Source organism: Curtobacterium salicis, from assembly GCF_011759505.1.
In the GTDB taxonomy this organism is placed as follows: domain Bacteria; phylum Actinomycetota; class Actinomycetes; order Actinomycetales; family Microbacteriaceae; genus Curtobacterium; species Curtobacterium salicis.
Genome location: NZ_JAAOYO010000003.1, coordinates 683,920 through 739,563, shown reverse-complemented (window position 1 = coordinate 739,563; position 55,644 = coordinate 683,920). Strand labels below are relative to the sequence as shown.

The following is a 55,644-nucleotide window of genomic DNA, read 5'->3' as shown; positions in this document are numbered from 1 at the left end:
AGCATGTCGAGACCCTGGTCGGTCTCCACCGATCCACCGATCGCGCTGATGATCTTCGTCGTCTTGACCGGGTTGAGCAGGGTGCCGGCGGACAGGATCTTCCGCGCCTCCTGCGAGAGGAAGTACTGCTGCCGGACCTGGCGGTCCAGGTCGCCGTTCGGCAGACCGTGGCGCTGTCGGACGAAGGAGAGCGCCTGCTTCGCGTCGAGCTTCGACGGGCCGGCCGGCAGGTCCACACCGGAGAACGGGTCCTGCGCGGCCTGGTTCAGGCAGACGTTCACCGGCCCGAGCTGCTTGACGATCTCGTAGAAGCCGAGCAGCGAGACCCGCACGTAGTGGTCGATCGTCAGACCGCTCAGGCCCTGGATCGTGGCGATGAGCTTCTGCGCCCCACCGGTGTCACCGCCGCCGTTCATCGAGCCGTACGAGAAGGCGCTGTTGAGCTTGCCCTTGCCGACGCCCGGGATGTCGACGTAGGAGTCGCGCGGGAACGAGATCATCGTGGCGCTGCGCCCGTCCGCCGCGATGTGCAGGACGATCATCGTGTCGGTGTTCGTCGCACCGCCGTCGGACTCGGTGCTCAGTTCGGCGAGCTGTTCCGGGGTGGCGTTGTCCGGCCGGTGGTCGTCACCGACGAGCAGGATGTTCATCGCCCGGCCGTCGACGTCGTCCTTCGCCGGCGGCGCACTGCCGATGGCGTCGACCTTCGTCACGCTGCTGGTGAGCAGGTTGTAGGCGTACGCCGCGTACCCGCCGCCGAGCAGCACGGCCATGGTGAGGACGCCCGCCAGCGCGGGGAACAGGAACCCCCAGTGGCGTTTCCGGCGTCCGTGGCGGGGCGGCACGGCGCGATCGGCCCGGCGCGGCCTGGTCTCCTCGGGTGCGTTCGTCACGGGGAGAACCATAACCGTGGGGCGCGCAGATGACATGGATTCCGCCTGGACGACCTGTACGAGACGACCGGGAGGCACGGCACCGGCCGCGCGGACCGCCTGCGTCGCGCCCATGGTCACCCCGTACTGTCGGTGGGGTGTTCCTGACCGTCGTCGCCGTCTGCTGCGCCGCCGTCGCGGTCCCCCTGCTGTGGAACGGTCTCCGGGCCGTCCGTCGGGGCGCACGGAGCCTGACCCGGCTGCTCGCGCTCGTCGCCGGACTCTCGGTCCTGGCACTCGGCGTGCTCGTCTCGGTGCTGGCGGCGATCGGCACCCCGGTCAGCACGGCGACGCTCGTGCTGGTCCTGGCGGTGGCCGGCTACCTGGCGCTCGTCTTCCTCGTCTTCCTCGGTGCTGCCCTGACCTACGGCCACGTCCGGGTGACGGAGGAGGCCGAGTCGCTCGTCGTCCTCGGCTGCGGGCTCGTGCACGGCGAGGTGTCGCCGATGCTGCGCTCCCGGCTGGACCGCACGCTCGAGGTGTTCCACCGGTCGGTCGCCGCCGGTCGGACCCCGGTCGTGGTGGCCTCCGGGGGCCAGGGTGAGGACGAGGACCGCACCGAGGCCGACGCCATGGCGGAGTACCTCGTCCGGCACGGGGTCCCGTCGGGACTCGTGCTCCGCGAGGGCCGGTCCACGAACACCCGCGAGAACCTCCGCTTCTCGCGGGAGCTCCTGCAGGACGCGGGCATCGGCGGGCGGACCCTCGTCGTCACGAACGACTACCACGTCATGCGGACGGCGATGACGGCGCGGCACACGGACCTCGACGCCCGGGTGCTCGGAGCACCGACCGCGCGGCAGTCGGTGCCGAGTGCGTTCCTGCGCGAGTTCGCCGCCGTGCTCGTGATGCACGGCTGGTGGCACCTCGGCGCGGTGGCCGCGATCGTCGCGCTCTGGGCGGTCGGGTTCACCACTGGGGTGCTGCCCGCCTGAGGCGTGTCAGCTCCGCTGGGGGCCGACTGCTCAGCTCCGCTCGGCGCCGACCGCTCAGCTCCGCTCGGGCAGCAGGTGCACGGCCTCCATGGCGAGCTCGGCCGCGATCGGGTCCGCCGCGCGCACCGCGTCCCGCAGGTCGGCGATGCGCGGCGTGACGACGTCGACCGGCACGACCTCGGCGATCTCCGGCACGCGGAGCTTGAACGAGAGGCCGTCCGTCGTGGCCCGGCACAGCTGCGCGAGCGAGGCGTTGCCGCAGGCGTCCGCCCACATCGCGTAGACGTCGGCGCCGTCGTGTGCCAGGGCCGCCTGTTCGCCCTTGCCGAGGCGGGTGAGCACCTGCTCGAGCGTCGCCACGACCTTGCGGCGCTCGGCGTCGGTGAAGCGCGGGACGGCCAACCGGACGACCCCGCCGTAGATCACCCCGAGGGTCTGGTACGCGTCGAGCAGCTCGCCCTTCGTGGGTGCGGCGACCCGGGTGTACCGGTTCGCCGCCATCTCGACGAGTCCTGCTCGGGCGAGTTCGGCGAGCGCTTCGCGGATCGGCGTGCGGGAGACCCCGAGCCAGGCGATGAGGTCGTCGTCGTTCAGCCGCTCGCCGGGCTCCAGCGTGCCGTCCATGATGGCGTCCCGGATCTTGTCCTGGACGGTGTCGCGGAGGAGTTTGCGCTCTGCTGCGGGCTGCGTGGAGGGAACGGGCATGCTGTCAGCGTGTCACATGTCACCCGGTCGCCGCGAGAGGCGCGACGGCCACCAGGCCCGGCGTCCCAGTTCGAGCACGAGGGCCGGGACGAGCAGGGACCGGACCACCACGGTGTCGAGCAGGACCCCGAAGGCGACGACGAACGCGATCTGCACGAGGAACAGGATCGGGATCACGCCGAGGGCCGCGAAGGTCGCCGCGAGCACCACCCCGGCCGAGGTGATGACCCCGCCGGTGGCGCCGAGTCCGCGCAGGACCCCCTCGCGCGGGCCGTGCCGGAGCGTCTCCTCGCGCACCCGGGTCATGAGGAAGATGTTGTAGTCGACGCCGAGCGCCACCAGGAACACGAACGAGAAGAGCGGGACCGACGGGTCGGCGCCGGGGAAGTGGAACAGGTGGTCGAACACCAGCGCGCCGACGCCCAGCGCGGCCGCGAAGGACACGATGACGCTGCCGATGAGCACGAGGGGCGTGACGATGCTCCGGAGCAGCAGCATCAGGATGAGCAGGATCACCACGAGCACGACGGGGATGATCACGGTCCGGTCGCGGATGCCGGTGTCGTTCGTGTCGATCGCGGTCGCGGTCACCCCACCGACCCGCGATCCGGGGTCGACGCGTTCGACGGCGGTCCGGAGCTCGCGCACGGTGTGCTCTGCCGCCGCGGAGTCAGCGGGGTCGGCGAGTGTGGCCTCGAGCAGCACCTGACCGCGGGACACGGTCGGGTCGGCTGCCGTCACGCTGGAGGGGGCGCCGCCGGTCCCGACCCTCGTCGCGTCCGGTCCGGCGGGCACGCTCCCGGAGGGTGCGCCCTTCGCGGCCGCGGCGACGGCGTCGACCCCGTCCACGCCGGCGACCGCGGCAGCCAGGTCGTCGATGCGGTCCGCGTCGCCGAGCACGAGGGCCGGGCTGCCCGAGCCGCCCGGGAAGTGGTCGGCGAGCACGGTCTGCCCATCGCGGGCCTGCGACTGCCCGATCACCAGGTCGCTCTGCGGGACCCCGTCGGCGCGGAGCCCGAGCAGGCCGGTGCCCATCGCCAGGAGCCCCACCGTGCAGACGATCCAGACGACCCGCGAGCGCCGCCCGACGAGCCGACCGACCCGGGCCCAGAGTCCGCGGGCGTCCGGTCCGGTGAGCACCGGGTGGGCACTGCCGAACGCGGGGCGGAGGGGCCAGAACGCGGCACGGCGGAAGCAGAGCAGCAGTGCGGGCAGGAGGGTCAGGGCGGCGAGCACGCTGAACGCGATGCCGATCGCCGCGACCGGGCCGAGCGCCTTGTTCGAGTTGAGGTCGGAGAGCAGCAGGCACAGGACCCCGACGATGACGGTGCCGCCCGAGGCGACGATCGGCTCGAGGCTGCCCCGGAGCGCGGCCTTCGTGGCGTCCCATCCGGTGCGGTGGTCACGGAGGGCCTCGCGGTACCGCGAGGTGTACAGCAGCGCGTAGTCGGTCGCGGCACCGATGACCAGGATCGAGAGGATGCCCTGCACCTGCCCGTTGACGGTGACGACGCCGGCCTTCGCGAGTGCCCAGACGACGAGGATCGAGGCGGTCAGGGCGAACACCGCGGTGGCGAGCACCAGGAACGGCAGCAGCGGCGAGCGGTAGACCACGATCAGGATCACGAGCACCGCGACCAGCGCGACCCCGAGCAGCAGACCGTCGATGCCCGCGAACGCGGCGGTCAGGTCGGCGGTGAAGCCCGCCGGGCCGGTGACGTACCCGAGCACGCCGTCCGGCAGCGCGGCGTCGACGTCCGTGCGGATGGCCGTGACCGCGTCCCCGGTCTCGGCGGACGCGGTCAGGGTCGCGACGATCTCCACGGCGTCGCCGTCCTCGCTCGGGATGACCGGGCTGACCTGGTCGACGTCGTCGCGGTCCCCGAGCGCGTCGGCGATGCGCCCGGCGGCCGCGGTGTCGGCGCCGGTCAGGCCGCCGTCGCGCTCGAGCACGATGATCGCGGGGGCGCCGCTGGCGTCACGGAAGTCGCTGCTGCGGTCCTGGACGGCGGTGGCGTCGGCGGACGCCGGCAGGAACGAGGTCTGGTCGTTCGTGGAGACCTCGGAGATCCGACCGAAGAAGGGGCCGCCGACCGAGGCGACGACCAGCCAGACCAGGACGACGAGGGCGGGGATCGCGATGCGGAGGGAGCGGGGCACGACGGCGAGCGTACACCGATCGTCAGCATGCTGAACACTTTGTCGCGCGGCGGGATCTAGTGGACTGCTCCACCGTAGACTCGGGGCATGGAGGACCAGTCCGCGCAGTGGCCGATCGGACGCCTGCTCGCCGCGGCCTCCCGTGCTGTGGAGCGCGAGTGGGACGAGCGACTCCGGGCCATCGGACTCCAGCACGCCGCCCTCATCGCGCTCGACATCGCCCTCCGCAACGGCCCGACGGGCGCGGACGTGATCGCCCGGACCGCACGCGTGCAGCCACAGACGATGTCCCGCACCCTCGAGCGACTCGAGCGCGACGGGATGATCGTCCGCAGTCCTCACCCCGAGGACGGGCGCCGACGACTCGTCACGGTCACCGACCACGGCCGGCAGATGTGGGACACCGCACGCCACATCGAGCGGGAGCTCCTGCCGGACGACCCCGAACTCCGCGCCCGGCTCGGGGCGATCCTCGCCGGGTCCAGGGGCACCCCTCCCGTCGCGTGACACTTGCGTCTGACATGTCAGATGTGTCACGCTGGACGGGTCGGCATCAGGGCCGACCCGATCCTCGGGAGCCCGTATGCCCGGCCGTCGCGCCACCCGACCCGTCCGTCGCCGCCGCCCCCTCCTCGTCGCGCTGCTCGCGACCCTCGGCTCCCTGACCGCCGTCGCCGCGGTGCTCGCCGTGGTCGCCGCCACGTTCATCGGGGGTCTCGCCGAGCGCTACGACGCCGGTCGGACCGTGATCGAGGACCCCTTCCCGACCGACAGTCGCCCGGTCGACCACGGTGACGCCGTCGACGTCCTGCTCATCGGGTCGGACGCACGCGGGTCGGACGCCCGCGGACCGGACGCCCCGGCGGAGGACGGCACGACCGGCGGACGAGCCGACACCCTGATGCTCGCGCACGTCCCGGCGGACCGACAGGACATCACGCTCCTGTCGATCCTCCGGGACACCTGGGTCGAGGTCCCCGGGCACGGCGAGGCGAAGATCAACGCCGCGTACTCGTGGGGCGGCGTCCCGCTGACGGTGCAGACGGTCGAACAGCTCCTCGACGTCCGGATCGACCACGTCGCCGAGATCGACTTCGCGGGTTTCGCCGGCATGACCGATGCCCTGGGCGGTGTCACCGTGCAGTCGCCGTCGACCTTCGACGCCCAGGGGCACCACTTCACGGTCGGGCCGGACCACCTCGACGGTGGCGGAGCGCTCGCCTTCGTCCGCGCCCGTCACGCCTTCGCCGATGGCGACCACAGCCGGGTGCGGAACCAGCAGGCGTTCATGCGCGCCGTCGTCGAGCAGCTCCTGTCCGAGGAGACCCTGACGAGCCCCGACACCGTCCGGCGGTTCGTGTCCTCGACCAGCGAGTACCTGTCCGTCGACCCCGGCCTGGACTCCGCCACGTTGGTCGCGCTCGGGTGGTCGCTCCGCGACGTCCGGGCCGACGACCTGCACACCGCCACGCTGCCGTCCGCCGGAGCGGGCACCAGTGCGGACGGGCAGTCCTACGTCCGGGTCGACGACTCCGCCGTCGCGAGCCTGACGATCGCGCTGCGCTCGGACGACCTGCAGGGCTGGCTCCGGACCCACGCCGGCTGATCCCGGGAGCACGACGAAGCGCCCCACGACCGAGGTCGTGGGGCGCTTCCGATCGGCTGCGTGACGCGGTGCGTCAGGCCGGGAGCTGCAGGGTCTGCCCCGCGTAGATGAGGTTCGCGTCGTCGACGGTCGACGTGTTCGCCGCCCACAGCTGCTTCCAGCCGCCCTCGACACCGAGCTTCGTCGCGATGGTGTCGAGCGTGTCGCCCGAGACCACCTTGTACGTCTTGCCGCTGGTCGGCACGGCGGCCGGCTTGGTGGCGGTCGCCGAGGGTGCCGGCGTGCTCGCGACGGCCTTCGGAGCCGCGGCCGCGGGCGCTGCCTGCGGTGCCGGAGCAGCCTGCGGTGCCGGGGCAGCCGGAGCAGCGGCCACCGGGGCGGGCGCCGGAGCGGCCTGCTGGGCGACCGGGGCCGGTGCGGCACCGCTGGTGCCGCTCAGGCCGAGCTTCGCCGAGCACGCGGGCCAGGCACCCCAGCCCTGCGTGGCGAGGACGTTCTCGGCCACGGCGATCTGCGTCTCACGGCTCGCGCCGGCCGGGCTGCCGGTGCCGCCGTTGGCGGTCCAGGTGCCCTGCGAGAACTGCAGCCCGCCGTAGTAGCCGTTGCCGGTGTTCGTGGCCCAGTTGCCGCTGGACTCGCAGGCCGCCAGGGCGTCCCAGGTCGAGCCGTCGGCCGCGCTGGCCGGTGCAGCCGCGAGACCGACGCCCGTCGCGGCGATGCCGGCGAAAGCCAGTCCGCCGACGAGGGCGCGAGTTCGGGTGTGGTTCTTCATGTCGTTGCTCCACCGGGGTCGCGATCGTCGTTCCCGACGTCGGCTGCCCACCCCGACCGATCGCGGTCAGTCTGATGGTGTCGCCGGGGGCAGCCTCCGCGCCGGCGTCACGGTGGGCCACCATAGGAAACTCACGCTCGTTATCAAACTGAGACCAACGGTTCTACCCAGCAGTGCTATGTACCCCGCGCGGACCCTGTACGGGTCGATCCCCATGGACGCGGCGATCGGGCGTACCCGGGTACACGACCTTCCGAGTTCCCTGGCAATCGTGGTCCCGGGTGACCCGACGGGGGCCGGGAGGCACGTGTCGAGCCCGCGCCGTGCCTCCTGTCCGTCAGTCCCGCGACAGCAGCGTGACGGCCTCGAGGTGTCCCGTCTGCGGGAACATGTCGAGCACGCGGACCCGCCGCAGGCGGAACGACGGCATCACCGCGAGGTCGCGGGCGAGCGTCACCGGGTTGCAGCTGGAGTAGACGACGTGCCGCACCTCGGACGTCTCCAACCACCCGGCGAGCTCGGCACCGATGCCGCGTCGGGGCGGGTTGACGACCACGAGTTCCGGGGTGCTGCCGGCGCGGGCCCGCAGGGCGTGGGCGGTGGCGTCGTCGGCGGCGAAGCGGACGTCGGTCAGGCCGGCCTCGCGGGCGGACTGCTTCGCGGAGACGATCGCCTCACGACTGGTCTCGATCCCGGTGACCGAGCGACCCGGGCGTGCGGCGTGCAGGGCGAAGCCGCCGACGCCGCAGTACAGGTCCCACATCGACGCCGTGTCGACCTCGTCGATCCACGCCGACGCCTGCGCGTAGAGCTCCGTCGCGACGGCCGTGTTCGTCTGGAAGAAGCTCTGCGGGCGCAGGTGCATCGTCACCGGGCCCAGGCGCATCGGCAGGGTCTGCTGCTCGGTGAGGACGACCTCCCGCTCCCCCTCGGTCACGGCCTTGTGTTCCGGCAGCAGGTTCGCGGTGACGACGACCGCCTGCGGCAGGACTCTCCGGAGGTCGTCGAGCCGGTCGCGGAGGCGCGGGAGCTGTCCTTCGCTGCGGAGCACGAACCGCACCATCAGCTCGCCGTCCGGCGACTCGGTGACGAGCACGTACTTCAGCTCACCGCGCCGCTGCCGGACGTCGTACGGCATGAGCCCGGCGGACGCGATGAAGTCGGCCAGGACCGGCAGCGCCCGCTGGATGCCCGGCGTGCAGATGCCGCAGTGCCGGAGGTCGACCCCGCGCTGCCGCTCGTCGAGGATCCCGACGGTGGGCTGCTGCACCGTGCCGCCGACGACCATCTTCGCCTTGTTGCGGTAGCCGGACTCCGGGCTGGTGACCGCTGGCAGCCACTCGACGGAGCCCGGACCACCGGCCGCGTCGACGGCGTCGTGGAGGAGTTCGCGGGTGCGGAGTTCCTTGTCGAGGACCTGGTCTCCGTATGGCTGACCCATCAGGGTGCACGACCGGCAGACCCCGCGGTCGAAGTAGTCGCACTGCATGGCCGAGCCAGGATACGTCAGCGGCGGGCGGCGTCCCGGGCGGTGGTCCGGATGCGGTGCACCGAGGTCGTCGCGGTGACGAAGAGGTCACGGCCGTCGTCACCGCCGAAACAGAGGTTCGCGACGGTCTCGGACACCGGGACCACACCGATCCGGGTGCCGTCCGGCTCGTACACGAACACCCCGACGGCCGCCGAGGACCAGATCCGCCCGTCCTCGTCCACCCGGATGCCGTCCGGGACGCCCTCGCCCGGGGCGAAGCGCACCAGGTCGCGCCCGTTCTTCACCCGCACGCCCGGCACGCCGGGGGCGGCCGGACCGTCCGTGACGACGTCGTACGCACGGATCACCGGGCGGTCGCCGTCCGAACTCGCCACGTAGAGGACCCGCTCGTCGGGTGAGAAGGCCAACCCGTTCGGCTCGTCGACGTCGAGCGCGACCGGACGCAGGTCCTCGCCGTCGGGCCCGCAGCGGAACACCCAGTGGTCGCCGTACTCGCGGACGCCGGGGTGCCCCTCGCGCGGCTGCGTGATGCCGTAGGCCGGGTCGGTGAACCAGACGCTGCCGTCCCGGGCGACGACGACGTCGTTCGGGGAGTTGTACGCGACCCCACCCCACCGCGCCGTGATCAGGGTGACGACGCCGTCCCGGTCGCGCTCCACCCGCCGGAGTCCGTGCGAGCACTGCACGACCGACCCGTCGTGGTCGAGGGTCCGGCCGTTCGTGAACTCGACCCCGTCGGCGTACACCGACACGGAGCCGTCGGACGCCGCCCACTGCAGGATGCGGTCCCCGGGGATGTCCGACCAGCGGAGCGTCCGGGTCGCGGGGATCCAGCACGGCCCCTCGGCCCAGGTGCTGCCGGTGTGCAGGGTCTCGAGCGCGGTGGGGTCGGGGACGAGGTCGGTGAGGCTCGGCACGGGTTCTCCTTCGAACGGTGCGACCACGCTAGTGCGCGCACGTCGCGGTGCGCCGGGCTCCCGGGCGGTTCAGACCGCGGCAGCGGCCTCGCTGCGGCGGCGCACGGCCTTCTCGACCGCCGAGATGCCGACGCCGAGCAGGATCGAGGCCACGACCGCGAGCACGGTCACCAGGAACGGCTGCTCCCGGCTCCAGTGCCCGGTCGCGGCGGCGATCCCGACGCAGTAGGCGGCCCAGACGACGTCGGCGATGGCGCAGCTGACCAGGAACCGTCGGACGTCGAGCCCGCTGTCGGCGCCGACCAGGTTCGTCGTCAGCCGGCCCATCGGGATGAACCGGCCGAGGACGGCGATGCGCCCCGGGGCGGCACGGTAGCGCTCGTCGATCGACTCGCGGGCCTTCCGGACCTTCGGGCGGGCGAACCAGGACTTCGAGCCGAGGTCGACCGAGCGGGCCAGCTGGTAGAGCGCGAGGTCGCCGAGCACCATGCCGATCGTGGCCGCGACGACGAGGAGCAGCACGGGCAGGAGTCCGCCGTCACCGCCGACCAGCAGCGTGCCGATCGCGACGACCATCGCCTGACTGGGCAGGAAGACCGCGATGCTGCCGACGGCGAGCACGAGGCCGACCACCAGGAACGCCCACGGGGTGCCGACGAGCTGCAGCACCACCTGTTCTGCTGCGTCCACGGGTCACCCTCCACGGCACGAACCAGACGCACCGCCCTCGATCATCCCAGGTCCTGGGCACCGCCGCGCGCGCGGGCTCAGTGCTGCGACACCGGGGAGAGCACGAGCTCGTCGATCCGCACGTGGGCCGGAGCGGACAGCACGAACCCGACGGCTCGGCCGACGTCCTCGGGCGTGAGCATCACGGCACGTGCGGCAGCGTCCGGCACGCTCGGGCGCTGGTCGAGGAAGTCCGTCGCGACGTCGCCCGGGCAGAGGTGCGTGGCCCGGACCCCGTGCTGCGCCTCCTGCTGGTTGAGCGTGCGGACGACGGGGCCGAGGGCCGTCTTGCTCGCCGAGTACGCCACACCCGCGCCCGGCTGTGACGACCACCCCGCGTACGAGGACACGACGACCACGACCCCGCCGGAGCGCCGCAGGGCGGGGAGCGCCGCGTCGACGACCTGCACCACCGCCGTCAGGTTGGTGTCGATCACGGCACGGAGCTCCGACATCGACTGGTCGTCCCACCGTCGCCGCGGAGAGTTCAGCCCGGCCGACAGGACGAGCCCGTCGATCCGACCGTGTCGCCCGAGGAGGGTGTCGCGGGCCGCGGTGACGGCCTCCGGGTCGGTGGCGTCGAGGGGCAGGACGTCGGCTGTGCCGCCCGCGGCGCGGATGCCGGCGGCGACCGCGTCGAGCCGCTCGGTGCGACGGCCGCTGAGGACGAGCCTCCAGCCCGACCGTGCCGCCACCTGTGCGGCCGCGGCGCCCATGCCGCTGCCGCCGCCGGTGACCCACAGGACACGGTCGTCCGTCGCGGGGCGGTCCGTGGTGGGCTGGTCTGCCGTGCCGTCGTCCGTCATGGGTGGGACAGTAGACGCGTCGGCGTCGACGGACGCCCCGAAAGGAGCGACGATGCACCTCGACCTCAGTGACCGGGTGGTGGTCGTCACCGGCGCCGCCCGCGGGATCGGCCGGACCATCGCGGAGCGGTTCCGCCGGGAGGGCGCGCACGTGGTCGCGCTCGACCTGGCGGCGGCGCTCGCGGACCGGGCGACGGACGACCAGCCGGGAGGCCCGGCCAGCGTCCCGGACGCCACCCACGCTCTCGAGGTGCTCGCCTGCGACGTCACCGACCCGGCGTCGGTGCGCGCCGCCGTCGACGAGGTCGTCGCCCGGCACGGCACGGTCGACGTCCTCGTCAACAACGCCGGCATCAACGTCGAGGGCCGGGTGGCGGACCTGGGGTGGGACGCCTGGCGACGGTGCATGGACGTGAACCTCGGCGGCACCTTCCTCATGAGCCAGGCGGTGGCGCCCGTCATGCAGCGGGCAGGGCGCGGCCGGATCATCAACGCGGCGTCCTTCGCGGCGATCGTGCCGAGCGTGGGCAGTGCGGCGTACGCGGCGTCGAAGGCGGCGGTCGTGCAGTTCACCCGGGTCCTCGCGTCGGAACTCGGGCCGTGGGGCATCACCGTCAACGCGTACGCGCCGGGCATGGTGCCGACCGCGATGAACGGCTTCGCGACCATGCCGACCGCGGACCAGGACCGGCTGCTCGACACCCTGTCGATCCGGCGGTGGGAGACGCCCGACGACGTGGCGGACGTCCTGCTCTTCCTGGCGAGCGACCTGTCGGGGTACGTCACGGGGACGCTGCTCGACGTGTCCGGGGGCAAGTTCGCCACCCAGATCCCGTCGCGGGCGTACGAGGGCTGAAACCGGGGCGGACAACCGCGCCCGCGAGCGGGCAGAGTCGGGAGCAGTCTGGACCACCGCGACGGACCCTGTCCGCTCGCACAGGATCTGCCCATGCGGCTCTCCGTAGGCTGTGAGGTGCCAAGAGAGCCGGACTGCAGCCCGACCCCCGAGGAGGTGCCCCTGTGTTCACCGTCCTCATCGCGTTCGGCGTCATCGCACTCGTCGTCCCCGCACTCACTCCCCTGCTGGGGCGTCGCGTCTTCTTCGTCGCCGCCCTCGCCCCCGCCGCCGCCGCGGTCCTCACGCTCACCCAGACCGCTCCGGCGCTCGGTGACGGCGTCACGGAACGCGTGCGCTGGATCCCGCAACTCGCACTCGACCTGGCGTTCCGGGTGGACGCCCTGTCGTGGGTGCTCGCCCTCGTGGTCACCGTGGTCGGCGCGCTCGTGCTGGTCTACTGCGCGTCGTACTTCCCCGACGACGAACCCGGTCTCGGTCGGTTCGCCGGCGTCCTGACCGCGTTCGCCGGGTCGATGTACGGCCTGGTGATCGCCGACGACGTCATCGTGCTGTTCGTCCTGTGGGAGGCCACGACGGTCTTCTCCTACCTGCTGATCGGGCACGACGCCGCGAAACGTGCGAGCCGGGCCGCGGCGATGCAGGCCCTCGTCGTCACCACGGCCGGCGGACTGGCGATGCTCGCCGGTCTCGTGGTGGTCTCGGTCGCCGCGGGCACCACCTCGCTCTCCGGCATCATCGCCGCACCGCCGACCGGTACGGCGGTCACGGTGTCCGTGATCCTCGTCCTGGTCGGCGCGCTGACGAAGTCGGCGATCGTGCCGTTCCACTTCTGGTTGCCCGCCGCGATGGCCGCCCCGACCCCGGTGAGCGCGTACCTGCACGCCGCCGCGATGGTGAAGGCCGGCATCTACCTCGTCGCGCGCCTGGCCCCGGCGTTCGCGCTGCTCGACGGCTGGCGCGAGACGATCACGGTGCTCGGGGTGCTCGGCATGCTCGTCGGCGGGTACCGGGCACTGCGGCAGACCGACCTCAAGCTGCTGCTGGCGTACGGCACGGTCGCCCAGCTCGGGTTCCTCGTGCTCGCCGCGGGATGGGGTGTGCCGGAGATCGCCCTCGGCGGGGTCGTCCTGCTCGTCGCCCACGCCACGTTCAAGTCCACGCTGTTCCTGGTCGTCGGAACGGTCGACCACGTCAGCGGCACCCGCGACCTCTGGAAGCTCAGCGGCCTCGGTCGACGGCTGCCCGGGCTGGCGGTCGTCGCGGTGCTCGCGCTCGCGTCCATGGCCGGCATCCCGCCGCTGATCGGCTTCGTCGCGAAGGAGGCCGTGCTCGGCGGCTTCCTCGAGGAACTGCACGGTGCGGACGCCGGCTGGGCCTGGGTCGCCCTCGTCGGTGTGACGATCGGGTCGGTCCTGACCGTGGCGTACTCGTGCCGGTTCTTCTGGGGCACCTTCGCCCGCAAGTCCGGGGTCGCCCAGACCGAGCCGCACGCGCTGCACGGGCTCTGGGTCGTCCCCACCGCGCTCGGTGTCGCGGGGCTCGTCCTCGGCCTCGCCACGCCGTTCGTCGCGCACGGCTTCGAGTCCGCCGCCACCGCCGCACGGCACGGCAGCGGCGAGGTCGGACACCTGGCGCTCTGGCACGGGTTCGAGCCGGCGCTCGGCATCTCCGCCCTGACCCTGGTCGGCGGCGGCGTCCTCTTCCTGCTCCGCACCCGGGTCGAGGCCGTCCAGCACCGCCTGGCCGGGTCGCCGTCCGCCTCCGCCAACTACCGACGGCTGATGCGCGGCCTCGACCGGTTCGCGACCTGGCTGACCGCCAGCCTGCAGCGCGGTTCGCTGCCCTACTACCTGACCGTCATCCTGTCGGTGTTCGTCGCCGGTGCGCTGGCCAACCTCGTCGTCGGCGGCCCCTGGGCGTTCCACATCCGGTTCGCCGACACCTGGGGCCAGCTGCCCGTCGTCGTCGTGATGGCGATGGCCGCGATCGCCGTCCTCGCCGCGAAGACCCGGTTCGCCGCCGCGGTCCTGGTCGGTGTGACCGGGTACGGCACCGCGATCCTGTTCCTGCTGCACGGCGCCGTCGACCTCGCCCTCACCCAGCTCGTCGTCGAGACCGTGACGCTCATCGCGTTCGTCCTCGTGCTGCGCCGACTGCCCCCGCGGATCGGCACCGCGAACCCGTCGCGCTTCCGGGTGCTCCGGGCACTGTTCGCGGCGCTCGCCGGGCTGACCCTGGCGATCGTGGTCGTCGTCGCCGCGTCCGCCCGGACCGCGGAGCCGCTCTGGCCCGACCTGCCGGCGCTGACCAGCTCGTTCGGGCACGGCCTGAACGTCGTCAACGTCGCCCTGGTCGACCTGCGCGGCTGGGACACCCTCGGCGAGCTGACCGTCGTCGTGGCCGCGGCGACCGGTGTCGCGAGCCTGATCTTCGTGCGGTCCCGCGAGGACACCCTGCCCCGGCTCCGGGACATGCCGTCCGCGGTCGCGAGCGGTGACGACCGGGCCGACGGCGAGCCGCGGGCGTGGCTGCCGACCAGCGCGGCGATCCCGACCGGACGCTCGGCACTGCTCGACGTCGTCGTCCGCCTGCTGTTCCACGGCCTCGTCGTGCTGTCGGTGTACCTGCTCTTCGCCGGGCACAACTCGGCCGGTGGCGGCTTCGCCGGCGGACTCGTCGCGGGCATCGCCCTCGCCGCCCGGTACCTGGCCGGCGGTCCGGCGGAGCTCGGGGCCGCGGCACCGATCCGCGCCGGCCGACTGCTCGGCCTCGGTGTCGCCACGGCCGGCATCACCGCCATCACGCCGATGTTCTTCGGCAAGGACGCGCTGTACTCCGAGTTCTTCGAGGCCACCGTCCCCGTCCTCGGCCACGTCGAGTTCGTCACCGCCACGTTCTTCGACATCGGCGTGTACCTGGTCGTCGTCGGACTCGTGCTCGACGTGCTCCGCTCGCTCGGGGCCGAGGTCGACCGCCAGCGCCTCGAGGACCGCCGCGTCCCCACCGCCGACACCCTGGAGGGACCCGCATGACCGTCACCCTCGTCCTCGTCATCGCGATGGCCGTGCTGTTCTCGTGCGGCGTCTACCTGCTCCTCGAACGCTCCCTGACCCGGATGCTGCTCGGGTTCCTGCTGCTCGGCAACGCCCTGAACCTGCTGCTCCTGACGATGTCCGGCGCCGCGGGCGCCCCGCCGATCGGCAAGACGGCGGACGGGATCACCGACCCACTGCCGCAGGCGTTCGCCCTGACCGCGATCGTCATCACCTTCGCGGTCAGCGCGTTCCTGCTGGCCCTGATCCACCGCTCGTGGCGACTGTCCCGAGCCGACGAGGTCGAGGTCGACGAGGCGGACGTCGCGATCCGCACCGACCGCCACGACCCGGCCGACGACGACCCGGAGCTCGCCGAGGACGACAGCCCGACGCGGCACGACCCGAAGTCCCCCGAGGACGCCGACGACCCGCACGAGACGACGCCGCACGACACCACGCTGCACCACACCGCCCCGCACGAGACCGAGAGCAGGCCCCGCACGTGACCTTCCTCGTCCCGCTCCTGGTCCTCGTCCCGCTGCTCGGCGCCGCCGTCGCCCTGGGCCTGCTCCGCCACCAGCAGCTGCAGCGCGCGATCACGGTCGCGGTGCTCGTCATCGCGGTCGCGGTCGCCGTCACGCTCATGGTCCTGGTCGACCGGCACGGCACGATCGTCGTGCAGGTCGGCGGGTGGCAGGCCCCGTACGGCATCTCGCTCGTGGTCGACCGCCTGAGCGCCCTGCTCCTCACGGTGTCGAGCTCGGTGCTGCTCGTCGTCCTGCTCTTCTCGATCGGGCAGGGCCTGGCCGACGACGACGAGGACGCCCCGGTCACGATCTTCTACCCGACCTACCTGGTCCTGGCGGCGGGCGTGCTCGACTCGTTCATCGCCGGCGACCTGTTCAACCTCTACGTCGCGTTCGAGATGCTCCTGGTGGCGAGCTACGTGCTCATCACCGTCGGCGGCAGCGTGCAGCGGGTCCGCGCCGGCACGACGTACATCGTCACGAGCCTGATCGCGTCGTCGATCTTCCTCGCCGCCATCGGCCTGGTCTACGGCGCGACCGGCACCGTGAACATCGCGCAGATCAGCCAGCGGGTGGCGGAGCTGCCGGACCACGTCCAGCTCCTGCTGCACACCATGCTGCTCATCGGCTTCGGCATCAAGGCCGCCGTGTTCCCGCTGGCGTTCTGGCTGCCCGACTCGTACCCGACCGCCCCGGCACCGGTCACCGCGGTGTTCGCCGGCCTGCTCACGAAGGTGGGCATCTACGCGATCATCCGGCTCGAGACGATCATCTTCCCCGGACCGCAGCTCAACGGGGTCCTGCTCGTCGTCGCCGTCCTGACGATGGTGGTCGGCGTGCTCGGCGCGGTGTCGCAGACCGACGTGAAACGCCTGCTGTCCTTCACGCTCATCAGCCACATCGGCTTCATGGTGATGGGCATCGGACTCGGCTCGGTGGTCGGCACCGCGGCCGCGGTGTTCTACACGGTGCACCACATCGTCGTGCAGACCACCCTCTTCCTGGTCTCCGGCCTGATGGAACGGGTCGGCGGCACCACGTCGACCCGGTCGCTCGGTGGCCTCCTCAAGGCGGCGCCCCTGCTCGCGGCGCTCTACCTGATCCCGGCGTTCAACCTCGGTGGCATCCCGCCGTTCTCCGGCTTCATCGGCAAGCTCGGGCTGTTCCGCGCCGCGGCCGAGGACGGCTCCCCCCTCGCCTTCGTGACGATCGGTGCCGGGGTCGTGACGAGCCTCCTGACCCTGTACGCACTGATGCGCGTCTGGGACGCGGCGTTCTGGCGGCCCAAGCCGGCCGCCGAGGCCGCCGCCCCGCACGCCAGCGTCGCGGAGCCGCACGAGCACCTGCGCGCCCCGGAACCGGCGCCGGTCACGGTCCCCGAGACGGAGGCCGACGGCCGACCAGGAGGCTCCTCCGACGCCGGTGCGCCGGCTGCGGTCGTCCGCGCCCCGGCCGGGGACGGCTCGGTCGCGACACTCGACGACCCGACGCGGTCCGACGCTGCCCCCTCCGACGCTCCTGCCCAGGGCGACGCGCCCTCCACCGAGCACGCGCGGGCGAAGCTGCCGCCGATGCTCGTCGCGGTGACCACCGTCGCCGTCCTCGGCTCGGTGGCGCTGACGGTCCTCGCCGGCCCGCTGTACGGCTACGCGACCCGTGCGGCCGAGTCGCTCGAGTCCCCGGACCGGTACGTGCAGGCCGTCCTCGGCGGTGACGCCCGATGAGCGACGTCAAGCGGTTCACGAACGCCCGTCGGATGGCGCTGGCGTGGCGGTACGACGTGCCGCTCGTCGTCGGGCTCACCGTCCTGTGGGCACTGCTCTGGGGCAGCTGGACGCCGCTGACGCTGCTGTGCGGTGTCGTCGTCGCCCTGCTCGTGACCCAGTCCCTGCCGCTGCCGCCGGTCCCACTGTCCGCCCGGTTCTCGGTCGTGCACGTCGTCTGGTTCCTGCTCGTCTGGGCCGGGTACGTCGTCACGGCGTCCTTCCGGGTCGCCTGGGTCGCGGTCCGGCCGCGCGGGGTCCGGAAGAGCTCGATCGTCCTGGTCCAGCTGCACACCACCTCGGAGATGACCTTCACGCTGTCCACCATCGCGATCTCCCTCGTCCCCGGCTCCTACGTCATCGACGAGGACCTGCGCCGCCGACGCCTGCTGCTCCACGTGCTCGACACCGAGCGCACCGAGCAGGTGGACGACGCCCGCCGCGAGGCCCTGCGCATCGAGGCCCTCGTGATCCGCGCGATCGGGTCCCGGCAGGACGTCTCCGAGCTGTCCGAGCCGCTGCCCGAGGTCGTCCGGTGAGCGCCGCCGTGATCGTCCTGGCGGTCGGGATCGCCCTCGTCCTGGCGTTGCTCGGCGCGACCCTCGTGCTGGCGGTCGGACGCATCGTCCGCGGCCCGACGATCCTCGACCGGATGATCGGGTCGGACATGGTGCTCACCACCGTCCTGCTCGTCATCGCCGCCGCGATCGTCGTCCGGCAGGACCCGAGCGCGGTTCCGGTGCTGGTCGTGATCGCGGCGACGAGCGTCTTCGCGACCGTCGCCGTGGCCCGCGCCGTCACCCCGTCGACCGACCCGGGCGACGAGGGAATGGACGCCACCACACCCGAGCACGCGGTGCAGACCGCCGACGAGGCCACGGTCCCCGGCCCGGCGGACGACGCACGCGCCTCCGACGACGGCGACACCGCAGGAGGCCAGCGATGACCGAGATGACCGACATGCTGCAGGCGTTCCTCGACGACGCCGGCATCCGGGCGTGGATCGCGCTCGGGCTGCTGCTCGTCGGCGCGGCGCTGTCACTCGGTGCCGCGATCGGCATCGTCCGCTTCCCCGACCCGCTGGTCCGACTGCACGCGATGTCGAAGCCGCAGGTGCTCGGGTTGGCCTGCTGCCTGGCGGCGGTCGTCGTCGCGGTGTGGACCTGGTCCGTGCTGTGGATGGTGATCCCGGCGATGGTGTTCCAGCTCGCGCTCGTGCCGGTGTCGACGCACATGATCGCCCGCGCCGGACTGCGCTCGGGCGACTACCGACACGAGGACCTGCTGGTCGACGACACCGAGTGACGGCGCCCGCTGACCGGCGCGGCAGGGGCGTCGCACCAGTCCACGGGTGGCGTGCCGGGTAGCGTGGCCGCGTGGACGGCGAGCGATCGGTGTGGCGGCGACTGGCTCACCGGTGGCGGCAGGCGAACGCCGTGCCGGTTCCCCACGTGACCACACCGGGCCGCGCTGCCGTCCCCTACCCGACGCTCAGCCACCCCGAGCGGCGCACGTTCGCGCAGTGCGAGCAGTCCCTGCTCCGGGAGGTCGTCGACGCCGCCGCGTGGAGCCGCCGACTCGAGGCTCGTGGTGACCTGTCGTTCCCGGTGCCGTGGCTGGTCCAGCCGGAGCGGGTCCGGGCCGCGATGTCGGACGACACGAGGGGGCACGCACCGACCGCGACGCAGATGCACGCCGTCGTGGACTGGCTCGTGCACGTGGGCGCGCTCCGGGCACTCCCGTCGACGCACCGGGACGAGCTCGTCCGGTCCGGCATCGCCCATCGGCAGGCGCTCGTCGCGAGCGGGTGGTCACGCACGGTGCCGTCCGACCCGCCCGGGTTCGCGGAGCGGGTCGAGCAGTCGTACCGCGAGCAGGACCGCGACGCGTGGGTCGTGGTCCCGGAGGGGATGCTGCGGGTCTACCCGCAGCTGGCCGACGCGGACGACGACTGGCGTGCTGCCGCCGGCCGCGCCCAGCCACCCACCCTGCCGCCGGCCTGAGCCGGACGGGAGGCGCGCCTCCCGTCAGCGGACCGCGTCGCGGCGGGTCAGCACCAGGTTGGCGACGCCCGCCAGCACGACGACGGCGGCCGAGATCGCCGGGAACGCCATCGCTGCCGGGGTACCGGCACGTTCGGCGACCTCGCCGACGACGGCACTGGCGATCGACTGCCCGACGATGACCGCCGAGCCGAGGATCGTCATGGTCGTCGCCGAGCGGCCCACCGGCGAACGGTCGGAGCCCAGGCTGTACTGGGTGACGAGGGTCGGACCGATGCCGATGCCCATCACGGCGAGGACGATCCCGACCGCCAGCACGGAGTCCGCGGTGGCGAACACGACCGCCGACCCGAGCAGCACGACGCCGAAGAGCAGCCACCGCCAGCCGAGCCGGAAGGCCCGGGGGAACGCCGCCGACCCGAGCGCGAGCCCCGCCGAACCGATGCCCATCAGGCCGTACAGCAGCCCGGCCCGCGACGAACCGCCGTGGTCGGCCATGAACGCCGTCAGCGCGGTCAGCGTCGAACCGAAGAAGAACCCGATGCCGAGGATGCCCACGACCACGACGACCAGCCGGGGCCGCAGGAGCTGCCGCGCCGGTGCGGGCCGCGGGTCGGACGCCTGCCCGAGTGTCAGTCTGCCCGTGGGGTGCAGGGCGAAGGCCGTGACGAAGACGAACGTCAGGACCGAGGCGCCGGCGACGGCGACCCAGGGCGCGATGGCGCTCGCCAGGACGCCGACCAGGAACGGTCCGACGATGAAGACGGTCTCGTCGGCGGCGGACTCGTACGCCATCGTGCCGCTGAGGACCCGCTCGTGCCGCTTCGGTTCCATCCGGTTCCGGATGATGGCGACGAGCCGGGTGCGGGACATCGGCGCGACCTGCGGGGCAGTCGCTCCGATGAGGAACGACATCGCCAAGACGGCCAGGTCGGGGGCGCTGCTCTGCACGACGAACGGCAGCGCACCGAGCAGCACCGCGTTGGCGAGCCCGACGGGAACGAGTACGGCGCGCTGGCCGTACTTGTCTGCGGCGGCACCGACGAGCGGCCCGAACAGCGCCGAGCCGATGCCGACCGAGGCCGAGTTGACGCCGCCGAGTGCGACCGAGTCACGTGCGGCGACGACGAGCGTCAGCACGCCGACGACCATCATCGCGAACGGCAGTCGCGCCACGAAGGCGATGGGGAAGTAGGACCGCCCGGCGAGGGCGATCAGGGAAGCGCCGGAGGAACGCGCCTGGAGCATGGTGGGGGTGTGCCTTCTCGGCCCACTCGTGTGGAGCGGACCCATCGGGTGCCGCCGCTGTCCGCCGGGGTGCCGGCGTCCGGTAGATACACGGTTGTTGCTGGATTGCCTGTCCAGGGTACCCGCCCGGTCCGCGAGACACCGGTGTTCTTCCGTCGCGCCGCGTCATGACGCGGCGTTCCCGACGAACACCGGTGTTCCGCAGGAGGGACGGGTCAGGAGACCTCGCCGGAGCGGGCGCCTGCCCAGAGGTCGACGTCGGTGATGCCGACGCTGTGCTCGTCGATGGTGCGGAGCTCGTCGTCCGAGAACGTCGTGTTCGCCAGCGCGGCGACGTTGTCCTCGAGCTGCTCCACCCGAGAGGCACCGATCACCAGGGACGTGACACGCTCGTCCCGCAGTGCCCAGGCCAGGGCGAGCTGCGCCATCGTCTGCCCACGCGACTCCGCGACGGCGTTGAGCGCGCGGAGGTGCTCGACGACCTCGGGCGTGATCGACGAGGGGTCGAGCGACTTCCCGGCCGCGGCGCGGGATCCCTCGGGCACGCCGTCCAGGTACTTGCCGGTGAGGAGTCCCTGCGCCAGCGCGGTGAAGCCGATCACGCCGAAGCCGAGCTCGCCGGCGGCGTCGAGCAGCCCCTCGGTCTCGACCCAGCGGTTGAGCATCGAGTACGAGGGCTGGTGGATGAGGAGAGGCGTGCCGAGGTCGCGGAGGATCGCGGCGGCCTGGCGGGTGCGCTCGGCGTCGTAGGACGAGATGCCGACGTAGAGCGCCTTGCCCTGCTGGACGGCGGTGTGCAGGGCGCCCATCGTCTCCTCGAGCGGGGTGGAGGCGTCGAGGCGGTGCGAGTAGAAGACGTCGACGTAGTCTAGCCCGGTGCGGCGCAGCGACTGGTCGAGTGAGGCGAGGACGTACTTGCGGGAGCCGCCGCCCTGCCCGTACGGGCCGGGCCACATGTCCCAGCCGGCCTTCGTCGAGACGACCATCTCGTCGCGGTAGGGCGCGAAGTCCTCGCGCATGAGCTTGCCGAAGTTCCGTTCAGCGGCGCCGTAGGGCGGGCCGTAGTTGTTCGCCAGGTCGTGGTGCGTGATGCCGAGGTCGAACGCCCGGCGGCTCACCGCACGCTGGGTCTCGAACGGGACGTCGTCACCGAAGTTGTGCCAGTAGCCGAGGGAGAGCAGCGGCAGGTCGAGCCCCGAGTGCCCCGTCCGCCGGTAGGTCATCGAGTCGTAGCGGTCGTCGGCCGCGATGTAGGTCATGGACCCGAGCCTGCCATGGCGCTACCGTGGGCTGCACCGACGAGGGAGCCGACCATGGCAGCACGCGACGACGCGTCCGAGAGCACCTTCACCGCCGAGGAGCGTGCCGCGATGCGCGAGCACGTGGCCGAGGTGACGGCCAGCCGGAAGCGCGGGACGACGAAGGCCGAGAAGGCCGCACTCGACGCCCAGGCGGTGGTCGAGAAGATCGCCGCGATGCCCGAGCCCGACCGGGGACTGGCGGAACGCATCCACCGCATCGCACGGGAGGCCGCGCCCGAGCTGACACCGAAGCTCTGGTACGGCATGCCCGCGTACGCGAAGGACGGCGCGGTCGTGTTCTTCTTCCAGGACGCCGCCAAGTTCCGGGCCCGCTACTCGACGCTGGGCTTCCAGGACCCGGCGCGGCTCGACGACGGGTCGTTCTGGCCGACCTCGTTCGCGGTGACACCGGACTTCTCGGATGCCGACGAGCAGCGGGTCGCCGAGCTCATCCGTCGCGCGACGGCCTGAGCCCCTGCTCGATCCGCTCGAGCAGTCCGACGGCGGACACCACGGCGTCGTCCTCGATGCCCTGCTCGTGGAGGGCGGCACGGAGGGTCTCCGCCCACCGGGTCCGCAGCACGCCGATGCTCTCGGCCGCGAGCGCCGTCGGGAACAGCTGGGCGGTCCGGGCGTCGTCCGGATGGGCACGCCGTTCGACCATGCCCTTCACGACGAGCGACCCGAGCGCGACGCTGAGGTTGCTGCGGCGGAGGGCCGTCGCGTCCGCCGTGGCACTCGGCGTCGTCCCCGGGTTCGTGTCGACCCAGCGCATCACCAGGACCTCGGTACCGGTCAGCGGCACGACGTCGACCGCGCGCGGACCGGTCGGGTCGAGCTCCCGCGCGACGCTGAGGACGACGTCCGCCAGCCGGGCCAACGCGTCGTCGGAGGTCGGGGAAGTCATCCCCGCACCGTAACCCGCGTCGATGGGCGACCCACCGGGTGACGGACGGCGTTCAGTGCCGTGCGGTGAGCGCCGGGCGCCGCAGGACGGGGATGCGCGGCATCGCCCAGTCCACCCAGACGAGCCGTGCGGCCGGTGCGACGGCGAGCGCCCACACCACGGACGCGACGGTGTCGGTCGGGTAGTGCACGGCGTCGATGGTGAGCGCGAGCACGACCACCACGACGATCACGGTGCCGAGCGTCACGGCGAGGGTGTGCCACCGGGTGTCGCGGAGCACCCACGTCAGCGCGATGACGATGGCGACGATGAACACGGTGTGCCCACTCGGGTACGAGGGGTCGGGCTGCGTGGCGAACGGGTGCGGCAGCAGCGACGTGTCCGGCCGGGGGCGCTGGACGAGTTCCTTGACGAGGTCCGACGGCACCCAGGTGATCGCGACGGTGCCGGCGAACGCGGCCGCCGGGCGGACGTCCCGTTGCACGAACCAGAGCACGCCGGTGACGATGATCGTGACGCCGATCGCCGGAGCGGGGCTGATCACGTGGTAGACCGCGGTGGTGAACGCCCCGAGCGCCCCGGTGTGCAGGGTGTTCAGCGCGTGGGCGAGCGGGAAGTCGACGTCGCCGAGGACGAACCCGACGATCGTGATGACGATCACGGTGGCGAGGGCGATCGCGAGCGTGGCGAGCGGGTACGGCGTGCGGACGAGGATGCCGGACGGCATGCGCTCCCGGCGGGCTGGCGTCGGGGCGGGCGCGTCGGTCATGCGCTCATCCTCCCAGCCGGTGCACTGTTCCGGTGCCGGGAGTCCCGCTCCGGCAGATCAGAGAGCGCTCAGCACCGCCTCGACACTCGGCTCACGCCGCGACGACGAGCCGCCGCACCTGCGCGGCCGCCCCGAGCGCCACGGCGTCCGGTCCGAGCGCCGAGGGCTCGACGCGGATCGCCGCCCCGCTGACCGGGGGTTCGTCCGCCAACGCCGACGCGACGGCCGGCGCGAGCAGGTCCCACGACCGGGCCACCCCGCCGCCGATGACGACCGTCGTCACGTCGAGGATCCCCGCGGTGAGCAGGACGGCGCGGGCGACGCCCCACCCGGCGGTCGCGAACACGGCCTGGGCGTCCGGGTCCCCGGCGCGTGCGGCCTCGGCGACCTGGTGGGTGCCGAGTCGTCGACCGGTGCTCGCGGCGTAGCGGTCTGCCATCCCCCGGGCACCGGCGACGGTCTCGAGGTGGCCGCGCTGCCCGCAGGTGCAGGGGGTGTCGCCGAAGCCGGGGACGTGGCCGATCTCACCGGCCGCGCCGTGCGGGCCGCCGAACAGGGTGCCGCCGAGGACGAGCGCGCCGCCGACCCCGGTGCCGAGGGTCATCCCGAGCACGTCCCGCTCCCCCGCGACGGCTCCGGCAGCGACCTCGCCCAGGAGGAACGCGTTGACGTCGTTGTCGAGCGTCGCCGGGACCCCGAGCCGTGCGGTGACGGCGTCGGTGACGCCGTACCCGGCCCAGCCGGTGAACGAGTTGGCGGTGACGAGCACCGTGCCCGTGGTCGGGTCGACGACGCCGGCAGCGCCCACCCCGACGCCCGCCAAGGAGGCCCGGTGCCGGTCGAGCAGGGACCGCACCGCCGCCTCGGCCGCGTCCAGGATCGCGTCTCCGCCGTCGTGCGCGGGTGTCGGCAGGTCGATGCGGTCGAGGACCTCGAGGTCGGTGGTGGCGAGGAGGACCTTCGTGTTCGTCCCGCCGACGTCGATGCCGGCGAGCACCTCGGCGCTCACGGGGTCACCGCGGCGAGGGAGGCCAGCCGTTCGGTCCGGCGCTGGCGTTGCACCACCGGGTCGGGCACGGGGACGGCGGCGAGCAGGCGCCGGGTGTAGTCGGTCGTCGGGTGCAGCAGCGTCGCGCCGGTCGGGCCCTGTTCCTCGACCGCACCGGCGCGCATCACGACGACCCGTTCGGCGAACTGCTGCACGACGGCGAGGTCGTGCGAGACGAACAGGCACGCGAAGCCCAGGTCGGCCTGCAGGTCGGTGAGGACCTCGAGGACGGCCTCCTGCACGCTGACGTCGAGGGCGCTGGTCGGTTCGTCCGCGACGAGCAGCCGCGGGTCGAGCACGAGCGCCCGGGCGAGGCTGACGCGCTGACGCTGCCCGCCGGAGAGCTCCCGCGGGGCGCGGGTGGCCAGGGTCCGGGGCAGTCGGACGGCGTCCAGGACCTCGTCCACGCGGCGGCGGCGGTCGGCGGTCGAGGTCCGCCGGCGGTGGATGGCGAGCGGTTCGGCGATGCACTCGCCGACGGACATCCGCGGGTCGAGCGACGCCACGGGGTCCTGCAGCACGACGCCGATGCCGGAACGGAGGGCCAGGCGGTCCCGTCCGCGGGTGCGGCGGAGGTCGGAGCCGAACAGCCGGACGCTGCCGGCGGTGGGGCGCACCAGGCCGAGGGCGACGCGGGCGGCGGTGGACTTGCCGGAGCCGGACTCGCCGACCAGGCCGACGGTCTCCCCGGCGTGCACGACGACGTCGATGCCGCGCAGGGCGTGCACCGCGCGGGCGCCGCGGCCGAAGGTGACCGACACGTCACGCAGGTCGACCACCGGGGCGGGGGCGGGCCTCCCGTCCGGTTCGTCGGCGGACGCCGGCCGATCCGCGACCACGGGCCGCTCGGCCGACGACGCAGCGGTCTGGAGGCGCGGCACCGCGGCCAGCAGCCGTTCGGTGTACTCGTGCTGCGGTCGGAGCAGGACGTCCTCGACGCCGCCGGTCTCGACGATCGAGCCCTGCAGCATCACGGCGACCCGGTCGGCGAAGTCCGCGACGACCCCCATGTTGTGCGTGACGAGCAGCACGCCGGTGCCGGTGTCGGCGGCGAGCGCCCGGAGCAGCTCGAGGATCTCGGCCTGCACCGTGACGTCGAGCGCGGTGGTCGGCTCGTCGGCGATGAGGAGCGCCGGCTCGTTCGCGATCGCCATCGCGATGACGACACGTTGTCGCTGGCCGCCGGAGAGCTGGAACGGGAAGGCCTTCGCGCGCTCCTCCGGGGACGGGATGCCGACGCGGCGGAGGAGTTCGAAGGCCTCGGTCGCGGCGGACGCGGCGGACACCTGCCGGTGGTTCCGGATGACCTCGGCGATCTGCGCCCCGACCCGGGTGAGCGGGTCGAGGGCGGTCGCGGGCTCCTGGAACACCATCGAGACGGTCTGGCCGCGCAGGGAGCGCAGGGACGGCTCGGACGCACCGACGACCTGGTGCCCGTCGATGACGGCGCTGCCGGTGACGGTGGCGTTGCCGGAGAGCAGCCCCATCGCGGCGAGGGCGACGGTGGACTTGCCGGAGCCGGACTCCCCGACGAGGGCGAGGGTCTCGCCCGGTGCGACGGTGAGCGAGACGCCCTGGACGGCGTGCACGTCGCCGGACTCGGTGCTGAAGTGCACGCCGAGGTCGTCGACGGCGAGGATCGGTTCGGTGGCGGTCATCCGCGGCCCTTCACGTCGAATGCGTCCCGGAGCCCGTCGCCGACGGCGTTGAGCGCGCAGACGACGAGGATCACGGCGAGTCCCGGCGGCACGATGAGCCACCAGCGACCGGAGTAGGCGGCGGTGAGTCCCGCCGAGAGCATGCCGCCCCAGTCCGTGGCCGGCGGCTGCACGCCGAGGCCCAGGTAGGAGACGTAGGCGACCAGGAGGATCGCGTCGGCCACCTGGAACGTGGCGGCGACGACGATGGTCGACACCGAGTTCGGCAGCAGGTGCCGGCCGATGGCGCGGGCGTGCGAGCCACCGATGGCGCGGAGGGTGAGCACGAAGTCGCGGTTCTTCAGCGTCAGGGTCTCGGCGCGGATGAGTCGGGACGGCACGAGCCAGGACACGAACCCGAGGATCACGATGAGCCCCCAGACGCCGGGCGTGGTGATCGCCGAGATGACGAGCAGGATGAACAGCGCCGGGATCGCGATGCCGGCGTCGACGATGCGCATCATCACGGCGTCGACCCAGCCGCCGACGTACCCGGCGACGGAGCCCCACAGCGTGCCGACGACGGTCGCCAGCAGTCCGGCGGCGATGCCGACCATGAGGGACACCTTGCCGCCGTACATGAGACGGCCGAGGACGTCGTGGCCGACGGCGTCGGTGCCGAGCAGGTGGGCGCCGCCCGAGCTCCGGTTCGCCTGCTCGAGCATGGTGTGGGTCTGGTCGGTCGGGTACAGGAACGGGCCGACGAAGCAGAACAGCACGATGACGACGAGCAGGACCAGGCCGATGACGGCGAGGGTGTTGTGGCGGAACCGGCGGGCGGCCAGTCGGAAGCCGGTGGCGGCGACCGTGACGGGTGCGCCGGGCGTCTCGGGGGCGAGTTGCACGGTGGTCATGCGCGGCCTGCCTTCACTCGCGGGTCGATGAGGGACTGTGCCACGTCGGCGAGCAGCGTGCCGATGACGGTGGCGACGGAGATGACGAGCACGCAGCCGAGCAGCGTCGGGTAGTCCGAGGTCTGTGCCGCGTTCCAGAACAGCAGCCCCATGCCGGGGTAGTTGAACAGCTGTTCGGTGACCAGCGCGCCGCCGAACAGCACCGGCAGGTAGTAGCCGAGCATCGCGACGACGGGCGTCAGCGAGTTCCGGAACACGTGCCGGCGGAGGATCGTCGCCGTCGACGAGCCACCGGCGCGTGCGGTGCGGACGTAGTCCTCCTGGAGGTTCTCCAGCGTCGCAGCCCGCATGTACCGGCTGAAGACGGCGATCATCGCCAGGGCTCCGGTGAGCACCGGCAGGACGAGGCCGGCCGGCTGCTGGAACACCTCGGCGAGGGTGGTGCCGCTCGGCGCCTGCGACGGCAGCCACGGCAGCTGCTGGCTGAAGACGATGATGAGCACGAGGCCGAGGAAGAACGCGGGCGTCGAGTAGAAGACGAACGCCAGGGCGGTGGCGGCGTAGTCGATCGCGCCGTTGCGTCGGGCTGCCTGCCACATGCCGACCGGGATCGCGATGACGATCCCGAGCACGGCGGAGAGTCCGGTGAGGACGAGGGTCTTCGGGATGCGCTCCTGGATGAGCTGCGACACCGGTTCGTTGAGCGTGTACGAGGTGCCGAGGTCGCCCGTGAGCAGGCGTCCGAGGAACCGGAGGTACTGCACGGGCAGCGCCTGGTCGAGGCCCTGCGCCTGGTTGAACGCGGCGATCTGGGCGGGGGTCGCGGAGACGCCGAGCACGCCGCGAGCGGGTCCGCCGGGCAGTGCGTGCAGCAGGCAGAACACGACGATCGTGACGATGAGGATCACCGCGAGCGCCTGCAGGACGCGGCGGCTGAGGTAGAGGGCAGTGGTCATGCTGCTTCCGATGCTCGGGTCCGGGACGTGGGGAGGACGGGAGGCGCGGTGCGGCGCCTCCCGTCCGGGTCACGCTGCTACTTGCTCCACTTCCACTGGGCGGGGTGGAAGTTCGCGAGCGAGTCCTGGTCGAAGCCGGTCAGACCGCTCTTCTTGACGGAGATCTGGTAGTCCGGGCTGGGCAGCCAGATCACGGGCAGGTCCTTCGCGACGGCGGCGCTGTAGTCCTGCACGGCGCTGGCGTCGGTGGAGGTGGTCGTCGCGTCGATGAGCGCGTCGACCTGCTTGTTCGAGTAGCTGCCGAAGTTCGCCGAACCGCCGGTGGAGAACAGCGACTCACCGGTCGGGTAGGCCGGGAAGTACCAGCTGCCCGCGGTGCCGAAGAACGACAGGTCCCAGTCGCAGCTGGACTCGTCGGCGGTGCAGGTCGGGGTCTGCGACAGGACGCTCGACACCGGGGCCGTCTTGATCGAGAAGCCGATGCCGGTCTTCTCGAGCGACGACTGGATGGCGCTCATCATGTTGTCGGTGACGGTCGAACCGGACTGCGAGAGCACCTTCATGGCGAACTTCGTGCCCTCGGCGACACCCTCGCCGCACTGGCTCGACGAGGTGCCCGGGTCGGTGCAGACCATGGTGCCGCCCTGCTTCGTCCAGCCGTGGCTCGTCAGCAGTGCGGCGGCTTTCTTCGTGCTGAACGGGTACGGGTTGTCCTTCTGCACGTCGGAGACGTAGTCGGACTCCTGCGCCTGCGGGATCGGGCCGTAGGTGGAGGTCGCGGTGCCGTTGAAGACGACCTTCGACAGGCTCTTCTGGTCGATCGACATCTGCACGGCCTGGCGGGCGTACAGCTGCTGGAACACGGCGCCCATGTCCGGGTTGTTGAAGTTGTACGGCATGTACGTGATCGCCCAGCCGGTCCACGGGTCGACCTCGTAGCCCTTCGCCGTGAAGGAGTCCTCCTGGTCGAGGTCGGTGGCGTTGATGTAGCCGTAGTCGACCGCACCGGAGCGCAGCGCGTTCGTCTCGGCGTCCGCGGTGGTGAAGGGCAGCAGGTTGACCGTCTTGATGGACGCCTTCTCGCCGCCGTCGTACTTCGGGTTCGCGGTCAGCTGGACCTTGCCGGCGGTGGTGAAGGACGACAGGCCGTAGGGGCCGGAGATCGTCTTCCACAGGGCGTCCGAGTCGTAGTCGGCGATCTTGCCCGCGGCCGTGTTGAGGTACTTCCAGACCTGCTTGGCACCGGTCGCGGTGCGGTCGGCGTCGGTCACCGTGCCGGAAGCGCTCGTCTTGTCCCAGGCGTGCTGGGGCAGCGGGATGATGTAGCTCAGCTGGTTGGCGAGCATCCAGTCCTTGTTGTACGCCTTGTCGAACGTGATCGTGAAGTGCGTGTCGTCGACGGCCGTGAAGGACGTCCAGTTGTCCGGCGCCTTGCCCTCGGAGTACGAGCCCCAGTCCTTCGCGTTCGCCTTGATCAGGTTGAACCAGAACTCGACGTCGCGGCTCGTGATCGGCTCGCCGTCGGACCAGTGCCGGTCGCCGAGGGTGATCGTGACGCTCTTGCTGTCGGACGCGAAGTCGGCGGCGGTGGCGACCGATCCGGCCTTGTCCCACGCGATCTTGCCGGTGGACCCGTCGTAGGCGATGAGGCGCTCGTACAGCGACTGGGCGATCGAGCCGTTGTTCGTGTTGAGGTGCGCGGCGGTGCCGATCGGCAGGATCCAGTTCGGCGTGAAGTTCGCCGGCAGCGCGTAGTCGATCTCGTCGGACTTCGTGCCGGTGGTGGCGGAACCGCCCCCGGAACACCCGGCGAGCAGTGCGCTCACCGCGAGTGCGGCTCCGGTGAGGAGGGCCCAGCGACGGGGCTTGGTCATGCGTGTCTCCTTGCGCGAGGACGCCATCGTCGGCGTGGTGGAGGGACGGGAGTGCGACCAGGACCAGGCCCCGGTGGCACGTGCACAGTCAATGGCCGAAGTCGTTGGAAAAACAAACGTTCTCGTGTAAATAGTCTGTTTCTGCCGAACGGCGGAAAGCGCGGACCGACACTTCTGCCCCGTAGGCTCGGTCCCATCGGGCGGTCACCGCGCCCGGGTGACGCCGATTGGAGAAAGTCGTGCCGGACCTCAGCTCCCGCGTGCTCGAACTCATCGCCAGTGGCCAGGCCTCGAGTCGGACCGAGATCGCCCAGCTGCTCGGAGCGGCGCCGTCCACGGTCTCCCACGTCGTCGGGCAGCTCCTCGGCCACGGCATCCTGGCCGAGGAGGGCACCGACGTCTCCACGGGCGGCCGGCCCCGCAAGGTCCTGCGGATCGGTGGGTCCGACGAGTACGCGGTCGCCGCGGACGTCGGTGGCGGTCACGTCCGGATCGGCATCGTCCTGCCGGGAGGCGCGCTCGAGTCCGTCTCGACCGTCCCGTTCGCGCTCGCCGACGGACCGACGGCCGGCCTGGCCGCGCTCGCGGAGCTCCTCGACGCCCTGGTGACCGAACGCGGACGGGACGGACTGCGCGGGGTCGGGTTGAGCCTCCCGGGTCCGGTCGACGTCGAGGCGGGCGTCGTCGACCTGCCGAGCCGGATGCCCGGCTGGAACGGGTTCCCGGTCGCCGCCTGGCTCACCGAGCACTTCGGGGTGCCGGCCGCGATCGACAACGACGCGAACTGCATGGCCGCTGGCGAGCAGACCGTGCAGCCGTCCACCCGACGCCAGGCGATCACGGTGAAGGCCGGGTCGGCGATCGGTGCCGGCATCATCATCGACGGCCACCTGTACCGCGGCTCGACCGGCGCCGCCGGGGACATCACCCACGTGCGCATCGACGCGGCCGGTGACACCCCGTGCTCGTGCGGCAACACCGGCTGCCTCGAGACGGTGGCGTCCGGCGCCGCGCTCGTCCGGATCCTCCGCGAGGCCGGCGTCGACGTCAGCTCCACCCAGGACGTGGTCCGGCTGGCGTCCGAAGCGCACCCGGAGACGACCCGCGCGGTCCGGCTGGCCGGGCGCTACCTCGGCGAGGTGCTGGCCGCCAACGTGAACTTCTTCAACCCGGACGCCGTCTCCCTCGGCGGCATCCTGTCCACCCTCGACCCGTTCGTCGCCGCCGTGCGGAGCCAGCTCTACGAGAGCTGCCACCCGCTCGTGACGCAGCACCTCGTCATCGAGCGCGCGTCGCTCGGCGCCGACGCCGGACTCGTCGGGGCCGGCCAGTTCGCCCTGCAGCGCGGACTGGCCGCATCGCTCGAGGAACTCTCCACCCCCGTCCCGCTGCGCACCACCAGGAACAGGAGCACCCGTGTCTGACACCGGCACCACCGCCGCCACCCGACGTCCGGTCATCGCGATCGCCGGCCTGGCCATCGAGACGTCGACCTTCACACCGACCCGCACCCCCGCGGCCGCCTTCCACCCCGACCGCGGCGACGAGGTCGTGGCCCGGTACGACTTCCTGGCGCCCCTGGCCGAGCGCGCCGACTTCCGGGGCGTCCTGATCGGACACGCCCTGCCCGGCGGGGTCGTGCTCCGCGATGCCTTCGAGGAACTCAGCGCCGAGATCACCGACCGGCTGTCCGCGATCGCCGCCGACACCACGATCGACGGACTGTGGTTCGACATCCACGGCGCGATGGTGGTCGAGGGGCTCGACGACGCCGAGACCACGCTGCTCGAACGCATCCGCGCGGTGGTCGGCCCGGACGTCGTCGTCTCGGCGTCGATGGACCTGCACGGCAACGTCTCGCGGGGACTCGCCCACCAGTGCGACCTCATCACCTGCTACCGGATGGCCCCGCACGAGGACGCCCTCGAGACGAAGGAGCGCGCCGTCCGCAACCTGGTCGACGTGCTCACCACCCGACCAGTCGGCGCCCGGCGTCCGGTGAAGGCGTGGATCCCGATCCCGGTCCTGCTGCCCGGCGAGAAGACCTCGACCCGCATCGAGCCGGCCGCGTCCGTCTACGCCCAGGTCGCGGACGTCGAGCGGGGCGAGGGCGTGCTCGACGCCGCGATCTGGGTCGGCTACGCCTGGGCCGACCAGCCGCGGAACCGCGCCGTCACCGTCGTCACCGGGTGGGACGAGGACGCCGTCACCGCCGGGGCCGAACGTCTCGCCCGGGCCTTCTGGGACGCCCGCGAGGACTTCGCGTTCGTCGCCCCGACCGGCTCGTTCGACGAGTGCCTGGCCGCCGCCCTCGCCCCCGGAGCCGCACGCCCGTACTTCGTCTCCGACTCCGGCGACAACCCGACCGCCGGCGGCTCGGGCGACATGACGTGGGGGCTGACGCAGCTGCTCGCCCGCGACGAGTTCCGGAGCGCCGACGGCCCGGTCGTCCTCTACGCCAGCGTCCCCGGCCCCGCCGCGGTCGCCGCGTGCGTCGAGGCCGGCGTCGGTGCGACCGTCACCGTCACCGCGGGCGCCGAGGTCGACGACCTGCACGCCGGACCGCTCACCATGACCGGACGTGTGCACGCGGTCAGGACCGGCGACCGGGACGCCCGGACCGAGGTCGTGCTGCAGGTCGGCAGCGTCTTCGCGATCCTCACCGAGCTGCGGAAGCCGTACCACCACGAGCACGACTTCACCGACCTGGACCTCGACCCGCGGAGCGCCGACCTGGTCGTCGTGAAGATCGGCTACCTGGAACCCGAGCTGTACGACATGGCCGCCGACTGGATGCTCGCGCTCACCCCGGGCGGTGTCGACCAGGACCTCGAACGCCTCGGCCACCACCGGATCGAACGGCCGGTGTTCCCCTTCGACCGGACCTTCCCGGAGCCGCCCGACCTGACCGCCCGGATCATCCCGGCGTCCGACCGACCACTCGGAGCACACGCATGAACGACCGTCCCGCCACCCGTTCGCTCGAGATCGCGGTCACGTCGCCGACCGGGGCCGCCACCGCGCTGTCGGGCGGCGCCGATCGGGTGGAACTCTGCAGTGCCCTGGAACTCGGCGGCCTGACCCCGTCGCAGGGACTGGTCGAGGCCGCCGTCGCGACCGGGCTCCCCGTGCACGTCCTGGTCCGCTGCCGCCCCGGCGGGTTCGTGCACGACCCCGACGAGGTCGACCTGATGGAGCGCGAACTCGTCGCCGTCCTGCGCTCCGGGGCGACCGGAGTCGTGGTCGGTGCCCTCCGCCCGGACCGGACGCTCGACACCGCCGTGCTCGCCCGCTTCGTGGCCGCAGCCCGCACCGAGCGGTCCGACGCCGAGGTCACCCTGCACCGCGCGATCGACCACGCCGTCGACCCGGTCGCCGCCGTCGCCGGACTCGCCGACCTCGGGTTCACCCGGGTGCTCACCTCCGGCGGTGCCCCGACCGCCCTCGCCGGCGCCGACACCATCGTCCGGATGGTCGCCGCCGCCGGGCCCGTCCAGGTGATGGCCGGCGCCGGGGTCACCCCCGCGGACGTGCCCGTGCTGCTCGCCACCGGGGCCGCCGCCGTGCACCTCTCGGCCAAGCGACTGGCGGACACCGCGCACGGAGGTGTCCCGATGGGCGCCGGGGACGCCGGGACCGGGCACTTCGAGACCGACGCCGAGGTGGTGCGGGCAGCGCGGGCCGCGGTGGACGCGCACCGCGACTGAGGCGGGCGGTGGGGCGAGGCGGCACCGGGCCTCCCGGGCTGCCGCGGTGTCCTGGCTGCCGCGGTGTCCTCGGGTGCCGCGCTGTCCGGGGCTGCGGGTCAGTCGTCGGCGTGCACGCCGCTCCGCAGCGTCGCGCTCGGCAGCTCCCCGAAGCGAGCCCGGTACGCGCCGGAGAACCGACCCAGGTGCGCGAACCCCCACTGCCGGGCGACCTCGGCCACCGCAGCGGTCGACGGGTCGGCGGACCGCAGCGCCTCGTGCACGGCGTCGAGTCGGACGTTGCGCAGGTGCGCCAGCGGCGAGACCCCGACCGAGCGGTTGAAGGACTGCTGGAGCCCACGCGGGCTCATGCCCGCCGCGGCGGCGATGTCCGCGAGGGTGACCACGTCGTGGGCGTTGTCCTGGATGTACGTCAGTGCGTCACGCAGACGCTCGCTGCTCGTCGTCGCCGGGGCGTCCACCGGGAACGTGGCCACCACGGTCCGGGCGACCCGGGCGTTGAGTTCGGCGCGTTCGCGTCCGACGACCCCGTCGTCCGTGATCGCACCGCCGAGCGACTGCAGGACGGACCGCAGCGTGGCGAGGTCGGCGTCGGACTCGGCCCGGCGGAAGCGGAGCGGGCCGGCGACCTGGACGCCCTCCGCGGCGAGCGCCGAGCGGAGCAGCCGGTCGGACAGGTGCAGCATCGACACCCGGCTGGTGGCGGCCTCGAAGTCGTAGCGGAGCGAGGCGGCGATCAGGAACGGCTGGCCGGGTCGGACCGTGATGCGGACCCCGTCATCGCCCGTGATGACGGCGCTGCCGTCACCGATCCAGAAGACGATGTGGTCGGCGCGGGGCTCCATGGTGCCGGTGCGGCGGCCCTCCACCGCGGACCCGCGCAGGGACAGGTCGGCGTCGCCCGCACCCGTGTACCGGAACGCGGACCGCTCGTCACCGATGCCGCCGCCGGTACCGTACGTGTCGCTGAGACTCGCGGGTCGGGTCGCACTGGTCCCCGCCAACCGGACGACGCGGAAGCCGTCGGGGCTCCCCGAGCTCGGGCGCAGATGGGTCACGACCTGATGTTCCCATGTCCGCCCGTCCTGCGCGAGCACCCCCGGGGTACGTCGATCGGTGCCGGGCACAGTCGCCGACCGGTAGAAGGAGTCATGACCTCCTCCACCCGGAACCCACTCGGCGTCACCCTCGTCGACGGCGGCGCCAACGTCGCCGTCTTCTCCAGCACCGCCGAGCGCATCGAGTTCTGCCGCTTCGACGAGGACGGCACCGAGCACCGCACCGAGCTGACGAACCGCACCGGCTACACCTTCCACGACGTCGTGCCGGACGTCACGGTCGGCACCCGCTACGGCTTCCGCGTGCACGGCGCGTGGGACCCGGCGAACGGCCTGCGCCACAACGCGTCGAAGCTCCTGCTCGACCCCTACGCCACCGCGATCGACGGCGACTACCAGTGGGGCCAGGAGCTGTTCGGCCACGACATGAACGAGCCCGAGCAGATGGACGAGTCCGACTCGGCCGCCGCCATGCCGCGCTCGATCGTCGCCGACCGCTCGTTCGACTGGCAGGGCGACACCCGTCTCGAGACCCCGCTGGCCGACACCGTCGTCTACGAGGTCCACGTGAAGGGCTTCACGAAGCAGCACCCCGACGTCCCCGAGGAGATCCGCGGCACCTACGCGGGCCTGGCGCACCCCGCCGCGATCAAGCACCTCACCGACCTCGGCATCACCGCCGTCGAGCTGCTGCCGATCCACCAGTTCGTGCAGGACTCCACGCTCGTGGACAAGGGCCTCCGCAACTACTGGGGCTACAACAGCATCGGCTTCTTCGCCCCGCACAACGAGTACTCGGCCTCGGGCACCGCCGGCCAGCAGGTCGCGGAGTTCAAGGAGATGGTCAAGGCCCTGCACGCCGCGGGCCTCGAGGTCATCCTGGACGTCGTCTACAACCACACGGCCGAGGGCAACCACATGGGCCCGACGCTGTCCTTCAAGGGCCTCGACAACCAGTCGTACTACCGGCTGGTCGAGGGCGACGAGGCGAACTACTTCGACACCACCGGCACGGGCAACAGCCTCAACGTGTCGCACCCGACCGCGCTCGGCCTCATCACGGACTCGCTCCGCTACTGGGTCGAGGAGATGCACGTCGACGGCTTCCGCTTCGACCTCGCGACGACGCTGACCCGTCAGGACGGCGAGGCCGAGAAGCACTCGGCGTTCCTCGACATCATCCACCAGGACCCGGTGCTCCGCGACGTGAAGATGATCGCCGAGCCGTGGGACACCGCGGGCTACCAGGTCGGCGGCTTCCCGGCCGACTGGTCCGAGTGGAACGGCAAGTACCGCGACGACCTCCGCTCGTTCTGGCGCGGCGACGAGGGCACCCTCGGCGACGCCGTGCAGCGTGTCCTCGGCTCCCCGGACGTCTACGAGGGGTCCCGCCGCTCGCCCCTCTGCTCGGTCGACTTCGTCACCGCGCACGACGGGTTCACGCTGGCCGACCTCACGATGTACGCCGAGAAGCACAACGAGGCGAACGGTGAGGACAACAACGACGGCGAGAGCAACAACACCTCGTTCAACGGTGGCATCGAGGGCCCGACGGACGACGGCGCGGTGAACGACTACCGCGACCGCCAGCGTCGGAACTTCCTCGGCACGCTGCTGCTCTCGGCCGGAGTGCCGATGATCCTGGGCGGCGACGAGATCGCCCGCTCGCAGGGCGGCAACAACAACGCCTACTGCCAGGACGACGAGATCTCGTGGTTCGACTGGGCCGCAGCCGACCAGGACCTGCTCGCCTTCACGACCGCGGCCATCGCCTTCCGCAAGGAGCACGTCGCGCTCCGTCCCGAGTGGTACCGGACCGCCCCCGGCGACTCGTCGTCGACCGTGTCCGTGCTCCGCGCCGACGCGAACGGCTTCGAGGACGGTGACTGGACCGACGGCGGCAACCGTGCCGTGATCCTCGTGCTCGCGCAGGGCGACGACAGCATCGCGCTGCTGCTCAACGCGTCGGAGACCACCGTCGAGTTCACCCTGCCGGAGCGTCCGGGTGGCGGCTCGTGGTCCCTCGGCCTGTCGAGCGACCCCGACCAGGCCGTGGACGGCGACGCGACGACGCTGCTCGTCCGCGACGCCTCGTTCACCGCGCTGCAGTAGCCGGAGCGGCCCTCAGTGCCCCGAGAGGACAGTGGACCCATGAGCCAGTACGAGAAGCACGACCCGACCACCCTGTACCCGGTGCCGCCGTTCCCGAAGCAGGAGCAGTCGCTGCCCGGGGCCGCGTGGAAGATGGACCCGAAGCCGGACCACGGCGAGGAGAGCTACGTCGGCAAGGGTCGGCTGGAGGGCTTCCGTGGCATCGTCACGGGCGCCGACTCCGGCATCGGTCGCGCCGCCGCGATCGCCCTCTCGCGGGAGGGCGCCGACCTGGTGCTCTCCTACCTGCCGGACGAGCAGGAGGACGCCGAGGAGGTCCGCGACCTGCTCGAGGGCGAGGGCCGCAAGGCGGTGCTGTTCCCGGGTGACATCTCCGACGAGCAGTACTGCAGCGCCCTGGTGCAGAAGGGCGTCGACGAGCTCGGCGGCCTGGACACCCTGGTCATGGTCGCCGGCCGGATGGACAGCAACGAGGACATCCTGACCCTCGACACGTCGATGTTCGACTCGACCTTCAAGACGAACATCTACTCGCTGTTCTGGCTGACGAAGGCCGCCGTGCCGCACCTGGAGCCGGGCTCGACGATCGTCACCACGGGCTCGATCCAGGCGTCCACCCCGTCGCCGGACAAGATCGACTACGCCGTCTCGAAGGGCGCCATCAAGCTCTTCACCGAGGCGGTCGCCCAGCAGCTGGCGCCGAAGGGCATCCGCGTGAACTCGGTCGCCCCGGGTCCGGTGTGGACGCCGCTGCAGCCGGGCTCGGACGACGCCGAGACGGTGTCGACCTTCGGCCAGCAGGCACCGTACGGTCGCCCGGGTCAGCCGGCCGAGCTGGCCGCGGCGTACGTCCACCTGGTCAGTCCAGAATCGAGCTACCAGTCCGGTTCGACGATCACGGTCGCCGGCGGCACGCCCGCCTTCTGATCGACGTCCGAGTCCGGACAGCACCCGCGAAGGAGCACACGATGAGCAACGACACCACGGCGCACGACCCCGAGGGCACGCCGAAGCCGGACGGTCTCGGCGACGACGGGACCGTCCCCAACGAGCCCGGTGGCGTGGCCGCCGGCTTCACCGGTGACGCCTCGCACTTCAACCCGGAAGAGGACGCGTCGGCGGACGACGCGGCCACGGACGGCGACTCCGACGCCTGACCGGACGGCGCACACGCGCTGACCACACGACGGGAGGCCCGGTACCAGCTGGTACCGGGCCTCCCGTCACGTCGTGTGCCCGGTGGTGCACCCGTCGGCGCGCTCAGTGGTGCGCGTGCACCTTCGCGTGGCCGAGCCCGCGGCGCATCAGCGCCCGGTTGACCGGGACCGTGACGACGAAGGCCAGGGCGAGGGACAGCGCCAGCGCTCCCCAGAACAGCCACTGGTCGAGCTGCGCGTCCATGGCTCCCGGGATCGCCACCACGACCGTGTTGTCGATGACCTCCATCACCGCGATCGAGACCGTGTCGGCGGCGAGCGCCACCCGGAGTGCCGCGCCGAGCGACAGGCCGGAGCGGAGCACCCCGCGCATGGTCAGGGCGTAGCCGAAGACGAACGCCAGCACGATCGACAGCACCACGGTGCCGGCGTTGTGCAGCCCGGTGGCGGTGCCGATGACCATGCCGAGGACCTCGCCGATCGCGCAGCCGGTCAGGCAGTGCAGGGTCGCCTGAGCCGCCGTCGACCACGTGGTCGTGCCGCTGTGCCCGCTCACGTCGCCGGTGTGCCCGCTCACCGTGCGCTCCCGTCGACGGAGCGGAAGCGGCGGAGGCGCAGGCTGTTCGTCAGCACGAAGACCGACGACAGCGCCATGGCGGCGCCGGCGATGACGGGGTTCATCAGGCCGGCCATCGCGAGCGGGATCGCCGCGACGTTGTACGCGAAGGCCCAGAACAGGTTCGTCCGGATGGTGCGGAGGGTGCGGCGTGACAGCCGGACGGCGTCCACCGCAGCCCGGAGGTCAGCACGGACCAGGGTGATGTCCGCGGCCTCGACGGCGGCGTCCGTGCCGGTGCCCATCGCGATGCCCAGGTCCGCTGCGGCGAGCGCGGCGGCGTCGTTCACCCCGTCGCCGACCATCGCGACGGTCCGACCGGCGGCCTGCAGTTCCGTGACGATGCGGTACTTGTCCTCGGGACGGACCCCGGCGGTGACACGGTCGATGCCCACCTCGGCGGCGACGCTGTTCGCGACCCCGGCGGCGTCCCCGGTCAGGAGCATGGTGTCGAGGCCGAGCTCCTGCAGGCGCCGGACGGCTTCGGCGGCCCCGGGTGCGACGGTGTCGGCGACGACGACGACTCCGCGGACCCGGCCCTCCCAGGCGACGGCGACCGTGGTCCGACCGGCGGTCTCGGCCTCGGTCGCCGCGGTGCTGAGGGACTCGGGCATGGTGACGGCCCACGCGTCGCGGAGCCAGACCGGACGACCGACCAGGACCAGCACGCCGTCGACGAGCGCCTGGACACCGAGTCCGGCGGTGGACGCGAACGACTCGGTGCGGGTGGCGGGGTCCGTGCCGGCGGGGTCCGTGCCCGCGGAGCCCACGGCACCGGCGGCGACGACCGCGCGGGCGATCGGGTGCTCCGACCCGGACTCGGCGGCGGCCGCGGCACGGAGGACGGCGTCAGCGTCCTCGCCGTCGGCGGACAGGACCGCGGTGACCCGCATGGTGCCGGTGGTGACCGTGCCGGTCTTGTCGAGCAGGACGGTGTCGATCCGGCGGGTGGCCTCCAGGACCTGGGGACCGCGGATGAGGATGCCGAGCTGCGACCCGCGGCCGGTCCCGACCAGGAGCGCGGTCGGGGTCGCGAGGCCGAGCGCGCAGGGGCAGGCGATCACCAGGGTGGCGACGGCGGCGGTCAGGGCCGCCTCGACGTCCCCGGTCAGCACGAGCCAGCCGACCAGGCTCAGGGCGGCCAGACCGAGCACGACCGGGACGAAGACGCCGGAGACCCGGTCGGCCAGGCGCTGGACGTCGGCCTTGCCGGTCTGCGCCTCGGTCACGAGCTTGCCGATCCGGGCGAGCTCGGTGTCCGCGCCGACGCGGACGGCCTCGACGGTGAGCAGGCCGCCGACGTTGACGGTCGCGCCGGTCACGGCGGTGCCGGGGCCGACCTCGACCGGGACGCTCTCCCCCGTCATGACGCTCGTGTCGACGGCGCTGGTGCCGTCGACGACCGTGCCGTCGGAGGCGATGCGCTCACCGGGCCGGACGACGAACCGGTCGCCGACACGGAGGGACGCGGCCGGGACCTCGACCTCCCGCCCGTCGCGGAGCACCCGGGCGGTGCTGGCGCCGAGGGCGAGCAGGGCACGGAGCGCGGCGCTCGACCGGGTCTTCGCGCGGCCCTCGGCGTACCGGCCGGCGAGCAGGAACACGGTCACGGCGGCCGCGACCTCGAGGTACGGCTCCGGGGCGGCCCCGCGGGGTGCGGTGAACGCGAAGGTCATGTGCATGTCGGGTCCGCCGGCGCCGCCGAACACGAGCGCCCAGACGGACCAGAGTCCGGCGGCCACGATGCCGAGGCTGACGAGGGTGTCCATCGTCGCGGTGCCGTGCCGGGCGTTCCGGGCGGCGGCGCCGTGGAAGGGCCAAGCGCCCCAGGTCGCCACCGGGGCGGCGAGCACGAGCGCGACCCACTGCCACCACGGGAACTGGAACGCCGGCACCATCGACAGTGCCACGACCGGGACCGCCAGGACGGTGGACACGACCAGACGTCGGCGGAGCGGCGCGAGGGCGTCCACGTCGGGCTGCTCGGGCTCGGGCCGGCGCGCGCTGTAGCCGGCCTGCTCGACGGTGGCGATGGCGTCGTCGACCGGGGTGCCGTCGGGCAGCGAGACCGTCGCCGTCTCGGTGGCGTAGTTCACGGTCGCCGAGACGCCGGGCATCCTGTTGAGCTTGCGTTCGATGCGGTTCGCGCACGAGGCGCACGTCATGCCCTCGATCGCGAGCTCGACCGGTGGAGCGGCGGCCGGGGTCGTCGTCGCCACCGGGGTCAGCGCTCCGCCAGGGTGTAGCCGGCCTCGTCGACCGCGGCGTCGACGGCCGTGTCGTCCAGCGGTCCGGTGCTCGTCACGGTCGCGGTGGAGCGGCCGCCGGCGACCAGGTCGACCTGCACGTCGGTGACGCCCGGCAGTTCCCGGAACGCTTCGTCGATGCTCATGACGCAGTGTTCGCACGTCATGCCGTCGATGGCGTAGGTCGCGGTCTGCTGGTCGGTCATCCGGTCCTCCTCGTGTCACCCGGTGGACGGGTACGATGCTGCATACCCGTGGGGGGTACCCCTACCGTAACGCCGACGACGAGGATCTGTTCCCGATGAGCGAAGAACCAGCGGAGACCGAGCACCACCACGGCTACATCTCCGCGAAGGACGACTACCGCAAGCGCCTGCGCCGGATCGAGGGCCAGGCCCGTGGGCTGCAGCGCATGGTCGAGGACGAGGAGTACTGCATCGACATCCTCACCCAGGTGTCCGCGATGACGAAGGCCCTGCAGGCGGTGTCGATGGGGCTGCTCGAGGACCACCTGCGCCACTGCGTCACCGATGCGGTCGCCCGGGGCGGCGACGAGGCCGAGGCGAAGATCCAGGAAGCCACATTGGCCATCAAACGCCTCGTCCGGTCCTGACACCCCGCGCTCGTGTACTGCTGGGTTCTCCCACCAAACCGACTGCTGGTCCACTCCGAATGTCCTGCGAGGCGCATGGCAACCGACCGCGTCGACTCCTGACGAAGGGTTTCTTCATGACCGCGAACGCATCGACCCGCTCTGACTACGGTTACGGCCGGACGCTCACCCAGAAGGGCGCGCTGCTCTTCGGCGTCGTCTTCATCATCGTCGGCATCGCCGGCTTCATCCCCGGCCTGACGATGGACATGGGCACCATGTCCGTCGGCGGCAACGACTCGATGGCCAAGCTGCTCGGCATCTTCCAGGTGTCCGTCCTGCACAACATCGTCCACCTGCTGTTCGGTATCGTCGGCCTGCTCGCCGCCCGCTCGCACGGCTTCGCCCGCCAGTACCTGCTCGTCGGCGGCATCGTCTACGCCGTGCTCTTCATCTACGGCCTCTTCACCGCCGGCATGTCCAGCGCCGCGAACTTCGTGCCGCTGAACGTCGCCGACAACGTGCTGCACCTGGTCCTCGCCGTCGCGATGATCCTGCTCGGCATCGTCCTGCCGCGCGCCGGGGCCCGCACCGCCCGCTGAACGCGGTGACGGTCCGCGCACCGCGCTGACGACGAACGGGAGGCCCGTGACCAGATGGTCACGGGCCTCCCGTCATGCGGTCCGACCGTGCGACGTCGCACGGTGTGACCGTCGTCAGCCCTGCGGCGGCGAGTACAGCTGCAGGTCGTTGCCCTCGGAGTCCTTGAAGGGGATGATCTTGCCCCACGGGTGCTCGCTGATCTCGCCCTGGATGTCCGCACCGCGCTCCTTGAGCGAAGCGACCTCGTCCTCGATGCTGCCGTCCGGCTGGAACGAGACGACCGCGCCGCCGTCGCTCGACTGGCTGGCGGACTCGCGTCCGTTGAGGCCGATCATCAGACCGCCGGCGTCGATCTCGCTCCAGTCCTCGGACTGGTCCTGCACCGTGAGACCGAGCGTGTCGCGGTAGAACGCGACGGCGCGCTCCATGTCGCTGACCGGGACCCAGACTGCTGCGACTCCACTTGCCATGGTGTTTCCTCTCGTCGTGGTGTGCCCTGGACGCTAGGCCGCCAGGTGTCCGCGACGACCCAGCCCCGGGCGGGTTCGGGGTACGTCCAGCACGGCGGCGGAGGCTCGGGTGGTCGCCCGCCGTCAGTGCGGGACGTGACGGGAGGACGACCATGACCGAGATCGTGCACGTGGTGCTCGTGGACTGGGACGGCGAGGACGGCACGGCGCCGGAACGCGCGAGCGCCCTCGTCGCAGAACACCTGCCGACCATCGACGGCGTCGTGTCCGTCGCCTCGGGACCGAGCGTCAGCCCCGAGGGACTGGAGGGCGGCTTCGACTGGGCGCTCGTCGTCCGCTTCCGCGACGCCGCCGCCCGGGACGCCTACCTGCCACACCCGGCGCACCAGCCGGTGGCGGACCACATCGGGGCGCGGAGCGCGCGGGTGGTCGTCTTCGACGTCGCGGGCTGAGCCGACTGACGGGGTGCGCCTCGTCATCGCCGGAGGAGGCCGCCCAGTCGTGGCCTGCGGAGGGAACCGCTCAGTGACGTCGAGTCGGGTGTTCAGCTCTGGCGGCGACGGGCACTGACCAGAGCGACGAGGAGGACGGCGATGACCGATGCGCCGACCGCGTTGACGATCCGGGTACGGCGCTTGTAGCGCTGCTGGATTTGGTCAGAGGCTTCGAGTGCGACGATCGCCGTCGTCTCCGCGACGTCACGGCCGGCGTCAGCCACGGCGTGGACGACACCCTCCGCCTTGCCGGCGAGACCGTGCAGAGCGTCCTTCCCCTCGGCCGGGAGCACCGTGTTCTGATCGATGGCGTCGTGCAGCTTCTTCGCAGCCGCCGCGATGAAGTCGTCGGTGTCACTCATGGCAGCATCTCCCTCGAGGCGAGCCCCGTGCGCGCCAGAGTGTGACGTTACCAGCGCACCACACCTTCCTCAGGGGGCCGGGTGCCGCTGCGGTGCCGTCCGCCGGTGCGGGAGGCGCGTTGCGGGGTCGCCACGTGCCTCCCGTCCGTCTGCGATCCGGTCAGCCGGCGGTGCGGAACCGATCCGGTCGCGTCTGGAACCAACGGATCAGCTCACGGAGCGCCGGTGAGGCGTTCGACGGCACGGCGTCCGGTGCCGGCGTCTCGGTCGAGATCGACTCGACGTCGTCGAACGTGGAGCGGTAGCCGGGCACGTCCGCCAGGTCGGTCTCGGAGGTCGGCGCGAAGGCCATGGTCCACTGGGGGAACTGCCGCTCCTCGATGACGTCCTCGAGCAGCATCGTCACCTTCGTGTGCCGCGGGTCGGTCTTGATCGTGGCCATCTTGGCGCGCACCGCGGCGTCCGGGCCCTCGAGCAGCTGCAGGAAGTAGCCGTTCCGGAAGAGCAGCATCCCGGTCACGTCGTTCCGCTCGTTGGCGGTGCGACTCTGCGAGAGCAGGCTGGCGAGGTCGGCGTCGTCGAACGAGTCCGTCGCGACGCTGGAGTAGATCAGCGACAGCATCAGGGGCACCGCTTCCGGTCGGGGAGGCCCGACACACCCGCGGAGGACGGATGAGGAACCGGATGCCAGCGAACTCCGGCGCGGCTGGGAGCAGGGGGCCACTGTCCGCTGGAGGGCGGTGGGTCAGCTCTGCTCGGGCTCCGCCGGCTCGCCGCCGGAGTCCACGTCGCTGTCCTGCTCGGGGTCCTGGGTGGCGTTCCCCGAGGCGGACCCGTCAGGGAGCTCCTCGGTGCGTCGCGCCTCCGCGTCGCTCACGTCGTCCGGGCCGGTTCCGTTCGGTGCATCAGTCATGGTCCGGACGGTACGCCGGACCGATGGACGCCCGGTCAGCCCTCGACCCGGTCAGTCCTCGCGTCGGCCGGTCCGCAGCCCGTCGAACTGGTCGTCCCGCCACTCGCCGGCGACCGGCGGACCACCGGCGGCCTCCTGCTCGCGGGCGCGGAGTTCGACCCGGCGGATCTTGCCCGACACCGTCTTCGGCAGCGCGCCGAACTCGAGCCGGCGGACGCGCTGCCAGGCCGGCATCGCCGTGCGGGCGTGGGCCAGGATGCTCCGCGCTGTCTCGGCGCTCGGCTCCCACCCCGCGGCGAGCGTGACGTACGCCTTGACGACGTTGAGCCGAGACTCGTGGGGTGCCGGCACGACCGCGGACTCGGCGACGGCGGGGTGCTGGAGCAGGGCGCTCTCCACCTCGAACGGCGACACCTTGTAGTCGGACGACTTGAAGACGTCGTCGGTGCGGCCGACGAAGGTCAGCGAGCCGTCCTCGTGCCGGGTCGCGACGTCGCCGGTGTGGAAGTACCCGCCGCGCAGCGCGTCGTCGGTCCGCTCCGGGGCGTCGAGGTAGCCGGCCATCAGGTTGACGGGCCGGGTCGTCAGGTCGAGACAGACCTCACCCTCGGGGACGCCCGGCTCGCCCGTGACCGGATCGAGGAGCTCGATCGCGATGCCGGGCAGACCGTGGCCCATCGCACCGGGACGGACGGTGTCGCCCGGGGCGTTGCCGACGATCGCGGTGGTCTCGGTCTGGCCGTAGCCGTCACGGATGGTCCTGCCCCAGGCTTCCTCGACCAGGCGGATCACCTCGGGGTTGAGGGGCTCCCCGGCGGACACGACCTCGCGGAGCGCCCGCGGACGGGCACCGAGGTCGGCCTGGATGAGCAGACGCCACACGGTCGGCGGCGCACAGAACGAGGTGACCTCGGCGCGCTCGAGCTGGTGCAGCAGGGCGGCCGGGTCGAAGCGCTCCTGGTTGTACACGAAGACGGTGGCCTCGGCGATCCACGGCGCGAAGAAGCAGCTCCACGCGTGCTTGCCCCAGCCCGGCGAGCTGATCGCCAGGTGCACGTCGCCCGGCTGCAGGCCGATCCAGTACATCGTCGTGAGGTGCCCGACCGGGTACGAGGTCTGCGTGTGCACGACCATCTTCGGCTTGTCGGTCGTCCCCGACGTGAAGTACACCAGGCACGGGTCGTCGGCCGCGGTCACGACCTCCGGGCGCCACTCGTCAGCGGGGGCGGGCTCGCCGAGGTCGTCCGGGTAGGTCGTCCAGCCGTCGGCGCTGCCACCCACGACGATGCGCGTGAAGTCCCCGGTGACGTCGGCGTACTTCGGGGTCTCGCGGAGCGTCGTGACCACGTGCGCCACCCGTCCGCGGTCGATCCGGTCCTGCAGGTCCGCGGCGCCGAGCATGGTCGAGGTCGGCAGGATCACGGCGCCGACCTTCATCACCGCGAGCATCGACTCCCAGAGCTCGAGCTGGTTGTCGAGCATGAGCAGGACGTGGTCGCCCTTGCCGACGCCCAGGTCGTGCAGCCGCGCCGCCAGTCGGTCCGACCGGGCGGACATCGCGGCGTAGGTGGTGTGCGACTCGCGGCCGTCCTCCTCGACGATCACGAGCGCGTCGCGGTCGTTGTCCTGTGCGATGACGTCGAACCAGTCGATCGCCCAGTTGAAGGTCTCGCCGACGTCGGGCCAGCGGAAGTCCCGTCGGGCCGCGGCGCTGTCGGAGCGGGCGTGCAGCAGGACGTCTCGGGCGGCGCGGAAGGCGGTGGCGGGTTCGGTGCGCATCCTCTGACCTTGCCCCATCCCGCCCGGGATGCCCAGCAGGACACAGTCATTAGCGCATCCAGACGTCGTGAGTCAACCCCTCGCGGAGAGACCGACGTCATCCGTACGGTCTCCGATGGTGCGTCCTGTCTGCGCGCCCGGACGGGAAGGACACGGATGACCACGATCGACGAGACCGCGTCCGACCGTGGCGCCGCAGTGGACGACCGCAGCACCGTCCGCCTCGAGGCGACCGGTGGGTCGCCCGACGCCGCCGTCGTGGACCTCAGCGGCTTCTACGCGGGTCGACACTGGTCGGCGCACAGCACCGGCCGGCCCTTCTCGTACCGCTACACCGCTGTCGGCGACGCGGACGTCACCCTCCGACGGTCGCAGATCTCGGGCTCCATCCGCGGGCTGATCCCGGCGTCCGAGGACTACATCGTGCAGTGGCTGACCGCCGGCGACGGGATCCCCGACGTCGTCCACGACCGCGTGCCGATGGTCGGCGACGTCCCGATGCTCTTCCCGACCGCCCGCGACTTCGTCTTCGAGTACCAGGACTACGACCAGCGCGTGGTGCACATGTCCCGCCGACTGGTGCACGAGGTCGCCGACGAGCTGTTCCACACCGGACAGGTCCCCGACCTCGGCATCGACCACCTGCGCACCCTCGACGCCGCCGCGGTGACGCAGTGGCGGGGCAGCCTGTCGCTGCTCTCCCGCGAGCTCCGCGTCGGTGGCGTGGAGGGCCTCCTGTGGCACACCCTCACCCGCGGGACCGCAGCGGCGTTCCTCCGGATGTACCCGCCGACCGTCACCGCGCTGCCGCCCGCCGTGCTCCTGCCCCGTCGGGCGCGGCTGCGGGCTGCGGTCGAGTTCGTGCACGAACACGTCGCCGAGCCCCTCAACGTCTCGGACGTCGCCCGTGCCGCGGGGCTCAGCGTCCGCGCCACCCAGGAGGCGTTCCAGCGCCACGTCGGCATGACCCCGCTCCGCTACCTGCAGCACGTGCGCCTCGAACGGGTGCGCCACGAACTGCTGCAGACCGACCCGACGACCGGGTCGGTGCAGGCGATCGCCCGGGCGTGGGGGTTCGCGCACCTCGGCCGGTTCTCGGCGGCCTACCGGAACGCGTACGGCGAGTACCCGCGGAACACCCTGCGGCGTTGACGGCTCGCCTCAGCTGACGGCTCGCCTCAGTCGAAGTCGCCGAGTCCCCCGGCCTGGGCGTCCGGGTCTTCGTGCACCGGCCGTACGGGCCCGGCCAGCACGGCCAGCCGTCGCACGTGCTCGATGAACGCCGCGTCGTCGACATCGTCGCCGCGGCCGTCGTCGACCGCGCTGCTCAGCGTGATCAGACTGGCCGGACCGAGCAGCAGCGTCTCGACGCCGGGGCGTCCGTGGTCGTCGAAGGTCGGCACGTCGACGGTGTCGGTCTTCCGGTTCGCCCCGAGCACGGCGGCGTACCGGATGACGGCGTCAGCGGCGCCGTCGGTGGTCCGGATCGCCCGGCTGGCGTAGTGGATGTCCTTCACCGCCCCAGTGAACGCACCGTCGGATGCGCTGGGTCCCAGGCTCGCGGATCGTCGCGGAACACGCAGGGGCTCCTCGGTGTTGCACCCGGTACTGTCGCAGCCAGCGTCACGAACCACGGAGGTACCGATGACCACCACCGAGACCGCGATCCTCGCCGGCGGATGTTTCTGGGGAGCACAGCAGCTGCTCCGCCGACGCCCGGGCGTCATCAGCACACGCGTCGGGTACTCCGGCGGCGACGTCCCGAACGCCACCTACCGCAACCACGGCACGCACGCCGAGGCCGTCGAGATCGTCTTCGACCCCACGGTGATCTCGTACCGCGAGCTCCTCGAGTTCTTCTTCCAGATCCACGACCCGTCCACCAAGGACCGGCAGGGCAACGACGTGGGCGTGAGCTACCGTTCGGCGATCTTCTTCGCCTCGGACGAGCAGCGTGACGTCGCGCTCGACACCATCGCGGACGTCGACGCCTCCGGTATCTGGCCGGGCAAGGTCGTCACCGAGGTCGCCCCGGTCGGCCCGTTCTGGGAGGCCGAGGAAGAGCACCAGGACTACCTCGAGAAGGACCCCTACGGGTACACGTGCCACTTCGTGCGCCCGAACTGGGTGCTCCCGAAGCGGAGCGAGACGGCCGCCACGGCCTGACGCCCAGCGCGAGCAGAGACGAGACGGGAGGCCCGGTACCAGCTGGTACCGGGCCTCCCGTCTCGTCGTCGGGTCCGGCCCGACACCGGGGCGAAGCACTCCCCTGTGGGAGGATCGTCCGGTGGATTCCCCTGGACGACCCGTCGCCGTCGTCATCGCCGCGATGAGCGAAGAAGTCGCGGCGTTCACGGACCTGATCGGCGGCGAGCCGGTCCTCCACGGTCCGACCGGCGGCCACGACGAGCACCACCTGCTCGACGTCGGCGGTTCCACGGTCGCCGTCCGCCGGAGCGGGATCGGCTTCACCAACGCCACCGCTGCCGTCGCGCACGCCTTCCACGACTTCGGCTCGGGCATCCCGGTCATCAGCGTCGGGACCGCCGGCGGTCTCGCACGGGAGGTCCAGCTCGGCGACGTCGTCATCGGCGACTGGTACGTCAACCTCAACGCCGACGCGACGGCCTTCGGCTACGCGCTCGGCCAGGTGCCGGGCATGCCCGCCGGGTTCACCGGTGACACCGACCTGGTCCGCCGGGCGCGCGCCGTCCAGACCGCTGACGTGGTCCGTCTGGCGCCGATCGGGTCGAGCGAGGTCTTCGTCACCGAGGGCCGCGCCCGTGACCTCCGTCGGGCCTTCCCGTCGGTCGCCGCGGTCGACATGGAGTCGGCGGCGATCGCCCAGTTCGCGCACGTCCACGCGATGCCGTTCGTGTCGGTCCGGGGCATCAGCGACCTGTGCGCGCCGGACGGCGACGAGTTCCGGCAGCACCTCGACGACGCGGCCGCACGTGCTGCCCGGGTCGTGCACGGGCTCGTCGTGGGTCTGGCGTCCGGGACGGATCCGCTGCCGGCTGTGTGAGCGGCGTGCGTCGCCCGACCACGGGTCGGCGCTCGGTCCTGCCTTCGTTCTTGACTGATCGGTCTAGCAAGCGTACGTTCGAGACCAATCAGTCCACTACGCGAACGGAGCACATCATGGACGCAGTACTCACCGGCAAGACCGCACTCGTGACCGGCGGGACGTCGGGCATCGGCAAGGCGGTCGTCCGCCGCTTCGTCGACGAAGGCGCGCACGTCGTCGTCACCGGCCGCCGGCAGCCGCAGCTCGACGCCGTCCGGGCCGAGTTCGGCGACGCCGTGACCGCGGTCCGCGCCGACGCCTCCGACCCGGCCGACGTGCAGGCGCTCTTCGCCGCCGTCGCAGCCCGCGGCACCGGACTCGACGCCGTGCACGTCAACGCCGGCCTGGGCGAGTTCAAGCCGCTCGCCGAGGTGACCGCCGAGGACATCGACATCGCCTTCGCGACGAACGTGCGTGGGACCACCCTGACGATCCAGGGCGCCCTGCCCCTGCTGAACGAGGGCGCTGCGATCGTCGTCACCGGCTCGACGGCGGCATCCGGCACCGAGCGCGACTTCGGCCTCTACGGCGGCTCGAAGGCGGCACTGGCGGCGCTGACACGGACCTGGGCGGCCGACCTGGCGCCCCGGGGGATCCGCATCAACACGATCGTCCCCGGTCCGACCGAGACCCCGGGCCTCCGGGGCCTCGCGCAGAGCGACGCCGACGCGCTCCTCGCACAGATGGCCGCAGGTGTCGCGCTCGGCCGGCTGCTCCAGCCCGAGGAGATCGCCGCCGCCGTGCTGTTCCTGGTCTCCGACCAGAGCTCGGGCATGACCGGCAGCGAGGTCCTCGTCGACGGCGGCGCCTCGATCGTCTGACCCCAGACCGCCGCGGGACCCGGGAGAGCGGTGCACCGCTGGACCGGGTGTCGACCGGCTGCGCCAAGATGGGCACGACAGCCCCGCACCAGACCAGGAGGACGACCGTGCCGAGACCCCGGACGTTCGACGAAGCGGACGTCGTCGCCCGTGCCCGGAAGGCGTTCGCCGAGACGGGCTACGCCGGGACGTCGCTCGACACCCTGCTCGAGGCGACCGGCCTGGCGCGACAGAGCCTGTACAACGCCTTCGGCGGCAAGAAGGAACTGTTCATGCGGGCGTTCCTGAGCGACGCCGCCGAAGCAGTCGACGCCGTCGAGTCGATCCGGCACGGTTCGGACAGCCCGATCGGCAGGATCCGGGCACAGCTGGTGAAGGTCGCCGTCGAGCACGGAGCGTCCCAGTCGCCCCCGTCCCTCTTCACCAAGGCCGCCGTCGAACTGGCGACGCAGGACCCCGAGGTCGCCGCCACGGTCGCCGCGTCGTTCGACGCCATGCGAGATCACTACGCCGCCTGCATCGCCGACGCCCAGGCCGCCGGCGAAATCGACGACACGGCCGACGCGGCGTCGTTGGGGGCGTACTTCTGCGCCGTCATCGAGGGCATGTCCACCCTCGGCGGGTCCGGGGTCTCCCGCGCGGCGCTGCTCGGCGTCGGGCTGACCAGCCTCACGGCGGTCCCGATCACCGATCTGGGACGCGAGCACCTCGGCACGGCGGACGGCGACTGGTCCTGACGCCGGCCGGGCACCGCGCGGACCGCGCGGACCGCGCCTCACGTGCCTCCTGTCGGAGCTGGCGTCGGTGCCCTATCGTCCGAGAGGAGCGGCGCCGAGCCCGTCGCGGGAGGAACCCTCGCATGCCAGACGCACCATCGATCACGCTCGACGTCGAGTACGGACGGGTGGCCGCGCTCTCGTGACGACGAGCACGGACCGTTTCGCGACCGGCGGCGTGGGCAACGTCTTCTTCTTCGTGGACGACCTCGAGGCCGCGGTCACGTGGTACTCGGCGCGGCTCGGGCGCGACCCGGTGACACGGGGCGGGGCGCTGGTCGCGTTCGACCTGAACGGCACGACACTGACGCTGCACCAGCAGGACGACCTGAACTCGCCCGGTCCCGCAGGGACGAGCCCGTACTGGACGGTCGAGGACGTCGACGCCGTCGTCGACGACTGGACGAGCAACGGCGCCACCGTGCACCGCGGGCCGAAGACCGTGTTCACCGGTGAACGCCTCTGCCAGCTCCTCGACCCGTTCGGCAACCTCTTCTCCGTGCGCCAGGTGACCGCGGGACACGACCCGGCACCACCATCCGGGACGTCGGCGGTCACGGCGCCCCACACGCTCACCGCCGACGAAGCGGTCCAGGCGCTCCCGGACAGGGCGTCGGCGTTCTACAGCGCGCTCCAGAACGAGCACTTCGTCCTGGAATCGGCACGCAGCATCACCGTCAGCGAGTCCAGCAGCCGTGCGTCGCTGTACCTCACGACGCTCTCCAGCGCACTCGTCGCCTTCGGGTTCCTCGCGCGGACCGACTACGCGCTCGCGTTCCTGACGGTCATCATCCCGGTCGTGTTCCTGCTCGGGCTCTTCACCTACGAACGGCTCCTCGAGACCTCCCTCGAGGACGTCGCCGCTCTCGAGTCCATCCAGCGGATCCGCGGTGTGTACGCGACGCTCCTGCCCGGAGCGGGCAGGTACTTCCCCCGCCCGTCCGGACCCCACGGACCGAACGAGATGCTGCCCATCGGACGGCGGGCGTCGTGGATCGGCGTGTTCTTCACGACGGCGACCGCCATCGCGACCGTGAACTCCATCGTGGCCGGCGCCGGCGTCGCCATCATCACCGTGCAGGTCCTCGATGAGCCCGCACCCTCGATCGTGATCGGCCTCGGCACAGCGGCGTTCCTCGCGCTGCTCCACGGGCTCTACCAGGAGTACCGATACGCGTCACTGCGCACGTTCCTGCAGGATGGCCGCGGCTGACGGTACGTGACCGGCGCTGGCCCGACTCGTGCCCGTCACGTGCTGGGGAGCTCCGCGAAGGCACGCTTGACGCCGGCGTACCAGTCGAGCGACTTCTTCGGGTGCCGCCACCGGCCCTTCATCTCCTCTCGCGCATCGACGTGCGCGTGGCCGCCCGCCGTGACCGCGTCCTTCAGATGCCGGTCCTGGGCCTTGATCACGTCGTCCGCGGTGGTGCCCCGGTGCTCGAGCGCGCAGGGTCCGCCCAGGTCGCGGCAGGTCATCGTCTTCATCGTGTCCTCGTCTCCGGGTCCACCTCGGCGGTGGCCCTCACCTCATCGACGTCGCAGCCGCCGAGGATGTGACCGTCGAGCTCACGGTGCCGCAGCCCCGGGCGTGTCGCCAGCGGCCTGGAGACGGACGACGCCGGCCAGGACCTCCGGCTCCGCGCAGAAGACGATCGCCTCGACCGCGCCGTCCACGACGGTGAAGTCGAACCCGACCATCGCCTGCCCGTGGTGGAACCACGCCGCGCCCGGCCGCCCCCGCACGAGTGCCGGGAGTGCTGCGCGGGCGCTGCCGTCGAAGAAGTCCGCGACCGCCTCCCGACCGTCGATCCGCTCCGGGGTCCCCAGGGCGATCGCAGCAGCGTCCGCGCGCACACTCGCCCCCGGGGCGAGCAGCGAGAGCAGACGCACGAGGTCGCTCCCCCGCGCCGCTGCCATGAACGCATCGACCACCTGCCGATCGCTGCCGGCCGCGCCGCTGTCCGCGTCGGCCAGCTTCGCGCGGGCCCGGGACGCCAGCTTGCGCGCCGCGGCGGGCGTCCGCCCGAGGATGTCCCCGATCACGTCGAACTCGAAGGCGAAGGTCTCGTGCAGCACCCACGCAACACGCTCGTTCGGAGTCAGGCGGTCGACCACCACCCCGAGCGCCTGACCGACCGCGTCCCGCTGCTCGGCAGAGCTCTCGGGGTCGGGCACGGAGCGACCGACTGCCGTCAGGTCCTGCACGGCCGAGTCCTCGCGCAGCTCCGCCGGGACGGGGATCCGCGCCCGCAGGCGGTCGAGGCACAAGCGCGTCGTCACGGTCGTCAGCCAGGCAGGGACGTTCTCGATCCCGGCCGCGTTCTCGTGCAGGCGGATCCAGGCGAGCTGCACGATGTCCTCCGCCTCGTGGCGGTCGTCGAGGATCCGGCTGGCGAGGCCCGTGATCCGGTGGCGCTCGCCTTCGAAGACATCGGCTTGTGTCACCGACTCACCATAGGCCCGGTGCTGGAGCTCGTCAGCGGGAACGTGGTGTTACGTCGGGGCCAGAACGGGCACGTACTGGGTGACCCCGAAAGATCGGAGCACCAGTGTCCATCGATTCGACCGCGGAGTTCGAGGCGTTCTACGCCGAGACCTTCCGCGATGTGCAGGCGTTCGTGCGACGCCGAGCGCACCCCATGCTCGTGGAGGAGATCCTGAGCGAGACCTACCTGGTCGCCTGGCGTCGTCGCGCAGACGTCCCTGCGACGGCACGCGCGTGGCTGTTCACGGTCGCCCGGAACCAGATGCTCTCGGCCCACAGAGGTGTCCGGCGGCAGCGGGACCTCCACGTCCGACTCAGCACTGAACCGGGTCCGGACCACGTCGAGGACGGCTCGGGCGGCGTCATCGAAGCAGCTCCCCAAGCAGGCGCTGACCCATGGGGTGGTGTACCCGTTCGTCAAGAAGGTGGCGCAGCAGCTCGGTGTGCACATGACAACCGGCATCTTCGCCAAGGGGGTGGCGAAGGTGGTTCCCGTTGTGGGCGGCGTGCTGTCGGGTGGTTTGACGCTGGCGACGTTCCTGCCGATGGCGAAGCGGCTGAAGAAGCACCTTGCGAACCTCGAGGTGACGACAGCAGGGACACCGTCGGCACCAGACGCAGCCAGCTGAGGAAGCAGTCGCTGCGAGCCCCTTCCAAGTGGGTGAGCGTGCAGCTCGGGCCGTGAGACAGCTGCCCGACTGGGAGAATAAGAACACTGACGAGCGCGCCTGGCGCTGCGTCGTCATCATGGTCCGCTTGAAGTGGATCCAACAAGCACCGCCCAGCGTGGGCCGAGGAGATCGAAGTACATGGCACCGACCACGAAGGAAGCGCAGCGCGCAGAGCTGCACAAGACGATCTGGCGGATCGCAAACGATCTCCGCGGCTCCGTGGACGGGTGGGACTTCAAGTCCTACGTCCTTGGGATGCTCTTCTACCGGTTCATCTCCGAAAACCTCGCCGCGTTCATCGACAAGGGCGAACACGACGCCGGTGACGCCGACTTCTCCTACGCGGCCCTCCCCGATGAGCAGGCGGAAGGGATCCGCCACGACACAGTGTCGGAGAAGGGCTTCTTCGTCCTCCCCTCGGAGCTCTTCGTCAACGTCCGCCGCCGAGCCAGCCGGGACGACAACCTCAACGAAACGCTCGACCGGGTGTTCAAGCACATCGAACGCTCCGCGCTCGGCACCGACAGTGAGCACGACCTCAAGGGCCTCTTCGACGACCTCGACGTCAACAGCACCCGCCTCGGCAACACCGTCGCCAAGCGGAACGAGAAGCTCGTCAAACTCCTCGGCGCAATCGGTGACCTGCCGCTGGGGAAATTCCAGGACAACTCCATCGACCTGTTCGGTGACGCATACGAGTACCTGATGCAGATGTACGCATCCCAAGCCGGCAAGTCTGGCGGCGAGTACTACACGCCACAGGAAGTCTCCGAAGTCCTCGCTCGCATCACCGTGATGGGGAAGACCCGGGTGAACAAGGTCTACGACCCTGCTGCCGGGTCCGGGTCGCTGCTGTTGAAGTTCGCGAAAGTCCTCGGGAAGGACAACGTCGGCGGGTTCTACGGTCAGGAAATCAACCTGACCACCTACAACCTCGCACGCATCAACATGTTCCTCCACGAACTCGACTACGAACGGTTCGACATTGCCCACGGAGACACCCTCATCGACCCGTACTTCTGGGACGAGGAACCCTTCGAAGCGATCGTGTCGAACCCGCCGTACTCGATCAAGTGGGAAGGTGACGCGAACCCGCTCCTGATCAACGACGAACGCTTCGCCCCAGCCGGTGTCCTCGCGCCGAAGTCGAAAGCGGACCTCGCGTTCACGATGCACATGCTGTCCTGGCTCTCCGTGAACGGCACTGCCGCGATCGTCCAGTTCCCCGGCGTGCTCTACCGGGGCGGTGCGGAGCGGAAGATCCGCCAGTACCTGATCGACAATAACTACCTCGAAGCCGTCATCCAACTCCCACCGGACCTGTTCTTCGGCACGACCATCGCGACCTGCATCATGGTCCTCAAAAAGTCCAAGACCGACAACCAGGTCCTGTTCGTCAACGCATCGGCGGAGTTTACCCGGGTCGGGAACAAGAACAAGCTCACCACCGACCACCAACAGAACATCCTCACCGCCCTCCAGGAGCGGCAGAACGTCGATCACTTCGCAACCCTCGTCCCCAATGAAACCATCGGCGGCAACGAGTACAACATCGCCGTGTCGTCCTACGTTGAAGCCGAAGACACCCGCGAAACCGTCGACATCACGACCCTCAACGCCGACATCGCCCGAATCGTTGCCCGCCAAGCCGAGCTGCGCATCTCCATCGACGCGATCGTTGCGGACCTCGAGGGCACGGCATGAGCCGTGTGACGGACCTCATCGACGAACTCGCACCGAGCGGAATCACCTATAAGCCACTGGGTGAGCTATGCACCGTATTTAACGGCTACGCATTCAAGTCCGATCAGTTCAACTCA

59 protein-coding genes and 1 pseudogene (2 of these 60 cut by a window edge) are annotated in these 55,644 nt (G+C 71.7%); 31 read left to right on the top strand and 29 right to left on the bottom strand.

All coding sequences use genetic code 11. The annotated features are described in order from the left end of the window. Positions 1–893 carry the 5' portion of an LCP family protein gene (locus E9228_RS12070; protein ID WP_341849874.1) on the bottom strand. It extends 625 nt beyond the left edge of the window, so only the first 893 of its 1,518 coding nucleotides appear in the window; its start codon is at positions 891–893; its stop codon lies off the left edge, out of view. A 137-nt stretch (positions 894–1,030) separates the two neighbouring features. On the opposite strand from E9228_RS12070, the gene E9228_RS12065 reads away from it, so the two are divergent. Further along, positions 1,031–1,867, top strand: a complete 837-nt coding sequence (locus E9228_RS12065) for an ElyC/SanA/YdcF family protein (protein WP_166780773.1) — start codon at positions 1,031–1,033, stop codon at positions 1,865–1,867. Positions 1,868–1,921: 54 nt separating this feature from the next. Here the strand turns inward: E9228_RS12065 and E9228_RS12060 are convergent, their stop codons facing one another. After that, positions 1,922–2,572 (bottom strand): GntR family transcriptional regulator, encoded by a 651-nt coding sequence (locus tag E9228_RS12060; protein ID WP_166780772.1) that lies wholly within the window; start codon positions 2,570–2,572, stop codon positions 1,922–1,924. 12 nt (positions 2,573–2,584) lie between these two features. Continuing rightward, positions 2,585–4,732: an efflux RND transporter permease subunit gene (locus tag E9228_RS12055; protein ID WP_166780771.1), complete on the bottom strand. Its 2,148-nt coding sequence runs from the start codon at positions 4,730–4,732 to the stop codon at positions 2,585–2,587. An 87-nt stretch (positions 4,733–4,819) separates the two neighbouring features. On the opposite strand from E9228_RS12055, the gene E9228_RS12050 reads away from it, so the two are divergent. Both E9228_RS12050 and E9228_RS12045 read left to right on the top strand, forming a co-directional pair. Further along, positions 4,820–5,239, top strand: a complete 420-nt coding sequence (locus E9228_RS12050) for a MarR family winged helix-turn-helix transcriptional regulator (RefSeq protein WP_166780770.1) — start codon at positions 4,820–4,822, stop codon at positions 5,237–5,239. Positions 5,240–5,315: 76 nt separating this feature from the next. Next, a complete protein-coding gene (locus E9228_RS12045; protein WP_166780769.1) occupies positions 5,316–6,338 on the top strand; it encodes an LCP family protein in 1,023 nt (340 codons plus the stop codon). Positions 6,339–6,411: 73 nt separating this feature from the next. Here E9228_RS12045 and E9228_RS12040 read toward each other — a convergent pair whose 3' ends face one another. The 5 genes from E9228_RS12040 to E9228_RS12020 all read right to left on the bottom strand — a co-directional run bounded on the left by E9228_RS12040 (position 6,412) and on the right by E9228_RS12020 (position 11,054). After that, on the bottom strand, positions 6,412–7,110 hold the full coding sequence (locus E9228_RS12040; protein ID WP_166780768.1) for a LysM peptidoglycan-binding domain-containing protein: 699 nt from the start codon (positions 7,108–7,110) through the stop codon (positions 6,412–6,414). A gap of 337 nt (positions 7,111–7,447) precedes the next feature. Next, entirely contained in the window at positions 7,448–8,599 is a 1,152-nt protein-coding gene (gene rlmC / locus E9228_RS12035; protein WP_166780767.1) for a 23S rRNA (uracil(747)-C(5))-methyltransferase RlmC, read from the bottom strand. Between the two features lie 17 nt (positions 8,600–8,616). Further along, positions 8,617–9,519, bottom strand: a complete 903-nt coding sequence (locus E9228_RS12030; protein WP_341849873.1) for an SMP-30/gluconolactonase/LRE family protein — start codon at positions 9,517–9,519, stop codon at positions 8,617–8,619. A 69-nt stretch (positions 9,520–9,588) separates the two neighbouring features. Then, positions 9,589–10,209 (bottom strand): VTT domain-containing protein, encoded by a 621-nt coding sequence (locus E9228_RS12025; RefSeq protein ID WP_166780765.1) that lies wholly within the window; start codon positions 10,207–10,209, stop codon positions 9,589–9,591. A 77-nt stretch (positions 10,210–10,286) separates the two neighbouring features. Continuing rightward, positions 10,287–11,054 (bottom strand): SDR family oxidoreductase, encoded by a 768-nt coding sequence (locus E9228_RS12020; RefSeq protein WP_166780764.1) that lies wholly within the window; start codon positions 11,052–11,054, stop codon positions 10,287–10,289. Between the two features lie 52 nt (positions 11,055–11,106). On the opposite strand from E9228_RS12020, the gene E9228_RS12015 reads away from it, so the two are divergent. From E9228_RS12015 to E9228_RS11980, 8 genes are all read left to right on the top strand, one after another. After that, a complete protein-coding gene (locus tag E9228_RS12015) occupies positions 11,107–11,910 on the top strand; it encodes an SDR family NAD(P)-dependent oxidoreductase (RefSeq protein WP_166780763.1) in 804 nt (267 codons plus the stop codon). A 164-nt stretch (positions 11,911–12,074) separates the two neighbouring features. Continuing rightward, positions 12,075–14,945 carry a Na+/H+ antiporter subunit A gene (locus E9228_RS12010; RefSeq protein WP_166780762.1) on the top strand — a complete coding sequence of 957 codons (2,871 nt, stop codon included), beginning with the start codon at positions 12,075–12,077 and terminating at the stop codon, positions 14,943–14,945. Then, positions 14,942–15,454, top strand: coding sequence for a Na(+)/H(+) antiporter subunit C (locus E9228_RS12005; protein ID WP_252727986.1), 513 nt, complete (start codon positions 14,942–14,944; stop codon positions 15,452–15,454). Before E9228_RS12010 ends, E9228_RS12005 begins: the two co-directional genes overlap by 4 nt. After that, positions 15,451–17,199, top strand: coding sequence for a Na+/H+ antiporter subunit D (locus E9228_RS12000; protein ID WP_166780761.1), 1,749 nt, complete (start codon positions 15,451–15,453; stop codon positions 17,197–17,199). The genes E9228_RS12005 and E9228_RS12000 overlap by 4 nt, the downstream gene beginning before the upstream one ends. Continuing rightward, entirely contained in the window at positions 17,196–17,777 is a 582-nt protein-coding gene (locus E9228_RS11995; RefSeq protein WP_166780760.1) for a Na+/H+ antiporter subunit E, read from the top strand. Before E9228_RS12000 ends, E9228_RS11995 begins: the two co-directional genes overlap by 4 nt. Beyond that, positions 17,774–18,184, top strand: a complete 411-nt coding sequence (locus E9228_RS16800; RefSeq protein WP_208385852.1) for an MrpF/PhaF family protein — start codon at positions 17,774–17,776, stop codon at positions 18,182–18,184. The genes E9228_RS11995 and E9228_RS16800 overlap by 4 nt, the downstream gene beginning before the upstream one ends. Continuing rightward, complete coding sequence (gene mnhG, locus E9228_RS11985; protein WP_166780759.1) at positions 18,181–18,543, top strand: monovalent cation/H(+) antiporter subunit G; 363 nt, start codon at positions 18,181–18,183, stop codon at positions 18,541–18,543. The genes E9228_RS16800 and mnhG overlap by 4 nt, the downstream gene beginning before the upstream one ends. 146 nt (positions 18,544–18,689) lie before the next feature. After that, positions 18,690–19,241 (top strand): hypothetical protein, encoded by a 552-nt coding sequence (locus E9228_RS11980; RefSeq protein WP_166780758.1) that lies wholly within the window; start codon positions 18,690–18,692, stop codon positions 19,239–19,241. Between the two features lie 24 nt (positions 19,242–19,265). On the opposite strand, the gene E9228_RS11975 is transcribed toward E9228_RS11980, so the two are convergent. Both E9228_RS11975 and mgrA read right to left on the bottom strand, forming a co-directional pair. Beyond that, positions 19,266–20,489, bottom strand: a complete 1,224-nt coding sequence (locus tag E9228_RS11975; protein WP_166780757.1) for an MFS transporter — start codon at positions 20,487–20,489, stop codon at positions 19,266–19,268. 215 nt (positions 20,490–20,704) lie between these two features. Next, positions 20,705–21,748: an L-glyceraldehyde 3-phosphate reductase gene (mgrA, locus tag E9228_RS11970; RefSeq protein ID WP_166780756.1), complete on the bottom strand. Its 1,044-nt coding sequence runs from the start codon at positions 21,746–21,748 to the stop codon at positions 20,705–20,707. A 54-nt stretch (positions 21,749–21,802) separates the two neighbouring features. On the opposite strand from mgrA, the gene E9228_RS11965 reads away from it, so the two are divergent. Further along, positions 21,803–22,261: an iron chaperone gene (locus tag E9228_RS11965; RefSeq protein WP_166780755.1), complete on the top strand. Its 459-nt coding sequence runs from the start codon at positions 21,803–21,805 to the stop codon at positions 22,259–22,261. On the opposite strand, the gene E9228_RS11960 is transcribed toward E9228_RS11965, so the two are convergent. From E9228_RS11960 to E9228_RS11930, 7 genes are all read right to left on the bottom strand, one after another. Continuing rightward, positions 22,239–22,697 (bottom strand): MarR family winged helix-turn-helix transcriptional regulator, encoded by a 459-nt coding sequence (locus E9228_RS11960; RefSeq protein WP_166780754.1) that lies wholly within the window; start codon positions 22,695–22,697, stop codon positions 22,239–22,241. The genes E9228_RS11965 and E9228_RS11960 overlap by 23 nt on opposite strands. Before the next feature lie 52 nt (positions 22,698–22,749). Beyond that, on the bottom strand, positions 22,750–23,466 hold the full coding sequence (locus E9228_RS11955) for a phosphatase PAP2 family protein (RefSeq protein ID WP_166780753.1): 717 nt from the start codon (positions 23,464–23,466) through the stop codon (positions 22,750–22,752). 91 nt (positions 23,467–23,557) lie between these two features. After that, positions 23,558–24,475: an ROK family protein gene (locus E9228_RS11950; protein WP_341849872.1), complete on the bottom strand. Its 918-nt coding sequence runs from the start codon at positions 24,473–24,475 to the stop codon at positions 23,558–23,560. Then, positions 24,472–26,172, bottom strand: coding sequence for a dipeptide ABC transporter ATP-binding protein (locus E9228_RS11945; RefSeq protein WP_166780752.1), 1,701 nt, complete (start codon positions 26,170–26,172; stop codon positions 24,472–24,474). Before E9228_RS11945 ends, E9228_RS11950 begins: the two co-directional genes overlap by 4 nt. Continuing rightward, positions 26,169–27,065 carry an ABC transporter permease gene (locus tag E9228_RS11940; protein ID WP_166780751.1) on the bottom strand — a complete coding sequence of 299 codons (897 nt, stop codon included), beginning with the start codon at positions 27,063–27,065 and terminating at the stop codon, positions 26,169–26,171. The genes E9228_RS11945 and E9228_RS11940 overlap by 4 nt, the downstream gene beginning before the upstream one ends. After that, positions 27,062–28,021, bottom strand: coding sequence for an ABC transporter permease (locus E9228_RS11935; RefSeq protein ID WP_166780750.1), 960 nt, complete (start codon positions 28,019–28,021; stop codon positions 27,062–27,064). The genes E9228_RS11940 and E9228_RS11935 overlap by 4 nt, the downstream gene beginning before the upstream one ends. Before the next feature lie 77 nt (positions 28,022–28,098). Then, a complete protein-coding gene (locus E9228_RS11930) occupies positions 28,099–29,895 on the bottom strand; it encodes a peptide ABC transporter substrate-binding protein (protein WP_166780749.1) in 1,797 nt (598 codons plus the stop codon). A 239-nt stretch (positions 29,896–30,134) separates the two neighbouring features. Between E9228_RS11930 and E9228_RS11925 the strand changes: the two genes are divergently transcribed. Genes E9228_RS11925 through E9228_RS11915 form a run of 3 tightly spaced genes read left to right on the top strand, consistent with a single transcriptional unit; the run spans position 30,135 to position 33,602 of the window. Then, entirely contained in the window at positions 30,135–31,319 is a 1,185-nt protein-coding gene (locus E9228_RS11925) for an ROK family protein (protein ID WP_166780748.1), read from the top strand. Further along, positions 31,312–32,853 (top strand): M81 family metallopeptidase, encoded by a 1,542-nt coding sequence (locus tag E9228_RS17595; protein WP_166780747.1) that lies wholly within the window; start codon positions 31,312–31,314, stop codon positions 32,851–32,853. The genes E9228_RS11925 and E9228_RS17595 overlap by 8 nt, the downstream gene beginning before the upstream one ends. Continuing rightward, a complete protein-coding gene (locus E9228_RS11915) occupies positions 32,850–33,602 on the top strand; it encodes a copper homeostasis protein CutC (protein ID WP_166780746.1) in 753 nt (250 codons plus the stop codon). The genes E9228_RS17595 and E9228_RS11915 overlap by 4 nt, the downstream gene beginning before the upstream one ends. Positions 33,603–33,700: 98 nt before the next feature. Here E9228_RS11915 and E9228_RS11910 read toward each other — a convergent pair whose 3' ends face one another. Continuing rightward, positions 33,701–34,660: a helix-turn-helix domain-containing protein gene (locus E9228_RS11910; protein WP_166780745.1), complete on the bottom strand. Its 960-nt coding sequence runs from the start codon at positions 34,658–34,660 to the stop codon at positions 33,701–33,703. 93 nt (positions 34,661–34,753) lie between these two features. Between E9228_RS11910 and glgX the strand changes: the two genes are divergently transcribed. From glgX to E9228_RS11895, 3 genes are read left to right on the top strand one after another with little or no spacing between them, the layout of a single operon-like run. After that, positions 34,754–36,772: a glycogen debranching protein GlgX gene (glgX, locus tag E9228_RS11905; RefSeq protein ID WP_166780744.1), complete on the top strand. Its 2,019-nt coding sequence runs from the start codon at positions 34,754–34,756 to the stop codon at positions 36,770–36,772. A gap of 39 nt (positions 36,773–36,811) precedes the next feature. Beyond that, positions 36,812–37,699, top strand: coding sequence for an SDR family oxidoreductase (locus tag E9228_RS11900; protein ID WP_166780743.1), 888 nt, complete (start codon positions 36,812–36,814; stop codon positions 37,697–37,699). Between the two features lie 41 nt (positions 37,700–37,740). Next, positions 37,741–37,929, top strand: a complete 189-nt coding sequence (locus tag E9228_RS11895) for a hypothetical protein (RefSeq protein ID WP_166780742.1) — start codon at positions 37,741–37,743, stop codon at positions 37,927–37,929. 103 nt (positions 37,930–38,032) lie between these two features. Here E9228_RS11895 and E9228_RS11890 read toward each other — a convergent pair whose 3' ends face one another. Genes E9228_RS11890 through E9228_RS11880 form a run of 3 tightly spaced genes read right to left on the bottom strand, consistent with a single transcriptional unit; the run spans position 38,033 to position 40,997 of the window. Next, positions 38,033–38,506, bottom strand: a complete 474-nt coding sequence (locus E9228_RS11890) for a DUF4396 domain-containing protein (protein WP_166780741.1) — start codon at positions 38,504–38,506, stop codon at positions 38,033–38,035. Next, positions 38,503–40,764 carry a heavy metal translocating P-type ATPase gene (locus tag E9228_RS11885; protein ID WP_341849871.1) on the bottom strand — a complete coding sequence of 754 codons (2,262 nt, stop codon included), beginning with the start codon at positions 40,762–40,764 and terminating at the stop codon, positions 38,503–38,505. Before E9228_RS11885 ends, E9228_RS11890 begins: the two co-directional genes overlap by 4 nt. 5 nt (positions 40,765–40,769) lie before the next feature. Beyond that, positions 40,770–40,997, bottom strand: a complete 228-nt coding sequence (locus E9228_RS11880) for a heavy-metal-associated domain-containing protein (protein ID WP_166780740.1) — start codon at positions 40,995–40,997, stop codon at positions 40,770–40,772. 95 nt (positions 40,998–41,092) lie between these two features. Here E9228_RS11880 and E9228_RS11875 point away from each other — a divergent pair, with 95 nt between their 5' ends. Both E9228_RS11875 and E9228_RS11870 read left to right on the top strand, forming a co-directional pair. Then, positions 41,093–41,404: a metal-sensitive transcriptional regulator gene (locus E9228_RS11875; protein WP_166780739.1), complete on the top strand. Its 312-nt coding sequence runs from the start codon at positions 41,093–41,095 to the stop codon at positions 41,402–41,404. Between the two features lie 116 nt (positions 41,405–41,520). Continuing rightward, the gene (locus E9228_RS11870) at positions 41,521–41,985 is read left to right on the top strand and encodes a DUF4383 domain-containing protein (RefSeq protein ID WP_166780738.1); all 465 of its coding nucleotides are present in this window, start codon (positions 41,521–41,523) and stop codon (positions 41,983–41,985) included. Positions 41,986–42,099: 114 nt separating this feature from the next. Here E9228_RS11870 and E9228_RS11865 read toward each other — a convergent pair whose 3' ends face one another. Continuing rightward, complete coding sequence (locus tag E9228_RS11865) at positions 42,100–42,456, bottom strand: VOC family protein (protein WP_166780737.1); 357 nt, start codon at positions 42,454–42,456, stop codon at positions 42,100–42,102. Between the two features lie 152 nt (positions 42,457–42,608). Between E9228_RS11865 and E9228_RS11860 the strand changes: the two genes are divergently transcribed. Next, positions 42,609–42,908, top strand: coding sequence for a Dabb family protein (locus E9228_RS11860; protein WP_166780736.1), 300 nt, complete (start codon positions 42,609–42,611; stop codon positions 42,906–42,908). 92 nt (positions 42,909–43,000) lie between these two features. On the opposite strand, the gene E9228_RS11855 is transcribed toward E9228_RS11860, so the two are convergent. From E9228_RS11855 to E9228_RS11840, 4 genes are all read right to left on the bottom strand, one after another. Then, on the bottom strand, positions 43,001–43,312 hold the full coding sequence (locus E9228_RS11855) for a hypothetical protein (protein WP_166780735.1): 312 nt from the start codon (positions 43,310–43,312) through the stop codon (positions 43,001–43,003). Between the two features lie 160 nt (positions 43,313–43,472). Then, positions 43,473–43,934 carry a BLUF domain-containing protein gene (locus tag E9228_RS11850; protein ID WP_166780734.1) on the bottom strand — a complete coding sequence of 154 codons (462 nt, stop codon included), beginning with the start codon at positions 43,932–43,934 and terminating at the stop codon, positions 43,473–43,475. Positions 43,935–44,057: 123 nt separating this feature from the next. Beyond that, on the bottom strand, positions 44,058–44,225 hold the full coding sequence (locus E9228_RS11845; protein WP_166780733.1) for a hypothetical protein: 168 nt from the start codon (positions 44,223–44,225) through the stop codon (positions 44,058–44,060). A 51-nt stretch (positions 44,226–44,276) separates the two neighbouring features. After that, a complete protein-coding gene (locus E9228_RS11840) occupies positions 44,277–46,004 on the bottom strand; it encodes an AMP-binding protein (protein ID WP_166780732.1) in 1,728 nt (575 codons plus the stop codon). Positions 46,005–46,160: 156 nt separating this feature from the next. Here E9228_RS11840 and E9228_RS11835 point away from each other — a divergent pair, with 156 nt between their 5' ends. After that, a complete protein-coding gene (locus E9228_RS11835; RefSeq protein ID WP_166780731.1) occupies positions 46,161–47,156 on the top strand; it encodes an AraC family transcriptional regulator in 996 nt (331 codons plus the stop codon). Between the two features lie 26 nt (positions 47,157–47,182). Here the strand turns inward: E9228_RS11835 and E9228_RS11830 are convergent, their stop codons facing one another. Continuing rightward, the gene (locus E9228_RS11830) at positions 47,183–47,521 is read right to left on the bottom strand and encodes a hypothetical protein (protein WP_166780730.1); all 339 of its coding nucleotides are present in this window, start codon (positions 47,519–47,521) and stop codon (positions 47,183–47,185) included. A gap of 127 nt (positions 47,522–47,648) precedes the next feature. On the opposite strand from E9228_RS11830, the gene msrA reads away from it, so the two are divergent. The 5 genes from msrA to E9228_RS11805 all read left to right on the top strand — a co-directional run bounded on the left by msrA (position 47,649) and on the right by E9228_RS11805 (position 51,881). After that, positions 47,649–48,170, top strand: a complete 522-nt coding sequence (msrA, locus tag E9228_RS11825; protein WP_166780729.1) for a peptide-methionine (S)-S-oxide reductase MsrA — start codon at positions 47,649–47,651, stop codon at positions 48,168–48,170. 121 nt (positions 48,171–48,291) lie between these two features. Further along, positions 48,292–49,029: a 5'-methylthioadenosine/S-adenosylhomocysteine nucleosidase gene (mtnN, locus tag E9228_RS11820; RefSeq protein WP_166780728.1), complete on the top strand. Its 738-nt coding sequence runs from the start codon at positions 48,292–48,294 to the stop codon at positions 49,027–49,029. A 116-nt stretch (positions 49,030–49,145) separates the two neighbouring features. After that, a complete protein-coding gene (locus E9228_RS11815) occupies positions 49,146–49,892 on the top strand; it encodes an SDR family NAD(P)-dependent oxidoreductase (RefSeq protein WP_166780727.1) in 747 nt (248 codons plus the stop codon). A 107-nt stretch (positions 49,893–49,999) separates the two neighbouring features. Beyond that, positions 50,000–50,629, top strand: a complete 630-nt coding sequence (locus E9228_RS11810) for a TetR family transcriptional regulator C-terminal domain-containing protein (RefSeq protein ID WP_166780726.1) — start codon at positions 50,000–50,002, stop codon at positions 50,627–50,629. A gap of 181 nt (positions 50,630–50,810) precedes the next feature. Then, on the top strand, positions 50,811–51,881 hold the full coding sequence (locus tag E9228_RS11805; protein ID WP_166780725.1) for a VOC family protein: 1,071 nt from the start codon (positions 50,811–50,813) through the stop codon (positions 51,879–51,881). Positions 51,882–51,916: 35 nt separating this feature from the next. Here E9228_RS11805 and E9228_RS11800 read toward each other — a convergent pair whose 3' ends face one another. Together E9228_RS11800 and E9228_RS11795 are read right to left on the bottom strand one after the other, a co-directional pair. Next, entirely contained in the window at positions 51,917–52,153 is a 237-nt protein-coding gene (locus E9228_RS11800) for a DUF1059 domain-containing protein (RefSeq protein ID WP_166780724.1), read from the bottom strand. Between the two features lie 81 nt (positions 52,154–52,234). Further along, positions 52,235–53,113, bottom strand: a complete 879-nt coding sequence (locus E9228_RS11795) for a sigma-70 family RNA polymerase sigma factor (RefSeq protein WP_166780723.1) — start codon at positions 53,111–53,113, stop codon at positions 52,235–52,237. A 104-nt stretch (positions 53,114–53,217) separates the two neighbouring features. Here E9228_RS11795 and E9228_RS17690 point away from each other — a divergent pair. The 4 genes and pseudogenes from E9228_RS17690 to E9228_RS11775 all read left to right on the top strand — a co-directional run. Beyond that, a pseudogene (locus E9228_RS17690) lies at positions 53,218–53,433 on the top strand (RNA polymerase sigma factor); the annotation flags it as partial. Between the two features lie 124 nt (positions 53,434–53,557). After that, a complete protein-coding gene (locus tag E9228_RS17120; RefSeq protein ID WP_252727984.1) occupies positions 53,558–53,782 on the top strand; it encodes a hypothetical protein in 225 nt (74 codons plus the stop codon). Between the two features lie 180 nt (positions 53,783–53,962). Beyond that, entirely contained in the window at positions 53,963–55,528 is a 1,566-nt protein-coding gene (locus tag E9228_RS11780) for a type I restriction-modification system subunit M (RefSeq protein WP_166780722.1), read from the top strand. A gap of 5 nt (positions 55,529–55,533) precedes the next feature. Continuing rightward, positions 55,534–55,644: the 5' portion of a restriction endonuclease subunit S gene (locus tag E9228_RS11775; RefSeq protein WP_166780721.1), read on the top strand. It continues 1,092 nt past the right edge of the window; 111 of the gene's 1,203 nt are visible here — the first part of the coding sequence; its start codon is at positions 55,534–55,536; its stop codon lies beyond the right edge, outside the window.

What these genes read in the sequence shown, in the direction of transcription:
- E9228_RS11940 (WP_166780751.1), bottom strand. Translation starts at nt 27,065, where the DNA reads ATGACCACCGTGCAACTCGCCCCCGAGACGCCCGGCGCACCCGTCACG.
- E9228_RS11835 (WP_166780731.1), top strand. Translation starts at nt 46,161, where the DNA reads ATGACCACGATCGACGAGACCGCGTCCGACCGTGGCGCCGCAGTGGAC.
- E9228_RS12015 (WP_166780763.1), top strand. Translation starts at nt 11,107, where the DNA reads ATGCACCTCGACCTCAGTGACCGGGTGGTGGTCGTCACCGGCGCCGCC.
- E9228_RS11850 (WP_166780734.1), bottom strand. Translation starts at nt 43,934, where the DNA reads ATGCTGTCGCTGATCTACTCCAGCGTCGCGACGGACTCGTTCGACGAC.
- rlmC (WP_166780767.1), bottom strand. Translation starts at nt 8,599, where the DNA reads ATGCAGTGCGACTACTTCGACCGCGGGGTCTGCCGGTCGTGCACCCTG.
- mnhG (WP_166780759.1), top strand. Translation starts at nt 18,181, where the DNA reads ATGACCGAGATGACCGACATGCTGCAGGCGTTCCTCGACGACGCCGGC.
- E9228_RS11800 (WP_166780724.1), bottom strand. Translation starts at nt 52,153, where the DNA reads ATGAAGACGATGACCTGCCGCGACCTGGGCGGACCCTGCGCGCTCGAG.
- E9228_RS11870 (WP_166780738.1), top strand. Translation starts at nt 41,521, where the DNA reads ATGACCGCGAACGCATCGACCCGCTCTGACTACGGTTACGGCCGGACG.
- E9228_RS11930 (WP_166780749.1), bottom strand. Translation starts at nt 29,895, where the DNA reads ATGACCAAGCCCCGTCGCTGGGCCCTCCTCACCGGAGCCGCACTCGCG.
- E9228_RS12045 (WP_166780769.1), top strand. Translation starts at nt 5,316, where the DNA reads ATGCCCGGCCGTCGCGCCACCCGACCCGTCCGTCGCCGCCGCCCCCTC.
- E9228_RS12040 (WP_166780768.1), bottom strand. Translation starts at nt 7,110, where the DNA reads ATGAAGAACCACACCCGAACTCGCGCCCTCGTCGGCGGACTGGCTTTC.
- msrA (WP_166780729.1), top strand. Translation starts at nt 47,649, where the DNA reads ATGACCACCACCGAGACCGCGATCCTCGCCGGCGGATGTTTCTGGGGA.
- E9228_RS11995 (WP_166780760.1), top strand. Translation starts at nt 17,196, where the DNA reads ATGAGCGACGTCAAGCGGTTCACGAACGCCCGTCGGATGGCGCTGGCG.
- E9228_RS11815 (WP_166780727.1), top strand. Translation starts at nt 49,146, where the DNA reads ATGGACGCAGTACTCACCGGCAAGACCGCACTCGTGACCGGCGGGACG.
- E9228_RS11845 (WP_166780733.1), bottom strand. Translation starts at nt 44,225, where the DNA reads ATGACTGATGCACCGAACGGAACCGGCCCGGACGACGTGAGCGACGCG.
- E9228_RS11880 (WP_166780740.1), bottom strand. Translation starts at nt 40,997, where the DNA reads ATGACCGACCAGCAGACCGCGACCTACGCCATCGACGGCATGACGTGC.
- E9228_RS11875 (WP_166780739.1), top strand. Translation starts at nt 41,093, where the DNA reads ATGAGCGAAGAACCAGCGGAGACCGAGCACCACCACGGCTACATCTCC.
- E9228_RS11860 (WP_166780736.1), top strand. Translation starts at nt 42,609, where the DNA reads ATGACCGAGATCGTGCACGTGGTGCTCGTGGACTGGGACGGCGAGGAC.
- E9228_RS11935 (WP_166780750.1), bottom strand. Translation starts at nt 28,021, where the DNA reads ATGACCACTGCCCTCTACCTCAGCCGCCGCGTCCTGCAGGCGCTCGCG.
- E9228_RS11900 (WP_166780743.1), top strand. Translation starts at nt 36,812, where the DNA reads ATGAGCCAGTACGAGAAGCACGACCCGACCACCCTGTACCCGGTGCCG.
- E9228_RS12020 (WP_166780764.1), bottom strand. Translation starts at nt 11,054, where the DNA reads ATGACGGACGACGGCACGGCAGACCAGCCCACCACGGACCGCCCCGCG.
- E9228_RS12060 (WP_166780772.1), bottom strand. Translation starts at nt 2,572, where the DNA reads ATGCCCGTTCCCTCCACGCAGCCCGCAGCAGAGCGCAAACTCCTCCGC.
- mgrA (WP_166780756.1), bottom strand. Translation starts at nt 21,748, where the DNA reads ATGACCTACATCGCGGCCGACGACCGCTACGACTCGATGACCTACCGG.
- E9228_RS11855 (WP_166780735.1), bottom strand. Translation starts at nt 43,312, where the DNA reads ATGAGTGACACCGACGACTTCATCGCGGCGGCTGCGAAGAAGCTGCAC.
- E9228_RS11865 (WP_166780737.1), bottom strand. Translation starts at nt 42,456, where the DNA reads ATGGCAAGTGGAGTCGCAGCAGTCTGGGTCCCGGTCAGCGACATGGAG.
- E9228_RS12005 (WP_252727986.1), top strand. Translation starts at nt 14,942, where the DNA reads ATGACCGTCACCCTCGTCCTCGTCATCGCGATGGCCGTGCTGTTCTCG.
- E9228_RS12050 (WP_166780770.1), top strand. Translation starts at nt 4,820, where the DNA reads ATGGAGGACCAGTCCGCGCAGTGGCCGATCGGACGCCTGCTCGCCGCG.
- E9228_RS11895 (WP_166780742.1), top strand. Translation starts at nt 37,741, where the DNA reads ATGAGCAACGACACCACGGCGCACGACCCCGAGGGCACGCCGAAGCCG.
- E9228_RS11965 (WP_166780755.1), top strand. Translation starts at nt 21,803, where the DNA reads ATGGCAGCACGCGACGACGCGTCCGAGAGCACCTTCACCGCCGAGGAG.
- E9228_RS11780 (WP_166780722.1), top strand. Translation starts at nt 53,963, where the DNA reads ATGGCACCGACCACGAAGGAAGCGCAGCGCGCAGAGCTGCACAAGACG.
- E9228_RS11840 (WP_166780732.1), bottom strand. Translation starts at nt 46,004, where the DNA reads ATGCGCACCGAACCCGCCACCGCCTTCCGCGCCGCCCGAGACGTCCTG.
- E9228_RS11945 (WP_166780752.1), bottom strand. Translation starts at nt 26,172, where the DNA reads ATGACCGCCACCGAACCGATCCTCGCCGTCGACGACCTCGGCGTGCAC.
- glgX (WP_166780744.1), top strand. Translation starts at nt 34,754, where the DNA reads ATGACCTCCTCCACCCGGAACCCACTCGGCGTCACCCTCGTCGACGGC.
- E9228_RS11960 (WP_166780754.1), bottom strand. Translation starts at nt 22,697, where the DNA reads ATGACTTCCCCGACCTCCGACGACGCGTTGGCCCGGCTGGCGGACGTC.
- E9228_RS11955 (WP_166780753.1), bottom strand. Translation starts at nt 23,466, where the DNA reads ATGACCGACGCGCCCGCCCCGACGCCAGCCCGCCGGGAGCGCATGCCG.
- E9228_RS11915 (WP_166780746.1), top strand. Translation starts at nt 32,850, where the DNA reads ATGAACGACCGTCCCGCCACCCGTTCGCTCGAGATCGCGGTCACGTCG.
- E9228_RS11975 (WP_166780757.1), bottom strand. Translation starts at nt 20,489, where the DNA reads ATGCTCCAGGCGCGTTCCTCCGGCGCTTCCCTGATCGCCCTCGCCGGG.